Annotated in this window: 54 protein-coding genes; 41 read left to right on the top strand and 13 right to left on the bottom strand. The window is 67.9% G+C overall.

Translation table 11 applies throughout. From position 1 onward, the window contains the following. Positions 1 to 103: 103 nt before the first annotated feature. From tauA to QZM15_RS31115, 3 genes are read left to right on the top strand one after another with little or no spacing between them, the layout of a single operon-like run. Complete coding sequence (gene tauA / locus QZM15_RS31125) at positions 104 to 1,120, top strand: taurine ABC transporter substrate-binding protein (RefSeq protein WP_059576016.1); 1,017 nt, start codon at positions 104 to 106, stop codon at positions 1,118 to 1,120. Positions 1,121 to 1,160: 40 nt separating this feature from the next. Beyond that, the gene (locus tag QZM15_RS31120) at positions 1,161 to 1,958 is read left to right on the top strand and encodes a taurine ABC transporter ATP-binding protein (RefSeq protein ID WP_059576019.1); all 798 of its coding nucleotides are present in this window, start codon (positions 1,161 to 1,163) and stop codon (positions 1,956 to 1,958) included. Beyond that, a complete protein-coding gene (locus tag QZM15_RS31115; protein ID WP_059576022.1) occupies positions 1,958 to 2,926 on the top strand; it encodes an ABC transporter permease subunit in 969 nt (322 codons plus the stop codon). The genes QZM15_RS31120 and QZM15_RS31115 overlap by 1 nt, the downstream gene beginning before the upstream one ends. 49 nt (positions 2,927 to 2,975) lie before the next feature. Here QZM15_RS31115 and ggt read toward each other — a convergent pair whose 3' ends face one another. Together ggt and QZM15_RS31105 are read right to left on the bottom strand one after the other, a co-directional pair. Further along, on the bottom strand, positions 2,976 to 4,853 hold the full coding sequence (gene ggt, locus QZM15_RS31110) for a gamma-glutamyltransferase (protein ID WP_124862614.1): 1,878 nt from the start codon (positions 4,851 to 4,853) through the stop codon (positions 2,976 to 2,978). Positions 4,854 to 4,948: 95 nt separating this feature from the next. Then, the gene (locus QZM15_RS31105; RefSeq protein ID WP_060312454.1) at positions 4,949 to 5,911 is read right to left on the bottom strand and encodes a LysR family transcriptional regulator; all 963 of its coding nucleotides are present in this window, start codon (positions 5,909 to 5,911) and stop codon (positions 4,949 to 4,951) included. Positions 5,912 to 6,173: 262 nt separating this feature from the next. Between QZM15_RS31105 and QZM15_RS31100 the strand changes: the two genes are divergently transcribed. From QZM15_RS31100 to QZM15_RS31060, 9 genes are all read left to right on the top strand, one after another. Continuing rightward, positions 6,174 to 8,309 carry a 3-hydroxyacyl-CoA dehydrogenase NAD-binding domain-containing protein gene (locus QZM15_RS31100; protein ID WP_302107864.1) on the top strand — a complete coding sequence of 712 codons (2,136 nt, stop codon included), beginning with the start codon at positions 6,174 to 6,176 and terminating at the stop codon, positions 8,307 to 8,309. Positions 8,310 to 8,338: 29 nt separating this feature from the next. After that, the gene (locus QZM15_RS31095) at positions 8,339 to 9,535 is read left to right on the top strand and encodes an acyl-CoA dehydrogenase family protein (RefSeq protein WP_302107863.1); all 1,197 of its coding nucleotides are present in this window, start codon (positions 8,339 to 8,341) and stop codon (positions 9,533 to 9,535) included. Positions 9,536 to 9,549: 14 nt separating this feature from the next. Then, positions 9,550 to 10,695: an acyl-CoA dehydrogenase family protein gene (locus QZM15_RS31090; protein ID WP_302107862.1), complete on the top strand. Its 1,146-nt coding sequence runs from the start codon at positions 9,550 to 9,552 to the stop codon at positions 10,693 to 10,695. A gap of 29 nt (positions 10,696 to 10,724) precedes the next feature. After that, positions 10,725 to 11,930, top strand: coding sequence for a CaiB/BaiF CoA-transferase family protein (locus QZM15_RS31085; protein ID WP_302107861.1), 1,206 nt, complete (start codon positions 10,725 to 10,727; stop codon positions 11,928 to 11,930). A gap of 241 nt (positions 11,931 to 12,171) precedes the next feature. Beyond that, the gene (locus tag QZM15_RS31080) at positions 12,172 to 12,477 is read left to right on the top strand and encodes a DUF485 domain-containing protein (RefSeq protein ID WP_059576041.1); all 306 of its coding nucleotides are present in this window, start codon (positions 12,172 to 12,174) and stop codon (positions 12,475 to 12,477) included. An 11-nt stretch (positions 12,478 to 12,488) separates the two neighbouring features. Then, positions 12,489 to 14,174, top strand: a complete 1,686-nt coding sequence (locus QZM15_RS31075; protein WP_302107860.1) for a cation acetate symporter — start codon at positions 12,489 to 12,491, stop codon at positions 14,172 to 14,174. Positions 14,175 to 14,546: 372 nt separating this feature from the next. After that, positions 14,547 to 15,839, top strand: coding sequence for a dicarboxylate/amino acid:cation symporter (locus tag QZM15_RS31070; protein WP_059576044.1), 1,293 nt, complete (start codon positions 14,547 to 14,549; stop codon positions 15,837 to 15,839). Between the two features lie 4 nt (positions 15,840 to 15,843). Continuing rightward, a complete protein-coding gene (locus tag QZM15_RS31065) occupies positions 15,844 to 17,853 on the top strand; it encodes an ATP-binding protein (RefSeq protein WP_302107859.1) in 2,010 nt (669 codons plus the stop codon). 97 nt (positions 17,854 to 17,950) lie between these two features. Next, a complete protein-coding gene (locus QZM15_RS31060) occupies positions 17,951 to 19,303 on the top strand; it encodes a sigma-54 dependent transcriptional regulator (RefSeq protein ID WP_059576050.1) in 1,353 nt (450 codons plus the stop codon). Positions 19,304 to 19,389: 86 nt separating this feature from the next. Here the strand turns inward: QZM15_RS31060 and QZM15_RS31055 are convergent, their stop codons facing one another. Next, positions 19,390 to 19,926 carry a peroxiredoxin gene (locus QZM15_RS31055; RefSeq protein ID WP_059576053.1) on the bottom strand — a complete coding sequence of 179 codons (537 nt, stop codon included), beginning with the start codon at positions 19,924 to 19,926 and terminating at the stop codon, positions 19,390 to 19,392. 172 nt (positions 19,927 to 20,098) lie between these two features. On the opposite strand from QZM15_RS31055, the gene QZM15_RS31050 reads away from it, so the two are divergent. Beyond that, positions 20,099 to 20,674: a hypothetical protein gene (locus QZM15_RS31050; RefSeq protein ID WP_059576056.1), complete on the top strand. Its 576-nt coding sequence runs from the start codon at positions 20,099 to 20,101 to the stop codon at positions 20,672 to 20,674. 334 nt (positions 20,675 to 21,008) lie between these two features. On the opposite strand, the gene QZM15_RS31045 is transcribed toward QZM15_RS31050, so the two are convergent. Then, positions 21,009 to 22,613, bottom strand: coding sequence for a YifB family Mg chelatase-like AAA ATPase (locus QZM15_RS31045; protein ID WP_302107858.1), 1,605 nt, complete (start codon positions 22,611 to 22,613; stop codon positions 21,009 to 21,011). A 290-nt stretch (positions 22,614 to 22,903) separates the two neighbouring features. After that, the gene (locus QZM15_RS31040; protein WP_006489451.1) at positions 22,904 to 23,155 is read right to left on the bottom strand and encodes an accessory factor UbiK family protein; all 252 of its coding nucleotides are present in this window, start codon (positions 23,153 to 23,155) and stop codon (positions 22,904 to 22,906) included. 356 nt (positions 23,156 to 23,511) lie between these two features. On the opposite strand from QZM15_RS31040, the gene QZM15_RS31035 reads away from it, so the two are divergent. From QZM15_RS31035 to ptsP, 7 genes are all read left to right on the top strand, one after another. Continuing rightward, entirely contained in the window at positions 23,512 to 23,850 is a 339-nt protein-coding gene (locus tag QZM15_RS31035; protein ID WP_006398175.1) for a P-II family nitrogen regulator, read from the top strand. A 37-nt stretch (positions 23,851 to 23,887) separates the two neighbouring features. After that, positions 23,888 to 25,396 carry an ammonium transporter gene (locus tag QZM15_RS31030; RefSeq protein WP_302107857.1) on the top strand — a complete coding sequence of 503 codons (1,509 nt, stop codon included), beginning with the start codon at positions 23,888 to 23,890 and terminating at the stop codon, positions 25,394 to 25,396. A gap of 244 nt (positions 25,397 to 25,640) precedes the next feature. Next, a complete protein-coding gene (gene gshA / locus QZM15_RS31025; RefSeq protein ID WP_059576095.1) occupies positions 25,641 to 26,930 on the top strand; it encodes a glutamate--cysteine ligase in 1,290 nt (429 codons plus the stop codon). Between the two features lie 27 nt (positions 26,931 to 26,957). Further along, on the top strand, positions 26,958 to 27,914 hold the full coding sequence (gshB, locus tag QZM15_RS31020; protein ID WP_059642711.1) for a glutathione synthase: 957 nt from the start codon (positions 26,958 to 26,960) through the stop codon (positions 27,912 to 27,914). Positions 27,915 to 28,145: 231 nt separating this feature from the next. Then, positions 28,146 to 28,622, top strand: coding sequence for a PTS sugar transporter subunit IIA (locus QZM15_RS31015; protein WP_059576100.1), 477 nt, complete (start codon positions 28,146 to 28,148; stop codon positions 28,620 to 28,622). Positions 28,623 to 28,694: 72 nt separating this feature from the next. Beyond that, positions 28,695 to 28,964 (top strand): HPr family phosphocarrier protein, encoded by a 270-nt coding sequence (locus QZM15_RS31010; RefSeq protein ID WP_006477716.1) that lies wholly within the window; start codon positions 28,695 to 28,697, stop codon positions 28,962 to 28,964. 201 nt (positions 28,965 to 29,165) lie between these two features. Next, complete coding sequence (gene ptsP / locus QZM15_RS31005; RefSeq protein ID WP_060312566.1) at positions 29,166 to 30,938, top strand: phosphoenolpyruvate--protein phosphotransferase; 1,773 nt, start codon at positions 29,166 to 29,168, stop codon at positions 30,936 to 30,938. Positions 30,939 to 31,031: 93 nt separating this feature from the next. Here ptsP and QZM15_RS31000 read toward each other — a convergent pair whose 3' ends face one another. The 3 genes from QZM15_RS31000 to gpmA form a co-directional block, all read right to left on the bottom strand. Further along, positions 31,032 to 31,784 (bottom strand): molybdopterin-synthase adenylyltransferase MoeB, encoded by a 753-nt coding sequence (locus tag QZM15_RS31000; RefSeq protein WP_060312475.1) that lies wholly within the window; start codon positions 31,782 to 31,784, stop codon positions 31,032 to 31,034. A 104-nt stretch (positions 31,785 to 31,888) separates the two neighbouring features. Next, complete coding sequence (locus QZM15_RS30995; RefSeq protein WP_060966615.1) at positions 31,889 to 33,442, bottom strand: S41 family peptidase; 1,554 nt, start codon at positions 33,440 to 33,442, stop codon at positions 31,889 to 31,891. A 267-nt stretch (positions 33,443 to 33,709) separates the two neighbouring features. Next, positions 33,710 to 34,456, bottom strand: a complete 747-nt coding sequence (gene gpmA / locus QZM15_RS30990; RefSeq protein WP_060966616.1) for a 2,3-diphosphoglycerate-dependent phosphoglycerate mutase — start codon at positions 34,454 to 34,456, stop codon at positions 33,710 to 33,712. 135 nt (positions 34,457 to 34,591) lie between these two features. Between gpmA and QZM15_RS30985 the strand changes: the two genes are divergently transcribed. From QZM15_RS30985 to QZM15_RS30965, 5 genes are all read left to right on the top strand, one after another. After that, complete coding sequence (locus QZM15_RS30985) at positions 34,592 to 35,014, top strand: rhodanese-like domain-containing protein (protein WP_040142128.1); 423 nt, start codon at positions 34,592 to 34,594, stop codon at positions 35,012 to 35,014. After that, the gene (gene grxC, locus QZM15_RS30980; protein ID WP_006477722.1) at positions 35,011 to 35,271 is read left to right on the top strand and encodes a glutaredoxin 3; all 261 of its coding nucleotides are present in this window, start codon (positions 35,011 to 35,013) and stop codon (positions 35,269 to 35,271) included. The genes QZM15_RS30985 and grxC overlap by 4 nt, the downstream gene beginning before the upstream one ends. Positions 35,272 to 35,378: 107 nt before the next feature. Then, positions 35,379 to 35,870, top strand: coding sequence for a protein-export chaperone SecB (secB, locus tag QZM15_RS30975; protein ID WP_059576108.1), 492 nt, complete (start codon positions 35,379 to 35,381; stop codon positions 35,868 to 35,870). A 26-nt stretch (positions 35,871 to 35,896) separates the two neighbouring features. Next, entirely contained in the window at positions 35,897 to 36,895 is a 999-nt protein-coding gene (locus QZM15_RS30970; RefSeq protein ID WP_059576111.1) for an NAD(P)H-dependent glycerol-3-phosphate dehydrogenase, read from the top strand. 107 nt (positions 36,896 to 37,002) lie between these two features. Further along, complete coding sequence (locus QZM15_RS30965) at positions 37,003 to 37,527, top strand: O-acetyl-ADP-ribose deacetylase (protein WP_302107856.1); 525 nt, start codon at positions 37,003 to 37,005, stop codon at positions 37,525 to 37,527. A gap of 33 nt (positions 37,528 to 37,560) precedes the next feature. Here QZM15_RS30965 and trmL read toward each other — a convergent pair whose 3' ends face one another. Continuing rightward, entirely contained in the window at positions 37,561 to 38,031 is a 471-nt protein-coding gene (trmL, locus tag QZM15_RS30960; protein ID WP_302107855.1) for a tRNA (uridine(34)/cytosine(34)/5-carboxymethylaminomethyluridine(34)-2'-O)-methyltransferase TrmL, read from the bottom strand. Between the two features lie 95 nt (positions 38,032 to 38,126). Beyond that, positions 38,127 to 38,918, bottom strand: a complete 792-nt coding sequence (locus tag QZM15_RS30955) for a ComF family protein (RefSeq protein ID WP_226224907.1) — start codon at positions 38,916 to 38,918, stop codon at positions 38,127 to 38,129. An 81-nt stretch (positions 38,919 to 38,999) separates the two neighbouring features. Here QZM15_RS30955 and QZM15_RS30950 point away from each other — a divergent pair, with 81 nt between their 5' ends. From QZM15_RS30950 to QZM15_RS30915, 8 genes are all read left to right on the top strand, one after another. Next, positions 39,000 to 39,965 carry a methyltransferase domain-containing protein gene (locus tag QZM15_RS30950; protein ID WP_302107854.1) on the top strand — a complete coding sequence of 322 codons (966 nt, stop codon included), beginning with the start codon at positions 39,000 to 39,002 and terminating at the stop codon, positions 39,963 to 39,965. A 195-nt stretch (positions 39,966 to 40,160) separates the two neighbouring features. After that, positions 40,161 to 40,685 carry a DUF2244 domain-containing protein gene (locus tag QZM15_RS30945; protein ID WP_059576125.1) on the top strand — a complete coding sequence of 175 codons (525 nt, stop codon included), beginning with the start codon at positions 40,161 to 40,163 and terminating at the stop codon, positions 40,683 to 40,685. 56 nt (positions 40,686 to 40,741) lie between these two features. Then, positions 40,742 to 42,334, top strand: a complete 1,593-nt coding sequence (gene coxB / locus QZM15_RS30940; protein ID WP_059576128.1) for a cytochrome c oxidase subunit II — start codon at positions 40,742 to 40,744, stop codon at positions 42,332 to 42,334. A 43-nt stretch (positions 42,335 to 42,377) separates the two neighbouring features. Further along, on the top strand, positions 42,378 to 43,985 hold the full coding sequence (gene ctaD / locus QZM15_RS30935; protein ID WP_006477731.1) for a cytochrome c oxidase subunit I: 1,608 nt from the start codon (positions 42,378 to 42,380) through the stop codon (positions 43,983 to 43,985). An 80-nt stretch (positions 43,986 to 44,065) separates the two neighbouring features. Further along, positions 44,066 to 44,206, top strand: coding sequence for a cytochrome oxidase small assembly protein (locus QZM15_RS30930; protein WP_006486385.1), 141 nt, complete (start codon positions 44,066 to 44,068; stop codon positions 44,204 to 44,206). Positions 44,207 to 44,241: 35 nt separating this feature from the next. Further along, positions 44,242 to 44,853, top strand: a complete 612-nt coding sequence (locus QZM15_RS30925) for a cytochrome c oxidase assembly protein (RefSeq protein WP_089465173.1) — start codon at positions 44,242 to 44,244, stop codon at positions 44,851 to 44,853. Positions 44,854 to 44,866: 13 nt separating this feature from the next. Beyond that, entirely contained in the window at positions 44,867 to 45,067 is a 201-nt protein-coding gene (locus QZM15_RS30920) for a DUF2970 domain-containing protein (RefSeq protein WP_059642688.1), read from the top strand. Between the two features lie 152 nt (positions 45,068 to 45,219). Further along, on the top strand, positions 45,220 to 46,077 hold the full coding sequence (locus QZM15_RS30915; protein ID WP_006486364.1) for a cytochrome c oxidase subunit 3: 858 nt from the start codon (positions 45,220 to 45,222) through the stop codon (positions 46,075 to 46,077). A gap of 184 nt (positions 46,078 to 46,261) precedes the next feature. Here QZM15_RS30915 and QZM15_RS30910 read toward each other — a convergent pair whose 3' ends face one another. Further along, a complete protein-coding gene (locus QZM15_RS30910; protein WP_006477735.1) occupies positions 46,262 to 46,471 on the bottom strand; it encodes a twin transmembrane helix small protein in 210 nt (69 codons plus the stop codon). Between the two features lie 84 nt (positions 46,472 to 46,555). On the opposite strand from QZM15_RS30910, the gene QZM15_RS30905 reads away from it, so the two are divergent. From QZM15_RS30905 to QZM15_RS30885, 5 genes are read left to right on the top strand one after another with little or no spacing between them, the layout of a single operon-like run. After that, the gene (locus tag QZM15_RS30905) at positions 46,556 to 47,266 is read left to right on the top strand and encodes an SURF1 family protein (protein ID WP_059642790.1); all 711 of its coding nucleotides are present in this window, start codon (positions 46,556 to 46,558) and stop codon (positions 47,264 to 47,266) included. Positions 47,267 to 47,326: 60 nt separating this feature from the next. Further along, positions 47,327 to 47,953 carry a hypothetical protein gene (locus QZM15_RS30900; RefSeq protein ID WP_059576133.1) on the top strand — a complete coding sequence of 209 codons (627 nt, stop codon included), beginning with the start codon at positions 47,327 to 47,329 and terminating at the stop codon, positions 47,951 to 47,953. 25 nt (positions 47,954 to 47,978) lie between these two features. Next, positions 47,979 to 49,091 carry a heme A synthase gene (locus tag QZM15_RS30895; protein WP_059576136.1) on the top strand — a complete coding sequence of 371 codons (1,113 nt, stop codon included), beginning with the start codon at positions 47,979 to 47,981 and terminating at the stop codon, positions 49,089 to 49,091. Between the two features lie 8 nt (positions 49,092 to 49,099). Beyond that, positions 49,100 to 50,002 carry a heme o synthase gene (cyoE, locus tag QZM15_RS30890; protein WP_059576139.1) on the top strand — a complete coding sequence of 301 codons (903 nt, stop codon included), beginning with the start codon at positions 49,100 to 49,102 and terminating at the stop codon, positions 50,000 to 50,002. 18 nt (positions 50,003 to 50,020) lie between these two features. Next, the gene (locus tag QZM15_RS30885; protein WP_059576142.1) at positions 50,021 to 50,638 is read left to right on the top strand and encodes an SCO family protein; all 618 of its coding nucleotides are present in this window, start codon (positions 50,021 to 50,023) and stop codon (positions 50,636 to 50,638) included. A 139-nt stretch (positions 50,639 to 50,777) separates the two neighbouring features. On the opposite strand, the gene QZM15_RS30880 is transcribed toward QZM15_RS30885, so the two are convergent. Beyond that, a complete protein-coding gene (locus tag QZM15_RS30880) occupies positions 50,778 to 51,068 on the bottom strand; it encodes a YciI family protein (RefSeq protein ID WP_006477740.1) in 291 nt (96 codons plus the stop codon). A 254-nt stretch (positions 51,069 to 51,322) separates the two neighbouring features. Between QZM15_RS30880 and QZM15_RS30875 the strand changes: the two genes are divergently transcribed. From QZM15_RS30875 to QZM15_RS30865, 3 genes are all read left to right on the top strand, one after another. Then, the gene (locus QZM15_RS30875; RefSeq protein ID WP_302107853.1) at positions 51,323 to 52,963 is read left to right on the top strand and encodes a methyl-accepting chemotaxis protein; all 1,641 of its coding nucleotides are present in this window, start codon (positions 51,323 to 51,325) and stop codon (positions 52,961 to 52,963) included. 209 nt (positions 52,964 to 53,172) lie between these two features. Then, the gene (locus QZM15_RS30870; protein WP_059576148.1) at positions 53,173 to 53,988 is read left to right on the top strand and encodes a MetQ/NlpA family ABC transporter substrate-binding protein; all 816 of its coding nucleotides are present in this window, start codon (positions 53,173 to 53,175) and stop codon (positions 53,986 to 53,988) included. Positions 53,989 to 54,322: 334 nt separating this feature from the next. Further along, on the top strand, positions 54,323 to 54,655 hold the full coding sequence (locus tag QZM15_RS30865; RefSeq protein WP_302107852.1) for a DUF1493 family protein: 333 nt from the start codon (positions 54,323 to 54,325) through the stop codon (positions 54,653 to 54,655). A gap of 4 nt (positions 54,656 to 54,659) precedes the next feature. On the opposite strand, the gene QZM15_RS30860 is transcribed toward QZM15_RS30865, so the two are convergent. Next, on the bottom strand, positions 54,660 to 54,968 hold the full coding sequence (locus tag QZM15_RS30860) for a VF_A0006 family four-cysteine protein (RefSeq protein ID WP_226233111.1): 309 nt from the start codon (positions 54,966 to 54,968) through the stop codon (positions 54,660 to 54,662). Positions 54,969 to 55,291 lie beyond the last annotated feature (323 nt).

The following is a 55,291-nucleotide window of genomic DNA, read 5'->3' as shown; positions in this document are numbered from 1 at the left end:
AAACGGCATCGATAGCTTCGCAGGATAAGTTCGCTCCCGCCGCGCGCAAAGCCCGTAAAGTCGGCTCTCCCGCAGCAATGCCCGTATTCCGAAGGAGAGCCGCATGTCCCGTTTCAGCTTCATCCGCCGCGCCGTCGTTGCGCTGACCGCCTTTGCCGCGCTCGGCGCGGCGCACGCCGAATCGCGCGAGGTCGTGATCGCGTACCAGGACATGGTCGTGCCGTGGCGCTACGCGCAGGCGAGCGGTGAAGTCGAAAAGGCGACCGGCTACAAGGTCACGTTCCGCAAGCTCGACAGCGGCGCCGACGTGATCCGCGCGCTCGCGTCGGGCTCCGTGCAGCTCGGCGAAGCCGGGTCGAGCCCGATCGCGGCCGGCCTGTCGCAGGGGCTCGACATCTCGCTGTTCTGGGTGCTCGACAACATCAACGACGCCGAGGCGCTCGTCGCGCGCAACGGCTCGGGCGTCACGAGCATCGCGGCGTTGAAGGGCAAGAAGATCGGCGTGCCGTTCGTGTCGACGTCGCATTTCCATACGCTCGTCGCGCTGCAGGCCGCGGGCGTCAATCCGAACGACGTGAAGATCGTCAACCTGCGCCCGCCCGAAGTCGCGGCCGCATGGACGCGCGGCGACATCGACGCGACCTATATCTGGGATCCGGTGCTCGCGAAGGTCAAGCAGTCGGGCACCGTGCTGACGACGTCCGGCCAGGTGGCGAAAGAAAGTGGCAAGGCGACCTTCGACGGCTTCGTCGTGAGCCGCAAGTTCGCGCGCGAGAACCCCGAATTCGTCACGCGTTTCGTGAAGGTGCTCGCGGCGGCGGACGCCGACTACCGCGCGCATGCGGCGGCGTGGAAGGTCGGCTCGCCGCAGGTCGCGGCGGTCGCGAAGGTGTCCGGCGCGAACGCGCAGGACGTGCCGGCCAGCCTCGCGCTCTACGCGTTCCCGACGGCGGCCGAGCAGGCTTCGCCGACGTGGCTCGGCGGCGGCGCGCAATCGGGCGCCGCGAAGTCGCTCGCGGCCACGGCCACGTTCCTCAAATCGCAAGGCACGATCCAGACGGTGCTCGCCGACTATTCGGTCGGCGTCGATCCGCAGTTCGTGCAGAAGGCTGCGCGCTGAGCGCGGCCGTTCAGCCCACTCGTCGCGGAGCCCTTCGATCATGAGCACGCTGGAAGTCCGTCAGGTATCGGTCGCCTACCCGGGCGAGCGCGGCAGGCCGACGACGCAGGCGCTCGCGCGCGTCGACCTGCGCATCGATGCCGGTGAATTCGTCGTCGCGCTCGGTGCATCCGGGTGCGGGAAGACGACGCTGCTCAACTGCATGGCCGGCTTCGTCGCGCCGACGACGGGCGACGTGCGCGTCGACGGCGTGCCGGTCACGGGCCCCGGCGCCGATCGCGGCGTCGTGTTCCAGAAATACGCGCTGCTGCCGTGGCTCGACGTGCTCGACAACGTCGCGCTCGGGCTGCGCTTCGCGCGCGTGCCGAAGGCCGAGCGCGAAGCGCGGGCGCGCGAGATGCTCGCGCTCGTCGGCCTCGAGCGTCATGCGCATGCGCGCGTGTACGAGCTGTCGGGCGGGATGCAGCAGCGCGTCGGCATCGCGCGCGCGCTCGCGAGCGACCCGCGCGTGCTGCTGATGGACGAGCCGATGGGCGCGCTCGACGCGATGACGCGCGGCACGATGCAGGCGCTCGTGCTCGACGTGTGGGCGCGCACCGGCAAGACGGTGTTCTTCATCACGCACGACGTGGAGGAGGCGTTGTTTCTCGCGACGCGTCTCGTCGTGATGACGCCAGGCCCCGGCCGCATCGCAGAAACCTTCGCGCTGCCGTTCGCTCGGCGTTACGTCGAATCGCGCGATGCGCGCGCGGTGAAGTCGTCGCCGGAATTCATCGGCTGGCGCGAGCGGCTGATCGCGTATCTGCATCGCGACGACGCGGTCGCGGAGCCCGCGTGATGAGCGAGCTCGCGCGACACGGCGTGGCCGTCGGGCGCGGCCGGAACAGCACTTTGCACAGGCAGGACGACATGAGCACGCAGGATTCCTGGGCGGCCGATCGCGCGCCCGCCGATTTCGAAGAACGGGATGCGCGCGCGGCGCAGCGGCGCCACGCGGCGCATCCCGCACGCCCATCGCACCGCTACCGGTTGCCGGGGCAAGGGAAAACGGCCGCGCTCAGCACGGCGACGATCGCGGCGCTGGCCGTGCTGTGGTGGGTCGCGACGCATCTGCAGTGGCTGCCGCCGCTGTTCCTGCCCGCGCCCGAAGCGGTGTGGACCGCGTTCGTCGACGCGTGGCACGGCCGTATCCAGGGCGGCCTGCCGCTGTCCGACCATCTGTTGTGGAGTGCCGCGCGCGTGTTCGGCGCGTTCGTGCTCGCAACCGCGATCGGCGTGCCGGCCGGCATCCTGATGGGCGTGAGCCGCGTCGCGCGCGGCGTGCTCGATCCGCTGCTGGAGTTCTATCGGCCGCTGCCGCCGCTCGCCTATCTGCCGCTCGTCGTGATCTGGTTCGGCATCGACGAGACGGCGAAACTCGTCGTGATCTTCCTCGCGTGCTTCGCGCCGATCGCGATGGCCGCGCGCGCCGGCGTGCGCGCGGCGACGGTCGAGCAGATCAACGCCGCGTATTCGCTCGGCGGCAGCTTCGCGCAGATCGTGCGCCACGTGGTGCTGCCCGCCGCGCTGCCGGAGATCCTCACCGGGCTGCGGATCGCGATCGGGTTCGGCTGGACGACGCTCGTCGCGGCCGAGATGGTCGCCGCGACGGCCGGCCTCGGGCAGATGGTGCTCAACGCATCGAGCTTCCTGCGCACCGACATCGTCGTGATGGGCATCCTGATCATCGGCGCGATCGCGTGGCTGTTCGATCTCGCGATGCGCTGGGTCGAGCGGCGCGTGGTGCCGTGGAAGGGAAGGGGTTGACGTCATGCAGGCAGCGGCGGCGCACGCGCGTCGCCGCTGCCTGTCGCACTCAATCCCCCATCGCGACCCCTTCGCGCCGCGGATCGGCCCCGCCGAACCACACCGTCTGCCCCTGCACGTTCAGCCGCTGGATGCCCTGCAGCCCCGAGTTCATCTCGACGACCTGCACGTCGTGCCCGCGGCCCTTCAGCCCGTCGGCGAGCGCGTCCGACACGCGGCCGCGTTCGAGCTGCGTCGGCCCGTTCATCGACCCGAAGTTCGGCAGCGCGATCGCCTGCTGCATCGTCATGCCCCAGTCGAGCACGCCGACCAGCGTCTTCGCGACGTGATTGATGATCGCGGGGCCGCCGGCAGAGCCGACGATCATCGTCACCTGCTTCGTCTTCTTGTCGAACACGAGTTCCGGCGACATCGCCGAGCGCGGCCGCTTGCCGGGCTGCACGCGATTGGCGACCGGCCGGCCGTTCTCGCTCGACACGAACGAGAAATCGGTCAACTGGTTGTTCAGCATGAAGCCGCGCACCATCAGCCGCGAGCCGAACGCATCCTCGATGCTGGTCGTCATCGACAGCGCCTGCCCGTAGCGGTCGACGATCGCGATGTCGGACGTCGACGGCAATTCGGGGCTGCGGCCGTCGGCCAGCGCGAGCGTCGCGCCCTGCGGCGTGCCGGCCTGCGCGACGCCCATGCTGGTGTCGCCGATCAGCCGCGCACGCTGCGCGAGATAGGCCTTGTCGGTGAGGCTCGCCCAGTTGCCGCCCGGCAGCGGCACGAAATCGGGATCGGCGACGTAGCGCGCGCGGTCCGCATACGCGAGGCGCCCGGCCTCGCTGAACAGATGCGCGGCGAACGGCGTCGGCTCGTAGCCGACTTCGTTGCGCACCGGCTTCTGCGCGCCGATCTGCTGCCAGTCGGGCATCGCCTCGAGCATGCCGAGCATCTGCGCGATCGCGAGGCCGCCCGACGACGGCGGCGGCATTCCGCACACGACCGAGCGCCGGTAGTCGGCGCACAGCGGCGCACGCACCTTCGCCTGGTAGCGCGCGAGATCCTGCAGCGACAGCAGCCCGGGGTTGGTCGGGTGCTTGCGCACCTTCGCGACGATGTCGCGCGCGATCGCGCCGTTGTAGAACGCGTTCGCGCCGCGGTCGGCGACCTGGCGCAGCACGGTCGCGAGCGCCGGGTTCTTCAGCACCGTGCCGGCGGCCTTCGGCGTGCCGTCGGCGTTGTAGAAATAGGCGCGGGCGGCCGGATCGTTCTTCAGGTACCTGTCGTTCGCGATCAGCATCGCCAGGCGCGGGCTGATCGTGAAGCCGCGCTCGGCGAGCCGGATGGCCGGCTGGAACAGCCGCCGCCACGGCAGCTTGCCGTGCGCGCGGTGTGCGGCGTCGAGCATGCGCAGCACGCCGGGCGTGCCGACCGAGCGTCCGCCGACGACGCCTTCGTAGAAACTCATCGGCTGGCCGGTCGGCCCGTAGAAGAGGCGCTCGGTCGCGGCGGCCGGCGCGGTTTCGCGGCCGTCGTACGCCTGCGTCGCCTTGCCGTCGAAGTACAGCATGAACGCGCCGCCGCCGATGCCCGACGATTGCGGCTCGACGAGCGCGAGCACCATCTGCGTCGCGATCGCCGCGTCGATCGCGGTGCCGCCCGCCTTCAGCATGTCGTAGCCGGCCTGCGTCGCGAGCGGGTTCGCGGCCGCGATCATGAAGTGCTGCGAGGTCCAGCCCGGCTTGTCGGTCCAGCCAGACGACAGCTCGGGCGCGTGGAAGCCGGGCAGCGGCACGGCCGCGCCCGATGCGGCGGCGACGGGCACCACCGCGCTGGACGACGGCGCGGACGGGGACGTGCAGCCGGCGCCGAACGTGACGAGCGCGACGGCGGCAGCGAGCGTCCAGGGACGCGAATGCGGACGAATCCGGTCGAACATTGAACCCTCGGCGGCAGTGAATTCGAACGAGACGGCGGCGTCGATGTCGACGTTGCCGTCGGCACGGGCGCAGCGGCGCCGCCCGCCCCGGCGCGCTATTGTCGCCGCGCGCCCGGCGGCTTGTCATCCGACAGGAAACCCTGACGCATCCCGCCGGGCCCGCCCCGGCCGGTCTTTCCGGCCTGTTCGAGGATGAACTCTATGAACGTGGCGGTGGCGCGCGTGTGGTGGCGGTTCGGCATGTACAGCATGTACATGTGCGTGCCGAAGATACTGAGCCGGTATGCGTCGAGCGACGTGACGACGGTGCCGTGCCGCAGGTCGTCCTGCATCACGTAGTCGGGCACGATGCCGACGCCGATCCCCGCGAGGATCGCCTGGCGCAGGAACAGGAAGTTCTCCGAAATCAGCGTCGGTTCGAGCAGCACCTCGTGGCGCTCGTCGCCGAGATACGCGGCGATTCGCAACTGCCGGCCGAGCACCGTCGCGGTGACGACCGGCGCGGCGGCCAGCGCGCCGAGCGTCGCCGGCATCCCGTGCGCGGCCGCGAACGCGGGCGACGCGCACGCGACGTAGCGCACCGCGCCCATGTCGCGCGCGACGAGGTTCTGCGGCGGCTCCGACATCACGCGGATCGCGATGTCGACTTCGTCGCGCATCAGGTCTTCCACGCGATTCTCGAACACCACGTCGAGCACGATGCCCGGATGCAGCCGCTTGAACGCGAGCAGCCACTCGGACATCACCATCTGCCCATAGCCGCTCGGCACCGACAGCCGCACGCGGCCCTGCAGGTCCTGCCCGAGCGTCGTCACCGATTCCTGCGCGGCCAGCAATTCGTTGCGGATGCGCCGGCCATGCTCGTACAGCTTGAGCCCGATCTCGGTCGGCTCGATGCGCCGCGTCGTGCGCCGCACGAGCTGCTGGCCGATCGAGCGTTCGAGCTGGTTCAGCCGGTAGCTGACGTTCGCCCGGCTCATCTTGAGCCGCTGCGCGGCCTTGCTGAGATTGCCCGCGTCGAGGATCTCGACGAGCAGCGTCAGCGCGTTCAGGTCCATCCGGGGTCTCCTGATCCGTCCCGCTTAAAGGGCCGAAACAACGGGCCGAAACGGTTCGAAAGCATTCAATGTCAAGTCCGGCTTGACAGCTTGTAAAGGCGCGCGGGAATTGTCAATGAATCTCGATCAATCGAGAATCGAGTCATGCCCGGCAACCACGCCGGACCGTTTCCCGCCGCGCGGGACCCCGCTCGCGAACCGGCGTCGCCCGCCGAGCCGGCGGCCGGTCCCGCCCGCCCGGCGCACCGCACCTGGAGACACGATGAATTCACCCGCTTCCCCCGAAACATCCGCCACCGGCACCGTCACGCGCGAGCGGCGCGACAAGGTGCTCGTCGTCACGATCGATCACCCGCCCGTCAACGCGTTGTCCGCCGACGTGCGGCGCGGCCTCGCCGACGCGATCGACGCCGCGCAGGCCGACGACGCGATCCGCGCGGTGCTGATCGTCGGCGCCGGCCGCAACTTCATCGCGGGCGCCGACATCCGCGAATTCGGCAAGCCGCCCGTGCCGCCGTCGCTGCCCGACGTGTGCGAGCGGATCGAATCGGGCGCGAAGCCGGTCGTGGTCGCGCTGCACGGCGCGACGCTCGGCGGCGGCCTCGAAGTCGCGCTCGCCGCGCATTACCGGCTCGCGGTGCCCGGCGCGAAGCTCGGGCTGCCCGAAGTGACGCTCGGCCTGCTGCCCGGCGCGGGCGGCACGCAACGCGCGCCGCGCCTGATCGGCGCGAAGGCCGCGCTCGACCTGATGCTGACGGGCCGCCATGCGAGCGCGGAGGAAGCGCTCGCGCTCGGCCTCGTCGATCGCATCGCGCACAGCGACGACACGCTCGCCGAAGGGCTCGCCTATGCGCAGGAACTCGTGTCGCTCGGCGCGCCGGTGCGCCGCACGCGCGACGCGCAGGGCCTCGCCGACCGTGCGGCCGCGCAGGCCGCGATCGATGCGGCGCGCGCGGAATTGCCGAAGAAGTCGCGTGGCCTTTTCTCGCCGGCGAAGATCGTCGACGCGGTCGAGGCCGCGCTCACGCAGTCATTCGACGCGGGGATGAAGCTCGAACGCGGCCTGTTCCTGCAGTGCGTCGACAGCCCGCAGCGCGCGGGCCTCGTGCATGCGTTCTTCGCGGAACGCGAGGCGGCGAAGGCGCCCGAGGCGCGGCACGCGAGCGCACGGCCGGTCGAGCGGATCGGCGTGGTCGGCGGCGGCACGATGGGCGCGGGCATCGCGGTCGCGGCGCTCGACGCCGGGCTGCCGGTGACGATGATCGAGCGCGACGAAGCGTCGCTCGCGCGCGGCCGGGCGCACGTCGAGAAGGTGTACGACGGCCTCGTCGCGAAAGGGCGGATGACGCCGGCCGCGCACGCGGCGCGCCTCGCGCGCTTCAAGGGCAGCACGTCGTACGACGCGCTCGCGCAGGCCGACGTCGTGATCGAGGCCGTATTCGAGGACATGGCCGTGAAGCAGGCGGTGTTCGCCGAGCTCGCCCGCGTGTGCAAGCCGGGTGCGGTGCTCGCGACCAACACGTCGTATCTCGACATCGACGCGCTCGCCGCGAGCATCGACCGGCCGGCCGACGTGATCGGCCTGCATTTCTTCTCGCCGGCCAACGTGATGAAGCTGCTCGAGATCGTCGTGCCGGCGCGCGTCGCCGCGGACGTCGTCGCGACCGCGTTCGCGCTGGCCAGGCAGTTGAAGAAGACGCCGGTGCGCGCGGGCGTGTGCGACGGCTTCATCGGCAACCGGATCCTCGCCGTCTACCGGACGGCGGCCGACTATCTGATGGAAGACGGCGCGTCGCCGTACCAGATCGATCGCGCGGTGCGCGCGTTCGGTTTCCCGATGGGCCCGTTCCAGGTCGTCGACCTCGCGGGCGGCGACATCGGCTGGGCGACCCGCAAGCGCCGCGCGGCGACGCGCGATCCGAACGCGCGCTACGTGGAGATTTCCGACCGGCTGTGCGAGCGCGGCTGGTTCGGGCAGAAGACCGGCCGCGGCTACTACCTGTATCCGGACGGCGCACGTGTCGGCACGCCCGACCCGGAAGTCGAGGCGATCGTCGCGGAAGAACGCGCGAAGAAGGGCGTCACGCCGCGCACGTTCACCGATGAAGCAATCCTGCGCCGCTACCTCGCCGCGATGATCAACGAAGGTGCGAACGTCGTGCACGAGAAGATCGCGCTGCGCCCGCTCGACGTCGACGCGGTGTTCCTGTACGGCTACGGTTTTCCGCGTTACCGCGGCGGCCCGATGCACTACGCGGACACGGTCGGCCTCGCGAACGTGCTCGCCGATATCCGCGCGTTCGCGAAGGAAGATCCGCTGTTCTGGAAGCCGTCGCCGCTGCTCGTCGATCTCGTCGCGCGCGGCGCGGATTTCGCGAGCCTGAACCGCATCGACTGAACGCCCACCGCATCCGCAACGGACCTACGATGAACCTCGATTTCACTCCCGAAGAGGAAGCGTTCCGCACCGAAGTGCAGCGCTTCCTGCAAGCCGAACTTCCCGAGCGCATCGCGCGCAAGGTGAAGGGCGGCCTGCATCTCACGCGCGACGACATGCGCGAATGGCACGCGATCCTGCATGCCCGCGGCTGGCTCGCGAGCCACTGGCCGAGCGAATACGGCGGCCCCGGCTGGAGCGTCGCGCAGAAGTTCCTGTTCGACAACGAATGCGCGCTCGCCGGCGCGCCGCGCATCGTGCCGTTCGGCGTGAACATGCTCGGCCCCGTGCTGATCAAGTACGGCAGCGACGCGCAGAAGCGTCACTGGCTGCCGCGCATTCTCGACGGCACCGACTGGTGGTGCCAGGGCTACTCGGAGCCGGGCGCCGGGTCCGATCTCGCGTCGGTGAAGACCACCGCGGTACGCCACGGCGATCACTACGTCGTGAACGGCCAGAAGACATGGACCACGCTCGGCCACTACGCGAACATGATCTTCTGCCTCGTGCGCACCGCGACCGACGTGCGCAAGCAGGAAGGCATCAGCTTCCTGCTGATCGACATGAACACGCCGGGCGTCGAGGTCCGCCCGATCATCACGCTCGACGGCGAGCACGAGGTGAACGAGGTCTTCTTCACCGACGTGCGCGTGCCGGTGGAGAACCTGGTCGGCGAGGAGAATCGCGGCTGGACCTACGCGAAATATCTGCTCACGTACGAGCGCACCAACATCGCGGGGATCGGCTTCTCGACGGCCGCGCTCGACCGGCTGCGCGCGGTGGCCGCGAAGGTCATGAAGAACGGTCGGCCGCTCGCCGACGATCCGTTCTTCGCGGCGCGCGTCGCACGCGTCGAGATCGAGCTGGAAAACATGCGCACGACCAATCTGCGCGTGCTGGCCGCGGTCGCGGGCGGCGGCGTGCCGGGCGCGGAAAGCTCGATGCTGAAGATTCGCGGCACGCAGATCCGCCAGGAGATCACCGCGCTGATGCGGCGAGCGATGGGGCCGTACGCGCAGCCGTTCGTCGATGAAGCGCTCGATGCCGATTACGACGGCGAACCGGTCGGCCCGGAAGAAGCCGCGAGCGCCGCGCAGCAGTATTTCAACAACCGGAAGCTGTCGATCTTCGGCGGCTCGAACGAGATCCAGAAGAACATCATCGCGAAGATGATGCTCGGGCTGTGACGAGGGACGCGACGATGGATTTCCAGCACACAGAAGACCGCCGGATGCTGGCGGACACGTTGAACCGCTTCATCGCCGAACAGTACGCGTTCCCGGTGCGCGACCGCATCGCGCAGTCGGCTGAAGGCTTCGACCGCGCGATGTGGCGGCGCTTCGCCGAACTCGGTACGGTCGGCGCGCTGTTCGCCGAAGCCGACGGCGGCTTCGGCGGCGCGGGCTTCGACATCGCCGTGGTGTTCGAATGCCTCGGGCGCGGGCTCGTCGTCGAGCCGTTCCTCGGCGCGCTGCTCGCAGGCCGTGCGCTCGCGCTCGCCGGCGGCGATGCGCATCGCGAGCGGCTCGCCGCGCTGATCGACGGCAGCGCGAGCGCCGCGTTCGCGCACGACGAACCGGGCTCGCATTACGAGCTGACGACCGTGCGCACGCGCGCCGAACGTGCGGGCGACGGCTGGGTGCTGACGGGCGCGAAGGGCGTCGTCGACCAGGCCGCGCAGGCGGCGTTCTTCGTCGTCAGCGCGCGCGTGTCGGGGCGCGACGACGATGCGGCCGGCATCGGCCTGTTCGTCGTGCCGGCCGATGCGCCGGGCGTGTCGCTGCGCGATTACAAGAAGATCGACGGCGGCCGCGCGGCCGAAGTGCGCTTCGAGCGCGTCGCGCTGCCGGCCGACGCCGCGCTCGGCGCGCCGGATGCGCTCGACGGCGAAGCGGGCGCCGAGTTGCTCGAGCGCGTGCTCGGCTACGGGCTGCTCGCGCTGTCGGCGGAAGCGCTCGGCGCGATGGACGTCGCGAAGGCGCACACGCTCGACTACCTGCGCACGCGCAAGCAGTTCGGGATGCCGATCGGCAGCTTCCAGGCGCTGCAGCACCGGATGGCCGATCTGCTGCTCGAAGTCGAGCAGGCGCGCTCGGCCGTGATCAACGCGGCCGCGCAGCTCGATGCGCCGCGCGTGGTGCGCGAGCGCGCGCTCGCCGCGGCGAAATACAGCATCGGCCGGATCGGCACGCTCGTCGCGGAGGAAAGCATCCAGCTGCACGGCGGGATCGGGATGACGTGGGAGCTGCCGCTGTCGCATTACGCGAAGCGTCTCGTGATGATCGATCACCAGCTCGGCGACGAGGATCACCACCTCGCGCGCTACATCGCGCTGTCGAAACAATAAGCGGCGAAACGCGAATGGAGGAGACAAGGATGACGAACGACACGCGCGCGCTGCCGCTGGCCGGCGTGAAGGTGCTCGATTTCTCGCGCGTGCTCGCGGGCCCGTGGTGCGCGATGGTGCTCGCCGATTTCGGCGCGGAGGTGATCAAGGTCGAGCATCCGGCGCGCGGCGACGATACGCGCGACTGGGGGCTGCGGATCGGCGACACCGAAACCACCTATTTCAACAGCGTGAACCGCAGCAAGCGGTCGATCTGCGTCGACCTGCAGACGGAAGCCGGCCAGCGCATCGCGCGCGAGCTGGCCGCGCAGGCCGACGTGGTGATCCACAACTTCAAGTGCGGCGGCGCGGAGAAGCTCGGGCTCGGCTACGACGCGCTGGCCGAACTGAATCCGCGGCTCGTGCATTGCGCGATCTCCGGCTACGACCGCTCCGGCCCGGAGGCCGGGCGGCCCGGCTACGACCTCGTCGTGCAGGGCGAGGCCGGGCTGATGGCGCTGAACGGCGAGGCCGGCCAGCCGCCGCTGAAGTTCGGCGTCGCGGCGGTCGACCTGTTCACCGGCATGTATTCGGCGCAGGCGATCCTCGCCGCGTTGTACGAACGCCATGCGACCGGGCGCGGGCGGCGCATCGAGATGGCGCTGTTCGACTGCGGGCTGATGATCACCGCGTACTACGGGCTCGACGCGCTGCTGATGGGCGAGGACCCGCCGCGCTACGGCAACGCGCATCCGTCGATCGTGCCGTACGGCGTGTTCGACGCGGCCGACGGCCCGCTCGTGATCACGGTCGGCAACAACACGCAGTTCGCACGCTTTTGCGATGCGATCGAGCGGCCCGATCTCGCGGCGGACGAACGCTACAGGACCAACCTCGGCCGCTCGGAGAATCGCGCCGACCTGCTGCCCGAGATTCGTGGCGAACTCGCGCGCCGGTCGCGCGCGACGCTGCTGGCGGCGCTCGCCGAGGCGGGCATTCCGTGCGGCGAAGTGCTCGGATTGCACGAAGCGCTGACGTCCGAACGCGCGACCCGCGCCGGGCTCGTCACGCGGCAGCCGCATCCGGTCGCGGGCGGCGTCGACGTGCTCGCGCCGCCGTACCGCTTCGACGGCGCGCGGCTGCCGGTGCGCGGCGCGCCGCCGGTGCTCGGCGCGGATACGGAGGCGGTGCTCGGCGGCTGGCTCGGGATGTCGGCGGAGGACGTCGCGCGGCTGCGGGCGGATCGCGTCGTGTAACGCATTGATGTGCCGCCACGGCGCGGGCGGATGCCGATCACGCGCCGATCATCCACAAGACAGCTCTCGCGACGACGAGGCGACTTGCCCTGCGGGGACCTGAGTAGGCGCTGAAGCGCCAACTCAGTTCGACCGCGAAGCATGGGACTGGAGTAAGCGCTAAAGCGCCAACTCCGGTCGACCGCGAAGCATGGGACCGGAGTAAGCGCTAAAGCGCCAACTCCGGTCGACAGGAGACAACATGGAGCTTTCCGTCATCGAATCGGTCACGGCGCGCCGCGACTACCAGCAACTCGTGCGCGCACGGCGCCGCTTCAGCTTCACGCTCACCGCGCTGATGATCGCCACGTACTACGGCTTCATCCTGCTCGTCGCGCTCGCGCCGCACGTGCTCGCCGCGCCGCTGTACCGCGGCGCGACGACGACGGTCGGGATCGCCGCGGGCGTCGCGATCATCCTGATCGCGATCGGCCTGACCGCGTGCTACGTGCTGCGCGCGAACCGTGCGTTCGACCGCCGCGTCGACGCGATCCTGCAACGTCCGTGACGGAGGCCGACATGCGATTCATTTCGAGCGCGCCCGTCGCGCTGGCCGTTCTCGTTGCCTCCACCGCCCATGCGACCGGCGTCGCCGGCCCGATGCCCGACAAAGTCGAGCTGAACCCGGTCGCGATCGCGATGTTCTTCGCGTTCGTGTTCGCGACGCTCGCGCTCACGCGCTGGGCCGCGCGCCGCACGCGCTCGACGCGCGATTTCTACACCGCCGGCGGCGGCATCACCGGGCTGCAGAACGGGCTCGCGATCGCGGGCGACTACATGTCGGCCGCGTCGTTCCTCGGGCTGTCGGGGATGGTGTTCATGTTCGGCTTCGACGGGCTGATCTACTCGATCGGCTTCCTGGTCGGCTGGCCGTTCGTGATGTTCCTGATCGCCGAGCCGCTGCGCAACCTCGGCAAGTTCACGTTCGTCGACGTCGTCGCGTATCGCTTCGCGCAGCGGCCGATCCGGCTGCTGACGTCCGCGAACGCGCTGACGATCGTCGTGCTGTACCTCGTCGTGCAGATGGTCGGCGCGGGCAAGCTGATCCAGTTGCTGTTCGGGCTGTCGTACGGCACGGCCGAGCTGATCGTCGGCGTGCTGATGGTCGTCTACGTATTCTTCGGCGGAATGACCGCGACCACCTGGGTGCAGGTGATCAAGGCCGTGCTGCTGCTCGCCGGCGCGACGCTGCTCGCGTGGCTCGCGCTCGGCGAATTCGGCTTCAGCATCGACGCGATGTTCCGCCGCGCGGTGGCCGTGCATCCGGGCGCGCTGTCGATCATGGGGCCCGGCAAGCTGATCCGCGATCCGGCCAACGCGCTGTCGCTCGGCATCGCGCTGATGTTCGGCACGGCCGGCTTCCCGCACATCCTGATGCGCTTCTTCACGGTGCCGAACGCGAAGGAGGCGCGCAAGTCGGTGCTGTACGCGACCGGCTTCATCGGCTACTTCTACCTGCTCACCTTCGTGATCGGCTTCTCGGCGATCGTGCTGCTCGCGCAGCATCCGGAGTTCTTCAAGCTCGGCGCGAACGGCACGTTCAACCTGACGCACGACCTGCTCGGCGGCTCGAACATGGTCGCGGTGAAGCTCGCGCAGGCGGTGGGCGGCAACTGGTTCTACGGGTTCATCGCGGCTGTCACGTTCGCGACGATCCTCGCGGTGGTCGCCGGGCTGACGCTCGCCGGTGCGACCACGATCTCGCACGATCTCTATGCGCAGATGTGGGCGCGCGGCAAGCCCGACGAGCGGCTGGAGATGCGCATTTCGCGCGCGGCGACGATCGGGCTGTCGGCCGTCGCGATCGCGCTGTCGATCCTGTTCGAGCACGTGAACGTCGCGTTCATGGTCGGGCTCGTCGCGGCGGTGGCCGCGAGCGCCAATTTCCCGGTGCTCGCGATGTCGATCTTCTGGCGCGGGATGACGACGCGCGGCGCGGTGCTCGGCGGCGGCCTCGGCCTCGTGTCGGCGGTCGCGCTCACGGTGCTGTCGAAGTCGGTGTGGGTCGACGTGCTGCACCACGCGCATGCGGCGGTGTTCCTCGACAATCCGGCGCTCGTGTCGGTGCCGCTCGCGTTCGTCGGGATCGTCGTCGGCTCGCTCCTGGATCGCGGCGAGCGCGCGCGCCGCGAGCGCGACGCGTTCGCGCGGCAGGAGTTCTACGCGCAGACGGGCGTGCTCGCGAGCCGGGCCGTGCAGCACTGATTCGTCCGATGAAACGATGGATCCGTCCGGATCGCCGGACGGATATTTTCCGGAAATCCGGAATACCGGATTTCCTTGCCTGCCGCATTATGAGAAATACAATGAAAACAACGGCTTGAGGGGTTCCGGAAACCTGGCATCGACCTTGCGATATAAAACGCACGGCCATCCCCCGGCCGAACTACTACAGCAAGCAAGGAGACAACCGATGACCAATGCCTTCCTCCCCCTCCGGATGTCCTGAGGCATCGCTTGTTGCGGCACGGCAGCCGCGCGGGCGAATGCCTTCGGGGGGGATTGCCCCCCGTTCTCATTCATCCCTGCGCGCGTGACGCCGTTTCCACCGGCTCATCTACTTCAGCAGGAACCATCGTGAAGAAGAAACCCTTCTACAAAGTGCTCTATGTGCAGGTGATCTTCGCCATCATCGTCGGCGTGATCCTCGGCCACTACTACCCGTCGATCGCCACCGACATGAAACCGCTCGGCGACGGCTTCATCAAGCTGATCAAGATGGTGATCGGCCCGATCATCTTCTGTACGGTCGTCACCGGCATCGCCGGCATGGAGGACATGAAGAAGGTCGGCCGCGTCGGCGGCAAGGCGCTGCTGTACTTCGAGATCGTGTCGACCTTCGCGCTGCTGCTCGGCCTCGCGGCCACGCACCTGCTGCGCCCGGGCGTCGGCTTCAACATCGATCCGGCGACGCTCGACGGCAAGGCCGTCGCGTCGTACGCGGCGAAGGCGCACGGGCAGTCGACGGTCGACTTCCTGATGCACATCATCCCGAACACGATGGTCGATGCGTTCGCGCAGGGTGAAATCCTGCAGATCCTGCTGATCGCGCTGCTGTTCGGCAGCGTGCTCGCGCACCTCGGCGAGCGCGGCAAGGTCGTGACCGACTTCATCGACGGCCTGACGCGCGTGCTGTTCGGCATCGTGCACATCGTCACGAAGCTGGCGCCGATCGGCGCGTTCGGCGCGATGGCGTTCACGATCGGCAAGTACGGCGTCGGCTCGCTGGTGCCGCTGCTCAAGCTGATCGGCACGTTCTACCTGACGTCGCTCGTGTTCGTGCTCGTCGTGCTCGGCGCGATCGCGCGCTTCACCGGCTTCTCGATCATCCGCTTCGTGTCGTACATCAAGGAAGAGCTGCTGATCGTGCTCGGCACGAGCTCGTCGGAAGCCGCGCTGCCGCAGCTGATGGAAAAGCTCGAGAAGGCCGGCTGCTCGCGTTCGGTCGTCGGCCTCGTCGTGCCGACCGGCTATTCGTTCAACCTCGACGGCACCAACATCTACATGACGATGGCCGTGCTGTTCATCGCGCAGGCGACCAACATCGAGTTGACGTGGATGCAGCAGCTCACGCTGCTGGCCGTCGCGATGCTCACGTCGAAGGGCGCGAGCGGCGTGACCGGCGCGGGCTTCATCACGCTCGCCGCGACGCTGGCCGTCGTGCCGACGATCCCGCTGTCGGGCATGGTGCTGATCCTCGGCATCGACCGCTTCATGAGCGAATGCCGCGCGCTGACCAACATCGTCGGCAACGGCGTGGCGACGGTCGTCGTGTCGGCGTGGGAGAAGGAGCTCGACCGCAACAAGCTGCGCCAGGCGCTGAAGGGCGGCGGCGAAGTCGCGCCGACCGAGACGACGGCCGGCGTCTGACGGCATGAGCGAGCAGGCGGCGGTGTCGCCCGCGGGCGGCGCGCCGCGCGGCGGCCCGGGCATCGATGCGGAGCCCTATGACACAATAGGCGATCCGCATCGTCAGGAAGCCTCGACCGTGACGCGCCGCCTGCTCATCCTCGTCGTGCTCGCCGCCGCGCTCGCCGCGGCGTGCGCGCTGACGTGGACGATCACGTGGCAGCGCGGCGTCGCCGAGCTGCAGCGCAATGCCGCGGTGCGCGTCGATCGCACCACCAACGCGCTCAAGAGCACGCTCGACCGCTACGAATCGCTGCCTTATCTGCTCGGCAGCCATCCGTACGTGCAGGATCTGCTCGCCGAGCCGAAGCGCACCGACTACACCGCGCGCGTCAACCGCTATCTCGAAGACCTCAACGAGCACGCGCACGCGACCGTCACCTACGTGATCGGCGCGGACGGCCTGTGCGTCGCCGCCAGCAACTGGCGCGCGCCCGACAGCTTCGTCGGGATCGAATACCGTTTCCGCCCGTATTTCCTCGATGCGATGAACGGCCGGGTCGGCCGCTTCTTCGGGATCGGCACGATCTCGCGCGACCCCGGCTACTACATCTCGCAGCCGGTGTGGCGCGACGGCAGGATCGCGGGCGTCGTCGTCGTGAAGCTCAATCTCGAATGGTTCCAGGGCGCCGATGCGTCGGAGCCGCTCGTTGTCGCTGACGATCACGGCGTCGTGTTCCTGTCGTCCGTGCCCGCGTGGAAGTACCACACGCTGCGCCCGCTCACGGGGCCCGTCGCCGCGTCGATCTACGAAACGCGCCAGTACGCGCAGCAACCGGTCACGCCGCTGCCGCTGCGCGTCGAGCAGACGCTCGGCGCCGATGCGGAAATCGTGCGCCTCGGCGCCGGCCGGCGCGCGCCGCGCTTTCTCGCCAGCAAGCGCCGGATCGGCGAGCCCGACTGGCTGCTCGTCACGCTCGCGCCGATCGCGCCGATCGATGCCGACGCGCGCAACGCGACGATCGTCACCGGCTTCGGCTTCGTGTCGGTCGCGCTGCTCGCGTTCTACTGGCGGATGCGCCGTGCCCGCGTGCGCGAGATGATCCGTGGCCGCGCGCTGCTGCAGCAGGCGTACGCGGAGCTGAACCGGCGCGTCGAGGAGCGTACGGCCGATTTGTCTGAAGCGAACGAGCAGTTGCAGAAGGAAGTCGGCGACCGGATCCGCGCGGAGCAGGAACTGCGCGCCGCACACGACGAACTGATCCAGGCGAGCAAGCTCGCCGCGCTCGGCCAGATGGCGGCCGGCATCACGCATGAACTGAATCAGCCGCTCGCGGCGCTGCGCAGCTTCTCGGACAACACGCGCGTGCTGCTCGATCGCGGCGAGCAGGCCGCCGCGCGCGAGAATCTCGAGGCGATCGCCGCGCTCACCGAGCGGATGGGCAAGATCACGAACCAGTTGAAGCTGTTCGTCGGCCGTGCGAAGCCGCGCAACGAGCAGGCGCTCGTCGTGCGTGCGCTGCGCAGCGTGCTGTCGCTGCTCGACGAGCGCCTGCGCGGCGTCGCGCTCACGCTGACGCTGCAGGATGCCACCGTGTCGCCCGCGCGGGATGCGCCGCTCGATCTGGCGCGCGACTATCCCGAACTCGTCGCGCGCTGCGAGGATCTGCGCCTCGAACAGGTGCTGATCAATCTGCTCGGCAACGCGCTCGACGCGGTGGCCGGCGTCGCGGCGCCGGCCATCGAGGTGACGATCGCGGTGTCGGCCGCGACGCTCGCGGTCGAGGTGCGCGACAACGGCTCCGGCATCGCGCCCGATTTGCTGCCGCGCCTGTTCGAGCCGTTCTTCACGACCAAGGAAATGGGGCGCGGGCTCGGGCTCGGCCTCGCGATCTCGTCGTCGATCGCCAGCGACGCGGGCGGCGCGCTGACCGCCCGCAACGCCCCGTCGGGCGGCGCGCTGTTCGTCTTGACGCTGCGGCGCGCCCGCACGCATCATCCGGACTCCGTGTCCGAGCCGGCGGGCTCGCATTAGCCTGGACGGTCGGCAGGATGCAGGCCCGGTCGGCGACGACCGGCATCAACGAGAGCCGCGCGGGCGCCGCGCGGCCTGTCAGGAGCAAGTGACCAAGATGGCCAACCGGCTGCAAGTGATCTATATCGAAGACGATGCGCTCGTGCGCCGGGCGAGCGTGCAGAGCCTTCAACTGGCGGGCTTCGACGTCGCCGGCTTCGAGTCGGCCGAGGCGGCCGAGAAGGCGATCGTCGCGGATACCGCCGGCGCGATCGTGAGCGACATCCGGCTGCCGGGTGCCAGCGGGCTCGACGTGCTCGCGCAGTGCCGCGAGCGCGTGCCCGACGTGCCGGTGATCCTCGTCACCGGGCACGGCGACATCTCGATGGCCGTGCAGGCGATGCGCGACGGCGCGTACGACTTCATCGAGAAGCCGTTCGCGGCCGAGCGCCTGATCGAGACGGTGCGCCGCGCGCTCGAGCGCCGCGAGCTCGTGCTCGAGAACCACGCGCTGCGGCGCGAGCTGGCCGGGCAGAACGTCGTCGCGCCGCGCATCATCGGCCGCAGCCCGGCGATCGAGCAGGTGCGCAAGCTGATCGCGAACATCGCGCCGACCGACGCGTCGGTGCTGATCAACGGCGACACGGGCGCCGGCAAGGAACTGATCGCGCGCAGCCTGCACGAGCTGTCGCCGCGCCGCGACAAGCCGTTCATCGCGGTCAATTGCGGCGCGCTGCCCGAGCCGATGTTCGAGTCGGAGATGTTCGGCTACGAGCCCGGCGCGTTCACCGGCGCCGCGAAGCGGCGCGTCGGCAAGCTCGAATACGCGTCCGGCGGCACGCTGTTCCTCGACGAAATCGAAAGCATGCCGCTCGCGCTGCAGGTGAAGCTCTTGCGCGTGCTGCAGGACGGCGTGCTGGAGCGGCTCGGCTCGAACCAGCCGATCCGCGTGAACTGCCGCGTGGTCGCGGCCGCGAAGGGCGACATGAGCGAGCTCGTCGCGGCCGGCACGTTCCGGCGCGACCTGCTGTACCGGCTCAACGTCGTGACGATCGCGCTGCCGCCGCTCGCCGAGCGCCGCGAGGACATCGTGCCGCTGTTCGAGCACTTCATGCTCGATGCGGCCGTGCGCTACGGGCGGCCCGCGCCGGTGCTGACCGACCGGCAGCGCGCGAGCCTGATGCAGCGCGACTGGCCGGGCAACGTGCGCGAGCTGCGCAACGCGGCCGACCGGTTCGTGCTCGGCGTGGCCGACATGCCGCAGGAAACGGGCGCGGGCGACGCGGCCGACAACGACCAGACGCTGAAGGAGCGCATCGAGCAGTTCGAGCGCGCGGTGATCGCCGAGGCGCTGAACCAGACGGGCGGCGCGGTCGCGGCGACGGCCGACCGGCTGCATGTCGGCAAGGCGACGCTGTACGAGAAGATGAAGCGCTACGGGCTGTCGGCGAAAGGCGAAACCGAGCGCTGAAATGCAAACGGACCGCGGTGCGGTCCGTTTTGCGGAGCAGGGCGCGGTGTGCGGCCCTGCAAGTCCTGCCGTGCGGTGTGCGGCGCTCAGGCCGCGTTGCCGTCGAGCGCCTTCTTGAGCAGCGCGTCGAGTTCCGCGAATTGCGGCGCGCCGACGTAGCGCTTCAGGATCTTGCCGTCCTTGTCGACGACGAAGGTCGTCGGCGTGAGCTGCACGTTGCCGAACTGCTTCGCGACGCTGCCGTCGTCGAGCGCGACCTTGAACGGCAACTGGCGCGTCTGCGCGTAGTTCGCGACGTACATCGGCGGATCGTAGTTCATCGCGACCGCGACGAATTCCAGCCCCTGACCCTTGAAGCGATTGTAGGTATCGACCATCTGCGGCATTTCCTGCATGCAGGTCGCGCAGCTCGTCGCCCAGAAGTTCACGAGATAGACCTTGCCCTTCAGGTCGCCGGCGGTCGAGACCTTCTGGCCCGACAGCAGCGTGAAGGTCGCGTCCGGCACGCTGGACTTGCCGTTGAACGCGAAAAAGCCGGCGACGGCGATCGCCGCGACGACGGCGGCCGCGACGAGGTAGCGCACGGGGCCGGCACTGCGGCGGGTGGAAGGCGTGGTGTTCATCTGGTGCTCTCGGAGTCGATGACGCGGATCGATGCAAATGACGTCGACGAAAAGGACGTCGAAATTCGGCGCTCATTTTAGCGCGAATGCGGCGCGCGCACCGGCGGCGGCCCCGCGTCCCGGTTTTCGGGTTCGGCGGATAATGGCCGTTTTGCCTGCCGCAATCCACGCCATGCCGAAGGAAGTCATCGATTCGTTGCGCCCCCGTTTTCGTCCACTGCGACACTTCGCCGCGCTGGCCTGCCTGAGCGCCGCCCTGGCCGCGTGCTCGCCTTCGTACGACTGGCGCACGCTGCACAACGATGCGGGCTACACGATCGACCTGCCGGCGAAGCCGACCGTCGAGGAGCAGCCGGTGGTGCTCGGCGGCACGTCGATGCCGATGCGGATGCAGGCCGCGCACGTCGACGGCGCGGTATTCGCGGTCGGCACGTTGACGCTGCCCGACGATCGCGACGACACGCGCCGCGCGGCGCTCGAATTTCTGCGCGCCGGGCTGTCGCGCAACCTCGACGGCGCGCCGCGGACGGCGGCGGTGCCGGTGCCGCTCGCGGCCGGCGGCGCGGTGAACGGGGTCGAGCTACGCATCGCCGGCGCAGCCGCCGCCGGAGGCGATCGCGCCCGCAAGACGATCGTCGCGCGGCTCGCCGCGCGCGGCCGGCACGCGTACCAGGCCGTCGTGATCGCCGACGGGCCGCTCGCGCAGGAGCAGCTCGACCAGTTTTTCGGCTCGTTCAAACTCGATTGACGACGGCCGGCGAGGGCAGCTCAGACACGCTGCGACAACTGAAAGTTCATTCGCAGCTTTCGACGCTAATCGCCGGATTTTGCGAGGGTTTTTCGACTATCCACAGCGCATGTGGATAACTTTGTTGAAAAGTGGCGCGCATTTCTCGCAAAGCCGCGCCGGACGGCCTTCCGGCCCGTTTGGTCGCCCGCTCGCGGTTTGAGAAAAACCAATTAAAACAACGGGATACGAATTCCCTCCGGCAAAGGCCGCGGCGAGCCGCGATCCGGGGCCGGATTCGCGAAATTGTGCATAAGTCAAGTCTTGACAGCCTGATTTTGTCCTCCTCGCGCGCTCACAGCGCCGTCAACGCGCGCCGGTAGCGGATCGCCTCGGCGATCTGCGCGGCCGTCGGCAGCGGCTCGCCGGCCAGGTCGGCGATCGTCCGCGCGACTTTCAGCACGCGGAAATACGCGCGCGCCGACCAGCCGAAGCGCTCGCCGGCCTCGCGCAGCAACCGCTCGCCTTCGTCGGTCGGCCGGCACAGGTCGTCGGTTTCGCGGCCGCTCAGCATGTGATTCGTCTTGCCCTGCCGCTCGAGCTGCAGCGCACGCGCCTGCGCGACCCGGGCGGCCACCGCCGCGCTCGGCTCGCCGGGCGCCGTCGCGCGCGTCGCGAGCTCGGCCGGCGACAGCGCGGGCAGGTCGATCTGGATGTCGATGCGATCGAGCAGCGGCCCCGACAGCTTGCGCAGATAGCGGGCGGCGACGTCCGGCGAGCAGCGGCAGCGCCCGGACGGATCGCCGTGCCAGCCGCACGGGCACGGGTTCATCGCGGCGATCAACTGGCACGCGGCAGGGAAGTCGGCCTGCTGGGCCGCGCGCGAGATCGTGATGCGGCCGGCTTCCAGCGGCTCGCGCAGCATTTCCAGCACGTGCCGGTCGAATTCCGGCAGTTCGTCGAGAAACAGCACGCCGAGGTGCGCGAGCGTGATTTCGCCCGGCTGCGGCGGATTGCGGCCGCCCACCAGCGCGGCGGCGCTCGACGAGTGGTGCGGTGCGCGGAATGGCCGGCGGCGCCACTGCGCGGGCGAGAAGCCGAGCCGGCTCGCGGACAGCAGCGCGGCCGAGGTCAGCGCCTCGTCGTCGGTGAGCGGCGGCAGCAGCCCCGCGAGGCGCGCGGCCAGCATCGACTTGCCGGCCCCGGGCGGCCCGACCATCAGCATGTGATGGCCGCCCGCGGCCGCGACTTCGAGCGCGCGCCGGGCGCCCCGCTGCCCGACGACGTCCGCGAGGTCGGGGGCGGCCGGCGCCGGCAGGCCGTCGAGGCAGGGCGCCGCGACCGGCGCGAGCCGCCCGTCCGGCGCATCGGCGAGGTGCGCGCACAGTGCGGGCAGGTCGCGTGCACCGAATACGGTCACGCCCGGCACGAGCGCGGCCTCGGCGGCGCTGTCGAGCGGCAGATACAGCTCGGGCGGCCGCGATGTCGCGGTGCAATCGCGCGAGGCGGGGAAATCAAGGCTCGGGCCGCCGGCGCTGCCAGCGCCGGATTGCGCCGCGCGCCAGTCCCGCGCGGCGCCGCAGGCCATCGCGAACGCGCCGCGCATCGGCCGCAGCGCGCCGGTCAGCGACAGCTCGCCCGCGAACTCGCGGCCGGCCAGCGCGTCGGCCGGGATCTGGCCGTTCGCGGCAAGGATGCCGAGCGCGATCGGCAGGTCGAAACGGCCCGATTCCTTCGGCAGATCGGCCGGCGCGAGATTGACGGTGATGCGGCGCACCGGGAATTCGAATCCGCAGTTCTGCAGCGCGGCGCGCACGCGCTCGCGGCTTTCGCGGACTTCGAGATCGGGCAGCCCGACGATCGAGAACGACGGCAATCCGTTGGCGAGATGGACTTCGACGGTGACGTCCGGCGCGCGGCCGGAGGCGGGCGCGCGACTGCGCACCACGGCGAGCGACATGGCGAGGCTCCTGCATGACGGGCGGACGACGGCCGTTCGGGGCCGCACGCCGCGGAAATCGGAGAAATCGGTGCGCGCTTGCCGGCGTGGCGCGGGGAAAGAACGAGGTGTTGCGAACGACGAACTGCGAAGAGCGATGGACTGCGAAGAGCGGAGGATGCTGCGAAGAACGATGAACGGCGAAGAGCGGAGGTACGGCGAAGACCGACGGACGACGAAGCGGGGAGGAAGGTGGCGGGCGCAGGCCGCACGTGGCGGCCCGCGCCCGGACCTTGCGGCCGGGTGGGGCGTCAGGCCTGCGGGGCGGCGAGCTTCTGCTCGAGTTCCGCGACGCGCTTTTCGAGTTCCTCGAGGCGCACGCGGGTGCGGGCGAGCACCTGTGCCTGGGTGTCGAATTCCTCGCGCGTGACGAGATCGAGCTTCGAGAAGCCTTGCGACAGCATGGCCTTCACGTTGCGCTCGACGTCCTTGGCCGGCGAGTTTTTCAGCAAATCGCTGACGCGCGATTGCAGGTCGTTGAAAACGTCGCTGGGTTGCTTCATGGTGATTCCCCTTCCTTGCACAAAAAATGTGCATCTTCAGTTGCGTACGTGCCCATGATGCACGCATGACCGGAAATGGTGCGCGCGGGGCGCGAATTCCGGGCATGGCGCCCGCATGGGTGAATGGCCCGGCGTTCCGGGACGTGCGTGCACTCTAGCAACGATCCTTTCGCCGCGCCAGCAAAGCGGCCCATGTTGGCCATTCGGCCGGGCTTCCGCGCCTTACACCACGCGATGTGACCCCGTTCCGAAGCCGTTCGAGACGGTGTTCGGGCCGACATGGCATGCGAGTTGCTGAGAAGAGTCCGTTACAACATTCCAACCAATTCGACGGGACAACCCAGCGAGAGGACTTCATGAAACTCATTACCGCAATCATCAAGCCGTTCAAGCTCGATGAGACGCGCGAGGCGCTGTCGGCGCTTGGCGTCTCGGGCATCACGGTGACGGAGGTGAAAGGGTTCGGGCGCCAGAAGGGGCACACCGAGCTGTACCGCGGCGCCGAATACGTGGTCGATTTCCTGCCGAAGATGAAGATCGAGGCGGCCGTCTCCGACGATCTCGTCGACCAGGCGGTGGAAGCGATCGAGCGGGCGGCGCGCACGGGCAAGATCGGCGACGGCAAGATCTTCGTCACGCCGATCGAACAGGTGATCCGGATTCGCACCGGGGAGACGGGCGCCGACGCGCTGTAACAGAACAGACAAGACAAGCGACAAGAGGAAACCCAAGATGCGCAAACTTCTGATGTCCCTGCTGATGGCAGGCTCGCTGATCGCGGCCGGCGTCGGCTCCGCGCTCGCGGACGACGCGGCGTCCGCCGCGGCTGGTTCCGCGCCCGCCGCCACCGCTTCCGACGCATCGGCTGCCGCAGCTCCGGCTGCCCCGGCCGCTTCCGCACCGGCCGCCGACGCATCCGCCGCCGCACCGGCTTCGGGCGCGGCCGACGCTTCGGCTGCCGCCGCCGCGTCCGCGCCGGCCGCCCCGGCCGCACCGACGGCTCCGTTCTCGGTCGATTCGTCGAAGATCAGCGCGGGCGACACCGCGTGGATGCTGACGTCCACCGCGCTCGTGCTGTTCATGACGATCCCCGGCCTCGCGCTGTTCTACGCGGGCATGGTCCGCAAGAAGAACGTGCTCGCGACCGTGATGCAGAGCTTCGCGATCACCGCGCTGATCACGGTGCTGTGGACGGTGGTCGGCTACAGCCTCGCGTTCACGCCGGGCAACGGCTTCATCGGCGGCCTGTCGCGCGTGTTCCTGCACGGCATGGCCTACGTGAAGGGCGACAAGGCGACGACGCTGACGGTCAGCCACCTCGCGTCGACGATTCCGGAATCGGTCTACTTCGTCTACCAGATGACGTTCGCGATCATCACGCCGGCGCTGATCTGCGGCGCGTTCGCCGACCGGATGAAGTTCTCGGCGATGCTCGTGTTCATGACGCTCTGGTCGCTGATCGTCTATGTGCCGATCGCGCACATGGTGTGGGAGCCGACCGGCTGGCTGTCGGCCGACGGCGTGCTCGACTTCGCGGGCGGCACGGTGGTGCACATCAACGCCGGTATCGCGGGCCTCGTGTCGTGCCTGGTGCTCGGCAAGCGCGTCGGCTACGGTCGTGAATCGATGGCGCCGCACAACCTGGTGCTGACGATGATCGGCGGCTCGATGCTGTGGGTCGGCTGGTTCGGCTTCAACGCGGGTTCGGCGGTCGCGGCCGACGGCCGTGCCGGCTTCGCGATGCTGACCACGCAAGTCGCGACCGCCTGCGCGGCGCTCGGCTGGATGTTCGCCGAGTGGATCGCGAAGGGCAAGCCGTCGGTGCTCGGCATCGTGTCGGGCGCGGTCGCGGGTCTCGTGGCGATCACGCCGGCAGCCGGCTTCGTCGGCGTGGCGGGCGCGCTCGTGATCGGCATCGCGGCGGGCGTGATCTGCTTCTGGTCGGCCACCTGGCTCAAGTCGAAGCTCGGCTACGACGATTCGCTCGATGCGTTCGGCGTGCACGGCATCGGCGGGATTCTCGGTGCGCTGCTGACCGGGGTATTCGCGGTCAAGGACATCGGCGGTTTCGACGGCAGCCTGCTGCTGCAGGCGAAGGGCGTGCTGATCACGCTGGTCTACAGCGGCGTGCTGAGCTTCGTGCTGCTGAAGCTGATCGACCTGACGATCGGCCTGCGCGTGACCGAAGAGGAAGAGCGCGAAGGTCTCGACGTGATCCTGCACGGCGAGCACGTGGAATAAGTCACACGAATCAACGGCGGGCCGCCGCGACGACGGCGCCCGCTCCGAATGAGCGCAGCGACTTCGGCCCGCCTCACCGGCGGGCTTTTTTTCTCCTGTCACGCGCTGCCGTAGCGGATAACCCTTCACTCTATCGGGTCAATAGCCGAAAACTGCCTCCATAATCCTTGTGAAGCCGGGAACAATCCCCAAATGGGCAAGGCAATTGCTCTACAATCTTCATTCTCCCGCTCGCGAGTGATTCATGGTTCCCCACCTCGTTACCGCGTTGAACGGTCCGCTGCTCGAACTCGAGCAGAAGATCCTCGACGCGACGCCTGCGATCGAACGCTGGTTCAGGCTCGAATGGCAGGAACACACCCCGCCGTTCTATTGTTCGGTGGACCTGCGCAATGCCGGCTTCAAGCTGGCGCCCGTCGATGCGAACCTGTTTCCCGGCGCATTCAACAATCTGCCGTCCGAAGTGCTGCCGCTCGCCGTGCAGGCCGCGATGGCCGCGATCGAGAAGATCTGCCCGGACGCGAAGAATCTGCTCGTGATTCCCGAGTTGCCGACCCGCAACGCGTTCTATCTGGAAAACGTCGCGCGTCTCGCGACGATCATGCGCCAGGCCGGCCTGAACGTGCGCTTCGGCTCGCTCGACCCCGGCATCACCGACATGACGCCGATCACGCTGGCCGACGGCCAGAAGATCGTGCTCGAACCGCTCGAGCGTTCGCAGCGCCGCCTCGGCCTGAAGAATTTCGATCCGTGCTCGATCCTGCTGAACAACGACCTGTCGGCCGGCATCCCGGCCGTGCTGGAAAACCTGCACGAGCAATACCTGCTGCCGCCGCTGCACGCGGGCTGGGCCGTGCGCCGCAAGTCGACGCACTTCGCGTGCTACGACGACGTCGCGAAGAAGTTCGCGAAGATGGTCGGCGTCGATCCGTGGATGGTGAATCCGTATTTCGCGCACGTGGAAGGCGTCGACTGGCAGGCGCATGAAGGCGAGCAGGCGCTCGCCGACGCGATCGACGGCGTGCTGAAGAAGATCGCGCGCAAGTATCGCGAATACGGGATCAGCGAGAAGCCGTACGTCGTCGTGAAGGCCGACGCGGGCACCGCGGGCCGTGGCGTGATGACCGTGCACGACGCGGCCGAGATCGGCCGCATGACGAAGGCCGAGCGCGCGCAGATGGCCGAATCGAAGGCCGGCCTCGCGGTGCGCGACGTGATCGTGCAGGAAGGCGTCTACACGTTCGAGCGCGTCGGCGACGAAGTGGCCGAGCCGGTCGTGTACATGATCGACCGCTACGTGGTCGGCGGCTTCTACCGCACGCACGGCGGCCGCGAGCGCGACCAGAACCTGAACGCGCCCGGCATGCACTACGTGCCGCTCGGCTTCGAGCACACCGCGCTGCCGGATGCAGGCGCCAAGCCGGGCGCCGCGCCGCCGAACCGTTTCTACATGTACGGCGTCGTCGCGCGGCTGTCGCTGATCGCGTCGTCGATCGAACTGGAAAAGACCGACCCCGAAGCCATCCAGGTGTAACGGACCTTCGCTACGTACAGGACCCGCATGGACATTCTTTTTATCGCCGACCCGCTCGAGCATTTCAAGATCTACAAGGATTCGACCTACGCGATGATGGCGGAGGCCGCCCGGCGCGGGCATGCGGTGTACGCGTGCGAGCCGCGCCACCTCGCGTGGACGGGCTCGGCGGTCGAGGCCGACGTGCGGCGCATCGCGTTCGTCGGCGAACTGGACGACCTGCATCGCGACACCTGGTTCGACGCGGGCCCGGTCGACGCGCGCCGTCTCGAATCGTTCGGCGCGGTGCTGATGCGCAAGGATCCGCCGTTCGACATGGAATACGTGACGTCGACGTGGCTGCTCGAGCTGGCCGAGCGCGCGGGGGCACGCGTGTTCAACAAGGCGCAGTCGATCCGCGATCACTCGGAGAAGCTCGCGATCGGCGAGTTTCCACAGTTCGTCGCGCCGACGCTCGTCACGCGCGACGCGAAACGGCTGCGCGCGTTCCACGCCGAGCACGGCGACGTGATCCTGAAGCCGCTCGACGGGATGGGCGGGATGGGCGTGTTCCGCGTGAAGCCGGACGGCATGAACCTCGGCTCGATCGTCGAGATGCTGAGCCACGACGGCACGCGCTCGGTGATGGCGCAGAAGTTCATTCCCGAGATCAAGGCCGGCGACAAGCGCATCCTGCTGATCGGCGGCGAGCCCGTGCCGTATTCGCTCGCGCGGATTCCGCAGGGCAGCGAGGTGCGCGGCAATCTCGCCGCGGGCGGCCTCGGCGTCGCGCAGCCGCTGACGGAGCGCGACCGCGAGATCGCCGCGACGCTCGGGCCCGTGCTCGCGTCGCGCGGGCTGCTGCTGGTCGGCCTCGACGCGATCGGCGACTGGCTGACCGAGGTGAACGTCACGAGCCCGACGTGCTTCCGCGAGATCATGGAGCAGACGGGCTTCGACGTCGCCGCGATGTTCATCGACGCGCTGGAGCGTGCGGCCGCGTAGGCCGCCGCCCGTGCAACCCCGGCGGCGGCCGCGCAGGTCCCCCGTCGCCGGAGCCGCTTGACCGGCCTGCTACAATGCCCGCTTGCCCGGTGCCGTGATCGGCGCACCGAAGGCCCGGCGGTCGGGCCGACACTGTTGCAAGGCTGAACATGAAACGTTCCCCACACTCGCTACGCTCATTGCCCCGCCGCGGGGTATCGGCCCGCCAGGGGCGGCCGGGAGCGATCTGACATGGCCGGGATCCTGATCATCGCGCACGCCCCGCTCGCCACCGCGCTGCGCGACTGCATCGCGCACATCTACGGCGGCGTGCCCGCCCGCATCGGCTGCATCGACGTGATGGCCGACAGCGATCCGGCCCAGGTGATGGCGTTTGCGCACGCGGAACTCGCGCGGCTGCGCGAAGACAACGGCGTCGTCGTGCTGACCGACATGTACGGCGCGACGCCCGCGAACATCGCGGGCCAGCTCGCGAAGCTCGACAACGTGCGCGTGCTGGCCGGCGTGAACCTGCCGATGCTCGTGCGGGCCGTCTGCTACCGCACCGTGCCGCTCGACAAGCTGGTCGACAAGGCGCTGTCCGGCGGCGCGAAGGGCGTGCACGAGGTGTCGTCCGGCACGCCGCCGCCGCCGACGGAAACCGGCTGCGGCCAGTGCGCGCCGATTCCGCCCGAACCGCAGCCGCGTACCCCGAGCGAATCGCACTGAGCATCCGTTTTCCGTTTTAGACGACCCGCCGGCGCGCGCCGCCGGCGGTCCCGACCGACCCGACCGAGAATCATGCTTCAACAAGAAACCACCATCGTCAATAAATTGGGGCTCCATGCGCGCGCATCGGCCAAGCTCACGCAACTGGCCGGCAACTTCCAGTCGGAAGTCTGGATGACACGCAACGGGCGCAAGATCAACGCGAAGAGCATCATGGGCGTGATGATGCTGGCGGCCGGTATCGGCAGCACCGTGACGATCGAGACCGAAGGGCCCGACGAGCGGGAAGCGATGGACGCGCTGCTGAAGCTGATCGCCGACAAGTTCGGCGAAGGTCAGTGATCGCCGCGCGCGATCGTTGCCGTTTCGACTGAGAATGCCGCGGGTTTCGCGGCATTTTTTTCGTCGGAAGCATTGATGCGAAATGCGCAATGCTGCGGTGCATGCAGTCAGCAGGGAGTCGCGGAATTTATAATCGCTAACCGGGGTCATAAGCGCATCGCAGCAGTGTGCCGCGGCTTTACTTGTACAGAGGAGGTGCGCGTGTCCTTCACGCTGCATGGCATTCCCGTCTCACGAGGTATCGCGATCGGGCGAGCGTATCTGATCGCGCCGGCGGCGCTCGACGTCGCCCATTACCTGATCGAGGCCAACCAGATCGACGCCGAAGTCGAGCGATTCCGCACGGCGCTCGACGTCGTGCGCCGCGAGCTCGAAGCGCTGCGCGCCGACCTGACCGACGACACCCCGAGCGAAGTCGGCGCTTTCATCGACGTTCACACGATGATCCTGAGCGACGAGATGCTCGTGCAGGAAACCATCGACCTGATCCGCACGCGCCGCTACAACGTCGAATGGGCGCTGACCGAGCAGCTCGAGCTGCTCACGCGCCATTTCGACGACATCGAGGACGAATACCTGCGCGAGCGCAAGGCCGACATCGAGCAGGTGGTCGAGCGCGTGCTGAAGGCGCTCGCCGGTGCGCCGTCGGCGTCGCAGGCGCTCGACGGCGCGGCCAGGAACGGCACGAACGAGATGATCGTGGTCGCGCACGACATCGCGCCGGCCGACATGATGCAGTTCAAGACGCAGTCGTTCCAGGCGTTCGTCACCGATCTCGGCGGGCGCACGTCGCACACCGCGATCGTCGCGCGCAGCCTCGGCATTCCGGCCGCGGTCGGCGTCCAGCATGCGAGTGCGCTGATCCGCCAGGACGACCTGATCATCGTCGACGGCGACGCGGGCATCGTGATCGTCGATCCGGCGCCGATCGTCCTCGAGGAATATTCGTACCGCCAGTCCGAGAAGCTGCTGGAGCAACGCAAGCTGCAGCGCCTGAAGTTCTCGCCGACGCAAACGTTGTGCGGCACGAAGATCGACCTGTACGCGAACATCGAGCTGCCCGACGACGCGAAGGCGGCCGTCGAGGCCGGCGCGGTCGGCGTCGGCCTGTTCCGCTCCGAGTTCCTGTTCATGCATCAGAAGGAGATGCCGGAAGAGGAGGAGCAGTTCGCCGCGTACAAGCGGGCCGTCGAGTGGATGAAGGGCATGCCGGTGACGATCCGCACGATCGACGTCGGCGCCGATAAACCGCTCGAGGCGCTCGACGAAGGCTACGAAACGGCGCCGAACCCGGCGCTCGGGCTGCGCGCGATCCGCTGGAGCCTGTCCGAGCCGCAGATGTTCCTCACGCAGTTGCGCGCGATCCTGCGCGCGTCCGCGTTCGGCCAGGTGAAGATCCTGATCCCGATGCTCGCGCACGCGCAGGAAATCGACCAGACGCTCGACCTGATCCGCGAGGCGAAGCGCCAGCTCGACGACGCGGGGCTCGCGTACGATCCGAACGTGCGCATCGGCGCGATGATCGAGATCCCGGCCGCGGCGATCGCGCTGCCGCTGTTCCTGAAGCGCTTCGATTTCCTGTCGATCGGCACGAACGACCTGATCCAGTACACGCTCGCGATCGATCGCGCCGACAACGCGGTCGCGCACCTGTACGATCCGCTGCATCCGGCGGTGCTGCACCTGATCGCTTACACGTTGCGCGAGGCCAAGCGCGCGGGCGTGTCGGTGTCGGTGTGCGGGGAGATGGCGGGCGATCCGGCGCTCACGCGCCTGTTGCTCGGGATGGGGCTCACCGAGTTCTCGATGCATCCGAGCCAGTTGCTCGTCGTGAAGCAGGAGATCCTGCGCGCGCACCTGAAGGCGCTCGAAAAGCCGACGGCCGACGTGCTGGCCGCGTTCGAGCCGGAAGAAGTGCAGGCGGCGCTGCAGCGGCTGTCGGTCGCCGAGCCGCGCGCGGACGCGGCCGCCTAGGCGAGCCTGGCGCTTGGGCGTTCAGCCGCCGCTGGCCGCGAACTGTAGCGAAGTGCCACGCATACGCGGTCCGGCGCGTGCGTGATGCGCGCGTCAGTGCCGCCCGCCGCACACGGGGCAATCGGCCTGGCGCGCGATTTTCATCGTCGTCCATTCCATCCGCAGCGAATCGAGCATCATCAGCCGCCCGTTGAGCGTCTTGCCGATGCCGCCGATCACGCGCAGCGCCTCGGCCGCCTGCATCGCGCCGATGATCCCGACGGTCGGCGCGAACACGCCCATCGTCGAGCACGCGACTTCCTCGAACGGCTGGTCTTCCGGGAACACGCACGCATAGCAGGGCGCGGCCGCGTCGCGGAAGTCGAACGTGCTGATCTGGCCGTCGAAGCGCAGCGCGGCGCCCGACACGAGCGGCACGCCGTGCGCGACGCACGCACGGTTGATCGCGTGCCGCGTCGCGAAGTTGTCGGTGCAGTCGAGCACGACGCTCGCGTGCGGCACGTGCGCGTCGAGCCATGCATCGTCGACGCGCGCCGCGACCGCGTTCACCTTCACCTCGGGATTCAGTTGCGCCAGCGCGTCGCGCCCCGACTCGACCTTGCTGCGCCCGACCGATGCCGTCACGTGCAGGATCTGCCGCTGCAGGTTCGTGAGGTCGACCGTGTCGGCGTCGACGAGCGTGAGCGTGCCGACCCCCGACGCCGCGAGGTACATCGCGGCGGGCGAGCCGAGGCCGCCCGCGCCGACGACGATCGCATGCGCGTCGAGAAAGCGCTGCTGCGCCTCGATGCCGATTTCGTCGACGAGGATGTGGCGGGAGTAGCGAAGGAGTTGATCGTCGTTCATGGGCAGTCGTGGGCGAGGCGGGCGGACGTTCGTTATTTTAGGCGCGCATGAAAAACGGGCCATCGCGGTCTTCCCGCGATGGCCCGTCGGATGCCGGCCGGCGCTTACTTCGGCGCGGAGGCGGGCTTCGGTGCGGAAGCCGGCTTCGCGGCGCTCGCGCCCGATGCCTTCGCGCTCGCGGCAGCCTTCGCGGCCGGGCTCTTCGTCGTGCTCTCGGCGAGCAGCGACTTCGATTCCTGGACCGGCTTGCCTTCGAGCTTGTTGAGCGCCTGCTGCATCATGAAGTCGTCGGCGCTGCCGAACTCGATCGGCTTGCGATCGCGATCCTTCTGGCGTTGTTCCGGCGTCTTCTTGTCGTTCTGCTCTTCGAGCACGCGCAGCTGATCCATCCGGCGCTGCTCGCGCTCTTCCTGTTCCTTCTTCTCGTTCGGATCCTGCGTGTTCGCGAGGTGGTTCGTGTAGTCGACCTCGCGCGTCACGAGCACGTCGTCGGGATCGCCGTCCGCGTACTGATCGACCGGCACGTCCGGCGTGATGCCCTTGTTCTGGATCGAACGGCCGCTCGGCGTGTAGTAGTACGCGGTGGTCAGGCGCAGCGCGGTGTCGGCCGTCATCGGGCGCACCGTCTGCACCGAACCCTTGCCGAACGTCGTCTTGCCCATGATCTGCGCCCGCTTCGAATCCTGCAGCGCACCGGCGACGATTTCCGACGCGGACGCCGAATATGCGTTCGTCAGCACGATCATCGGCACGGTCTTGAAGACGGGCGGCAGGTTCTTCAGCGGATCGCCGTCGAAGGACGGAAGGCGATAGTTGTCGTACGTGTCGCGGTAGACCTGCTTCGAATCGGGGATCTGGCCGTTGGTCGACACGACGACCGAGTCGGGCGGCAGGAACGCGCCGGCCACGCCGACCGCGCTCTGCAGCAGCCCGCCGCCGTTGTTGCGCAGGTCGAGGATCAGGCCCTTCAGGTTCGGCTGCTGGCGCGCGATGTCCTGCAGCTTCTGCGCGAGATCGGGCGTCGTGCGCTCCTGGAAGCTCGTGATGCGGATATACGCGTAGCCCGGATCGAGCATCTTCATCTTCACGCTCTGGACCTTGATGATCGCGCGCGTGACCGTGACCGGGAACGTGCGGTCGTCGCTCTTGCGGAAGATCGTCAGCGTGACCTTGGTGCCCGGCTCGCCGCGCATCTGCTTGACGGCCTTGTCGAGCGTCATGCCGCGCACCGGCTTGTCGTTGATGCGCGTGATCAGGTCGCCCGGACGGATGCCGGCGCGGAACGCGGGGGTGTCCTCGATCGGCGAGATCACCTTGACGAGGCCGTCTTCCTGCGAGATCTCGATGCCGAGACCCGCGAAACGGCCCTTCGTCTGCTCCTGCAGCTCGTCATAGTCGGTCTTGTCGAGGAACGACGAGTGCGGATCGAGGCTCGACACCATGCCCTTGATCGCGGCCGTCAGCAGCTTCTTGTCGTCGACCGGCTCGACGTACTCGCGCTTGATCTGCCCGAATACTTCCGCGAACAGGCGGAGCTGGTCGAGGGGAAGCGGCGCCGTGGCGGTCTGCTCGGCCGATGCGGAAACCTGCAGCGTGGCGAATACGCCCGTGGCGAGGCCCGCGGCAATCAGGCCGATGTTCTTCAAATTCATTCGCATAGAGAGTCGGGTGCGGTCGGGAAGCGCGTGGCGGTAGCGGGGATGTAGCGGACAAGTATAACTGTTCGTCCGATAACTCAGTGGAACGGCGCGAAAAGCGCCGCAACGGCCGCTGAGGGCCCGGCAGGGCGCCGCCGGGCGCGCAGCGGAGTTCGAAAGCGGATTCGACCGCGGCAGGGCCGCGAAGGTTCGCGCGGCGTGCGGGCCGCGGCCCGAACCGCGGACGGACGGCCGCGCCGGGACGCGGGCCGCCCGCCGCGACGGGCGTCAGCCCGCCTTGCCCTGCTTCGCGACGGCGGCCTGCGCCTGCGCGATCGCTTCCTGGTCGCCGAGGTAATAGTGCGTGATCGGCTTCAGGTTCTCGTCGAGTTCATACACGAGCGGCACGCCGTTCGGGATGTTCAGGCCGACGATGTCGCTGTCCGAGATGCCGTCGAGGTACTTGATCAGCGCGCGCAGCGAGTTGCCGTGCGCGGCGATCAGCACCTGCTTGCCGGCGCGCACCGCGGGCGCGATCGACTCGTTCCACAGCGGCAGCACGCGCGCGACCGTGTCCTTCAGGCATTCGGTGAGCGGCAGTTGCTCGCGCGGCACCTTCGCATAGCGCGGGTCGCCGAACGGCGCGCGTTCGTCGGTCGGCTCGAGCGCGGGTGGCGGCGTGTCGTAGCTGCGGCGCCACACGAGCACCTGCTCGTCGCCGAACTTCGCGGCCGTTTCCGCCTTGTTCAGGCCCGACAGCGCGCCGTAGTGGCGCTCGTTCAGGCGCCACGAGTGGACGACCGGCAGGTACATCAGGTCCATCTTGTCCTGCACGTGCCACAGCGTGCGGATCGCGCGCTTGAGTACCGACGTGTACGCGATGTCGAACGTGTAGCCGGCCTCCTTGAGCAATTCGCCGGCCTGGTAGGCTTCGTTGCGACCCTGTTCGGTCAGGTCGACGTCGACCCAGCCGGTGAAGCGGTTTTCCTTGTTCCACGTCGATTCGCCGTGGCGGATGAGAACGAGTTTGTACATGGATCTTGCGGTCGGTAGTGAGAGGGAAGCGGGGCGCGTCGCGCGGCGCCCGGTTCGGGCCCGCCATCGCGCAAGACGGTTATTTTATAATGGCGGGATTGTCCTCATCCGATTTCTCTTTTCCGGCGACATTCCGTGACGTTCTTTACCAATTACACGAACCTGGCCCTTATCGCGATCCTGCTGGTTTCCGGCGGCCTGCTTGCATGGCCGGCGCTGCGCCGCGGCCGCGGCGGCTTGTCGGCCGCGGAGGCGACGCAGCTCATCAATCGTCGCAACGCGGTCGTGATCGACCTGCGCGCGCCGTCCGATTTCGCCGCCGGCCATCTGCCGTCGGCGCGTCAGGTCGCCGCGGGCGAGATCGGCGCGAAAATTGCGCAGGTCGCGAAGAACAAGAGCACCCCGGTGCTGCTCGTCTGCCAGAACGGCCAGCAGTCGCAGAAGGCGGCGCGCGAGGTCGAGGCGGCGGGCTACGCCGAGGTGCACGTGCTCGAAGGCGGCGTGGCCGCCTGGCAGCAGGCCGGGATGCCGGTCGTCAAACAAGGAGTGGCGAAGTGAACAAGGTTTTGATGTACAGCACGCAGGTGTGTCCGTATTGCATGCAGGCCGAGCGCCTGCTGAAGCTGCGCGGCGTCGAGCAGATCGAAAAGGTGCTGATCGATCGCGATCCGGCCCGCCGCGAGGAAATGATGACGCGCACGGGGCGCCGCACGGTCCCGCAGATCTATATCGGCGACACGCACGTTGGCGGTTACGACGATCTGTCGAAGCTCGACCGCGAAGGCGGCCTCGTGCCGCTTCTGCAAGCGGCCTGATTAGGGCAGAATGGCCGCCGGCCGCGCCGCGGCTTGGGCGCGCACGATACATCCGTGGCGGCCGGCGAACAGCCGGGCCGCCCCGTCACCACTTTTAGGGAAACACCATGTCCGACGTCGAAAACCAACCGTTCTTCAACATCCAGCGCGTCTACCTGAAGGATATGTCGCTCGAGCAGCCGAATTCGCCGGCGATCTTCCTCGAGCAGGACATGCCGTCGGTTGAAGTCGAAGTCGACGTCAAGGCCGACCGCCTCGCGGAAAGCGTGTTCGAAGTCATCGTGTCGGGTACCGTCACCGCGAAGGTGAAGGACAAGGTCGCGTTCCTGATCGAAGCGAAGCAGGCCGGCATTTTCGACATCCGCAACATTCCGGACGAACAGCTCGACCCGCTCGTCGGCATCGCGTGCCCGACGATCCTGTTCCCGTACCTGCGCTCGAACATCGCCGACGCGATCACGCGTGCCGGCTTCCCGCCGATCCACCTGGCCGAAATCAACTTCCAGGCGCTGTACGAGCAGCGTCTCGCGCAGCTTCAGCAGCAGGCCGGCGCCGCGGCAGGCGCGAACGGTGCGCCGAACGGCACGACGCTGAACTGACGTTTCACTCCGGACCGGTGCTGGGTATGAAAGTAGCCGTTCTCGGCGCCGGTGCCTGGGGCACCGCGCTCGCGGGCCATCTGGCCGCGCGGCACGATACGCTTCTGTGGGCGCGCGACGCCGCGCTCATCGCCGGGCTGCAGGCCCGGCACGAAAATTCCCGCTATCTGGACGGCATCGCGCTGCCTGATGCGCTGCGCTACGACGCCGATCTCGGCGCCGCGCTCGCGCATGGCGCCGCTCACGACGCGCTGTGCGTGATCGCCGCGCCGGTGGCCGGGCTGCGCACGCTGTGTCGCGCGATGCGCGATGCAGGCTGCGTGCCCGCGCACATCGTCTGGGTCTGCAAGGGCTTCGAGGCCGACACGCATCTGCTGCCGCATCAGGTGATCGCGGCCGAGCTGCCCGAACAGCGGAGCAACGGCGTGCTGTCGGGCCCGAGTTTCGCGCGCGAGGTCGGCCAGTCGCTGCCCGTCGCATTGACGGTCGCGAGCGCGTCGGCCGAATGCCGCGAGCGCACGCTCGCCGCGTTCCATCACGGCGCGATGCGGATCTACACGGGCGACGACGTGGTCGGCGTCGAGGTCGGCGGCGCGGTGAAGAACGTGCTGGCGATCGCGACCGGCATTTCCGACGGCCTCGGCCTCGGGCTGAACGCACGCGCCGCGCTGATCACGCGCGGCCTGGCCGAAATGTCGCGGCTCGGCGTGGCGCTCGGCGGCCGCGCGGAAACCTTCACGGGGCTCACGGGCCTCGGCGACCTGATCCTGACCGCGACGGGCGACCTGTCGCGCAACCGCACGGTCGGCCTGCAACTGGCGGCCGGCCGCACGCTGAACGACATCCTCGGCGCGCTCGGCCACGTGGCCGAAGGCGTGCGCTGCGCGCAGGCCGTGCTGGCGCTCGCGCGCGCGCAGTCGATCGAAATGCCGATCACGGAAGCCGTATGCGGCGTGCTGTTCGACGGCATCGCGCCGCGGGACGCCGTGAGCGGCCTGCTGCGCCGCGACGCGCGCGCCGAATAGGCGCGGTCGGCGTCGCGCGCGACCGGATCGCCCGGCACGGTTGCGCCGGGCGCGCGGCGCCAAAGCGGACTACGCTTGAACGGTCTCCCGCGTTCCGCGAGGTTGTCATGCTGCAGATCCATTCCACCACGCTCGATGCACAGCGCGTCGACATCACGACGCTCGACGTCGATGCGATCGTCAACGCCGCGAACGGCTCGCTGCTCGGCGGGGGCGGCGTCGACGGCGCGATCCACCGCGCGGCCGGCCCCGGCCTGCTCGCCGAGTGCCGCACGCTCGGCGGCTGCGACACCGGCGACGCGAAGCTCACGCGCGGCCACCGGTTGCCGGCGCGCTACGTGATCCACGCGGTCGGGCCGGTCTGGCACGGCGGCGCGCGCGGCGAGGCCGAGCTGCTCGCGTCGTGCTACCGGCGCGCGATCGAGCTGGCCGAAGAAGTGGCCGCGACGTCGATCGCGTTTCCCGCGATCAGTTGCGGCGTCTACCGCTATCCGGCCGAAGCCGCCGTCGACATCGCGGTCGGCACCGTCGCCGAGATGCTCGCGCAGGCGCCGAATCTCGCACGCGTGGTGTTCGCGTGCTTTTCCCCCGACATCTACGACCTGTACCGCGCGCGGCTCGCGCGAACCTGACGCGCTCCGCGCCGCGGATTGCGCCAGCGAGCGTTACGCGCCGCCTTCGAAGCCGGCCTGGCGCCACGCCTCGAACACGACCACCGCGACCGTGTTCGACAGGTTCAGGCTGCGGTTGTCCGGCCGCATTGGCAGGCGCACGCGCCGTTCGTTCGGGAAGCGGTCGAGCAGCTCGGCGGGCAGGCCGCGCGTTTCCGAGCCGAACACGAACCAGTCGCCGGGCAGGAACGCATGATCGTGGAAGCGGCCCGAGCCGCGCGTCGTGAACGCGAACATCCGCGCGGGATCGGGCGCTTCGGCGGCGACGAACGCGTCCCAGTCGCGGTGCACGCGCATTTGCGCATACTCGTGATAGTCGAGGCCGGCGCGGCGCATCCGCGCGTCGTCGAGCGGGAAGCCGAGCGGCTCGATCAGGTGCAGGTGCGCGCCGGTGTTCGCGCACAGGCGGATCACGTTGCCGGTGTTCGGCGGAATTTCGGGAGCGACGAGGACGACGTTGAACATGTTTCGGTTTGGCTGGGGCGGCCGGAGCGGCGCAACGCGCGTGCCTCCGGCCGGTTCGTGACGGCCGCGCGCGGGCGGCCGGCCTTTCCATCTAATTAATCCTTGGCGGTGCGCAGCGCAACCAGATTCGTCACGCGCACGGCGCCCGCCGCCTTCAGCGCCTGCGCGGCCGCCGCGAGCGTCGCGCCGGACGTCATCACGTCGTCGACGAGCGCGACGTGGCGGCCGGCGACGCCGCCTGCCACCGCGAACGCCGCCATCACGTTGTCGTGCCGTGCGCGCCGATCGAGCCGCGACTGCGGCGCGGTGTCGGCGACGCGCGCGAGCAGGGCCGCGTCCGCTGGCACGCCGAGCCGGCGCGCGAGCGGACGCGCGATCGCCCACGCCTGGTTGTAGCCGCGCGCGACGAGCCGCCGGTGCGACAGCGGCACCGGCGCGACGAGGTCGAAGCCGCTCGCGCCGCGCGTATCGTCGACCAGCCGTGCGAGGCGGGCCGCGAATTCGCCGCCGAGCGCGAGCCGCGCGTGAAACTTCAGGCCGCGCGCGAGCCCGTCGAGCGGCGCGCGGTAATCGGCGAGGGCGAGCGTCGCGTCGAACGGCGGCGGCGCGGTGCGGCACGCTTCGCACCGGTACGCGGCCGCGCGGCCGGTGCGTCCGCCAGCGGGCGATCGTGCCTGCCCGACGCCGAGCGGCAGCGCGCACACGTCGCAGCGCAGCCGCGCTTCGTTCCAGTACGCGGCATCGCAGGCGCCGCAAATCACGGTGTGTGACAAATTGCCGCACAACGCGCAGCGATTCGGCAACGTGACCGCGGCAACGCGCACGACCAGCGTTCGAACCTGCGACAAAACGACGCGCATCGTGCGCCCGGCGGAACCGCGGACCATCGCAACACTCCTGGCATGCCGCCTCAATGAAGCTTGCGAGGCGAGCGAGTATACTTCGGGCTCTTCGCCAGTGTGCCCGACATGTCCCCAGCTTCGACTTCAACCGGCCGTCCGGCCAATGACGCCAGGCGCCTGCGGCGGATCTTCGACCGCCGTGCCGCCACGTTCGATGCGGTTGCGTTCCTGCCGCGCGAGATCGCGCAGCGGATGAACGAGCGCCTCGAATACATCAAGGTGAGCCCCGCGGCCGTGCTCGATGCGGGCTGCGGCCCGGGCGACGACCTGCCGGCGCTGCGCGCGCGCTTTCCGGAGGCGCCGGTGTTCGGCGTGGACCTGTCCGGCGCGATGCTCGCGCGGGCCGGTCAGCGCGAGGTCGAGCAGACCACCTGGCGCCGCTGGCTGCCGGCCTCGCTTGGCCGGGCGCTGGGCCAGCGCGGCCCGCGCGTCGCGCAGGCCGATTTCGCGGCGCTGCCGTTTCCCGGCGGCGCATTCGACCTGATCTGGTCGAATCTCGCGCTCCACTGGCATTCGCGTCCCGATACTGTCTTCCCCGAATGGCAGCGCGTGCTGCGCGTGAACGGGCTGCTGATGTTCAGCACGCTCGGCCCGGACACGCTGCGCGAGCTGCGCGCGGCCTGCGCGGACGCCGAAGCCGCGCTCGGCATCGCGCCCCCCGCCGCGCGCGTGATCGATTTCGTCGACATGCACGACCTCGGCGACATGCTCGTCGAGAGCGGCTTCGAGATTCCCGTGATGGACCAGGAAGTGCTGACCGTCACGTACAAATCCGCCGATTCCCTGCTGGCCGACGTGCGCCGCTGGGGCGCCTATCCGTTCGCGCGCACGGCGCCGCGGCACGCGGCGCGGCGCTTTCGCGCGGCGCTCGGCGACGCGCTGGACGCGCGCCGGCGCGACGACGGCACGATCCCGCTGACGTTCGAGGTGATCTACGGCCACGCGTGGAAGGCCGTGCCGCGCACGACCGCCGAAGGGCACGGGATCGTGCGCATCGAGGACATCGGCAAGGGGCGCCCGAAGAATCGGTAAAGCGGTAAAGAGGGGTTTTGTTATGTCCGAAATTAGCGGTGCAAAGCGGGGTCGAATTGGCGGCTAAAACGGCCGGAAAGCTTGTCGCGCTTGGCTTGGCGGGCGATAGGCGCTTGCTTGTGGATGCCATTGAACCCGCCTATAATGCGTCAGCTTGTCGTCCCGGGGTCCCCGCAATACGGGCCGGCGAGTCCGATGCAGGCATGCATCGCATGCCATTCGCGTGAGGCGGCGATGGAAGCAGCGAACGTTTTGGCGGAGACGGCGGACAGCGAACCGGTCCTCGAAGACTGGCTCATGAAACGCAACTGTTCGGTGTCGCCGCGCCAGTTCGTGCTGTTTTACGCGTCGCTCGCGGGCTTCTCGCTGGCGATCGCGGCGTTGCTGATGTGGAGAGGGGCCTGGCTCGTCATGCCCTTCACCGGAATCGAGTTGCTGGCGGTGGGTGTCGCATTCGCGATCTATGCTCGCCATGCGGTCGACTACGAGCGCATCAGGCTGTTTCCGCACCGGCTCGTGATCGAGCGGATGGATGCGGAGCGGCTCACGCAGATCGAATTCAACCCGCGCTGGGTGCGGGTCGAGCCGGGTGCGACGCCACGCGATCCGATTCGGCTGGTGTCGCGCGGGCAGACCGTCGTGATCGGGCAGCATCTCGCGCAGTACAAGCGTGCGCAGTTCGCCGACGAGCTGCGTGCGTCGCTCAGGCGCTGCGGCTGACGAGGCGCGGTCAATGGCCGGAACAGGCCGGCGGCTTGCGACGGGGGAGGGTTTGAATGGAAATTTTGGGTAAGGATGCTATGAAAACAATCAAGCGAGCCCTCGCGGGCGTGCTGGCATGCAGCGGATTGCTCTTTGCCGGTGCGGCCCTGGCGGTCGGTGATAGCCCGGGCGGCCCCCGTGTCAACGAGATCAACTTTCAGCCGCCTGTCACGAAGATCGCCGAGGAGCTCTACGATCTCCACACGATGATGCTGATCCTGTGTACGGTGATCTTCGTCGGCGTGTTCGGCGTGATGTTCTATTCGATCTTCGCGCACCGCAAATCCAAGGGCCACAAGGCCGCCAATTTCCATGAAAGCACGACCGTCGAGATCATCTGGACGATCGTGCCGTTCGTCATCGTCGTGCTGATGGCGCTGCCGGCGACGAAGGCCGTCGTCGCGATGAAGGACACGACGAACGCCGATCTCACGATCAAGGTCACCGGCTACCAGTGGAAGTGGGGCTACGACTACGTGAAGGGCCCGGGCGAGGGCATCGGCTTCCTGTCGACGCTGACCACCCCGCGCGACGAAGTGATGGGCAAGAAGCCGATCACCGACACCTATCTGCAGGAAGTCGACAACCCGCTCGTCGTGCCGGTCAACAAGAAGATCCGCATCATCACGACCGCGAACGACGTCGTCCACTCGTGGTACGTGCCCGCGTTCGGCGTGAAGCAGGATGCGATCCCCGGCTTCGTGCGCGACACGTGGTTCAAGGCCGACAAGGTCGGCACGTTCCGCGGCTTCTGTACCGAGCTGTGCGGCAAGGAACACGCGTACATGCCGGTCGTGGTCGAAGTCCTGTCGGACGACGATTACGCGAAGTGGGTCACCGCGCAGAAGGCCAAGCTGGCGAGCGCCGCGGTCGATCCGAACAAGGTCTACACGATGGCCGAACTCGTCGCGCACGGCGAGGAAGTCTACAAGGCGAACTGCGCGGCCTGCCACCAGGTGAACGGCAAGGGCCTCGGCGCATTCCCGGCGATGGACGGCAGCCCGATCGTGAACGGCCCGATCGCCGCGCACGTCGAGCGCGTGCTGCACGGCAAGGGCGCGATGCCGTCGTGGGCGTCGCTGTCGGATCTCGACATCGCTTCGGTCGTCACGTACGAACGCAACTCGTGGGGCAACCACAAGAACGACCTGCTGCAGCCGAAGCAAGTGGCCGACGCACGCAACGGCAAGCTGCCGGAAGACACGGCGGGCGCGGCAGCGGCACCGGCTGAAGCGGCTTCCGCGCCGGCGCAAGCCGCGTCGGGCGCCGAGCAGCCGGCGGCAGCGGCATCGGCCGCGCTGTCGACGATCTACTTCGAGACGGGCAAGAGCGTGCTGCCGGCCGACGCGAAAGCGGCGATCGCCGCCGCGGCCGACTATGCGAAGGCGCATCCGGACGCGAAGCTCGCGCTGTCGGGCTTCACCGACAAGACGGGCTCGGCCGACGCGAACGCCGAACTGGCGAAGCATCGTGCACAAGCCGTGCGCGATGCGCTGAAGGCAGCAGGCGTGGCGGAAGACCACATCATTCTCAAAAAGCCGGAAACGATCACGGGCGGGGCTGACGCGAAGGAAGCCCGGCGTGTCGAGATCGGCCCGGCGGCTTGACGTGTCGCTGAGTTAGTCGACGTATTCGCATTAGGAGATTCTCATGTCTAGCATCGGGCACGACGTAGCCGCGGACCACGCGCACGACGACCACGCGCACGAAGCCCCGCACGGCTGGCGTCGCTGGCTGTTCGCCACCAACCACAAGGACATCGGTACGCTGTACCTGCTGTTCTCGTTCATCATGTTCCTGTCGGGCGGCGTGATGGCGCTCGGCATCCGTGCCGAGCTGTTCGAGCCGGGCCTGCAGATCATGCGTCCGGAGTTCTTCAACGAACTCACGACGATGCACGGCCTGATCATGGTGTTCGGCGCGATCATGCCGGCGTTCGTCGGCTTCGCGAACTGGATGATTCCGCTGCAGATCGGCGCATCCGACATGGCGTTCGCGCGGATGAACAACTTCAGCTTCTGGCTGCTGCCGGTCGCGGCGGTGCTGCTGGTCGGCTCGTTCTTCGCGCCGGGCGGCGCGACGGCCGCCGGCTGGACGCTGTACGCGCCGCTGTCGACGCAGATGGGCCCGGGCATGGACTTCGCGATCTTCGCGGTCCACATCATGGGCGCGTCGTCGATCATGGGCGGGATCAACATCGTCGTGACGATCCTGAACATGCGCGCACCGGGCATGACGCTGATGAAGATGCCGATGTTCGCGTGGACGTGGCTGATCACCGCGTACCTGCTGATCGCCGTGATGCCGGTTCTCGCAGGCGCGATCACGATGGTGCTGTTCGACCGTCACTTCGGCACGTCGTTCTTCAACGCGGCAGGCGGCGGCGACCCGGTGATGTACCAGCACATCTTCTGGTTCTTCGGCCACCCCGAGGTGTACATCATGATTCTGCCGGCGTTCGGGATCGTGTCGCAGGTGATCCCGGCGTTCGCACGCAAGACGCTGTTCGGCTATAGCTCGATGGTGTACGCGACGGCGTCGATCGCGATCCTGTCGTTCATGGTCTGGGCGCACCACATGTTCGCCACGGGCATGCCGGTCACCGGCCAGCTGTTCTTCATGTACGCGACGATGCTGATCGCGGTGCCGACGGGCGTGAAGGTGTTCAACTGGCTCGCGACGATGTGGCGCGGCTCGATGACGTTCGAAACCCCGATGCTGTTCGCGATCGGCTTCCTGTTCGTGTTCACGTTCGGCGGCCTGACGGGCCTGATGCTCGCGATGGCGCCGCTCGACATCCAGTATCACGGCACCTACTTCGTGGTCGCGCACTTCCACTACGTGCTGGTGGCCGGCTCGCTGTTCGCGCTGTTCTCGGGCTGGTACTACTGGGCGCCGAAGTGGACGGGCTGGATGTACAACGAGACGCGCGGCAAGATCCACTTCTGGGCGTCGATGATCTTCTTCAACCTGACGTTCTTCCCGATGCACTTCGTCGGTCTCGCGGGCATGCCGCGCCGCTATGCGGACTACCCGGCGCAGTTCACGGACTTCAACCAGGTGGCGACGATCGGCGCATTCGGCTTCGGCCTCGCGCAGGTGTACTTCCTGTTCGCGGTCGCGCTGCCGGCCTACCGTGGCGGCGGCGAGCTGGAAAAGGCGTCGGACAAGCCGTGGGACGGCGCGACGGGCCTCGAGTGGACGGTGCCGAGCCCGGCTCCGTTCCACACGTTCGAGCAACCGCCGCACGTCGAATAAGTTTTACCGAGCGCTCCGCCGCTGCCTGCCGCGCAGGCAGGCGCGGCGGGCGCGAAACTGAGGTTTCAGCGAAGTTTCAGATGACCCGGAATCCACAAGAAAGACGAACGCCCGAGCAGATCCGCGCGGGCAACAAGCGGCTCGGCCTCACCCTGCTCGTCATCGCCGCCGTTTTTTTCGTGGGTGTCGTGATCAAGCAGTGGTGGCTGTCCACCCACTGATGCAGCAACTGACGCAGTAGCGAGGAAGTCGTCGTATGTCGAAGCCGGAAGAGGGCGCCGTGGATCGCGCGTTCAATCGTTCGATGCTGGTGAAGCTCTTCGTCGTGGCCGGGCTGATGTTCGGTTTCGGCTTCGCGCTGATCCCGATGTATCGGGCGATCTGCCAGATCACCGGCATCAACAACCTGGTGCAGCGCGATGTCAGCGAGCGCGAGGTGAAGAACTCGCAGGTCGACTACAGCCGCACGGTGTCGGTCGAGTTCGATGCGAACGCACGCGGGCCGCTCGGGTTCAAGCCGGAGCACAACAGCCTCGACGTGCACCCGGGCGAACTGACGACGATCGTGTACGACGTGACGAACGGGCAGGGCCGGCCGGTCGTCGCGCAGGCGATTCCGAGCTACGCGCCGAAGCAGGCGACGGAGTTCTTCAAGAAGATCGAGTGCTTTTGCTTCACGCAGCAGACGCTGACCGCGAACGAGTCGCGCAAGATGCCGGTGGTGTTCGTGATCGACCCGAAATTGCCGAAGGACGTGAAGACGATCACGCTGTCGTACACGTTCTTCGAGCTGAATACCCCGGCCACGCCGGCCCCGGCGCAGCGCAGTACGGCGGCGGCGCAGGGTACGGCGAAGCCGGACGCATGACGGAGACGGGGCGATGACGGAAACCAAGCGGAGCGGAACGTTCGGTCAGGCGCTGAAAGCGGTGCTGTGGTCGTTCTTCGGGGTGCGCAAGCGGCGCGACCTGGAGGCCGACGCGACGCAGCTCAATCCGCTGCACGTGCTGATCGTCGCGTTGATCGCGGCCGGCGTGTTCATCGGCGTGCTGATCCTGATCGTGCGTGCGGTGGTGGGTTGAGGGCGCGCGGCTAGCGGCCCGGGGCCAGACAGAATGCAGTGCGCGGCGCCACGGCGCGGCGTGCAGGAACGAGCGGTGGCGGTCTCGCCGCGCAAGAAATAAAGCCGGAGCGGTTTCCGGTACACAAATTGGACTGAAGTGGAGAATCAAGCATGAGCGGTCAAAACCAGACCCCGTACTATTTCGTGCCGCATCCGTCGCAGCATCCGATCAGCGCGGCCATCGGCCTGCTGGTCATGCTCGGCTCGGTAGCGCTGTGGATCAACGGTCACGACTGGGCGCCGTTCACGGCGCTGCTCGGCCTGCTGTGGTTGCTCTTCACGCTGTATCACTGGTTCGGCGACGCGATCGCCGAATCGGAAGGCGGTCATTACGGCAAGAACGTCGACAAGTCGTACCGCTGGAGCATGAGCTGGTTCATCTTCTCGGAAGTCATGTTCTTCGGCGCGTTCTTCGGCGCGCTGTTCTATGCGCGTGAAATCGCGCTGCACCAGCTCGGCAGCCTCGACTACAAGCTGATCTGGCCGGATTTCTCCGCCGTGTGGCCGAACGAAGGCCCCGCCGCGCTCGCCGGTCACTTCAAGACGATGGGCCCGTGGCCGGTCCCGACGCTGAACACCGCGTTCCTGCTGTCGTCGGGCGTGACGCTGACGATCTCGCACCACGCGCTGCGCGACGATCATCGCAAGAAGGCGATCGCATGGCTGGCCGCGACGCTCGTGTTCGGGATCTGCTTCCTGTTCCTGCAGGGCTTCGAGTACTACCACGCGTACAACGAACTGAACCTGACGCTGAACTCGGGCGTGTACGGTTCGACGTTCTTCCTGCTGACCGGCTTCCACGGCTTCCACGTGTTCCTCGGCGGCACGATGCTCGCGGTGGTGCTGGTGCGGATGATCCGCGGCCACTTCAAGCCCGATCATCACTTCGCATTCGAAGGCGCCGCGTGGTACTGGCACTTCGTCGACGTCGTCTGGCTCGGCCTGTACGTCGTCGTCTACTGGCTGTAAATGGAAAAACGGCCCGCGCAGCGATGCGCGGGCCGTTTTCATTGGTGTCGTGGGCGCGGCGGCGAAGCCGCGAGCGACACGGCCCCGGCGCCGCCGCGACTCAGTCAGGCGGCGCTTTTGCTTGGTGGCGCGGCCGTGCGGCTAAATGTCACAGCGGTCACGGCGTGCCACAGCGGCAACGGCATCAACGCCCGATCGGCAGGCCGGTCGAATGGATCCAGCCCATCCAGTTCGCGAACAGGATGAGCAGGAACAGCGACACCGACAGCCCGACGCGGGTGGCGAGCGACCAGACCATGCGTTTCGTGTGGCCGCGGTCGTGCATCATGAAGTAGAGCGCCGAGCCCATGCTGGCAATGATGAGGACGAAGGCGATGGGAACGAGGATGTGCATGACACGAACCGGACGACGGCAATTCGAAAGGAAGAGGATAATTATCGCACTTCGTTTTCGCGGATGTGCCGGGCGGGCCGCACGATGAAGATTCGCTGGCTGCCCGCGCTGCTGATCCTCGTCGTCGTCGCCGTCACGATCCGTCTCGGTTTCTGGCAGCGCGACCGCGCGCACCAGAAGGAAGCGCTGCAGGCGAGCATCGCGCGCTATGAGCAGGCGGCGCCCGTCGACATCGGCGCGCAGCCGGTTCCGCTCGCGTCGATCGAGTTTCATCGCGTGCGGGCAAAGGGCCGTTTCATGCCGGAGCAGGCGGTGTTCCTCGACAATCGGCCGTATAACGACCAGCCGGGCTTTTACGTCGTGATGCCGCTTAAACTCACGGGCGGCGGCGTCGTGCTCGTGAATCGCGGCTGGCTGCCGCGCAACATCGCCGATCGCACGGCGATCGAGCCGTTCGCGACGCCGGCGGGCGACGTCGAGATCGTCGGCATCGCGCGCGCCGACGCGTCGCGCGCGTTCGAGCTCGGCGAAGGCGGGTCGGCCGCGCACCAGAAGATCCGGCAGAACCTCGACGTCGCCGCGTATGCGAAGGAAACCGGGCTGCCGCTGCAGCCGTTCGTGATCCAGCAGACGAGCGACGACGGCGACAAGCTCGTGCGCGACTGGCCGGCGGCGACGACCGGCGTCGAGCGCAATTACGGTTACATGTTTCAGTGGTGGGCGATGGCGGCCGCCGCGCTCGGCTTCGGCCTGTACGCCGCGCGGCGTGCGGCGAAGAAGTCGGCCGGCGCGTGAGCGTCGTGCCAGGACGCGGCGCCGGCGCCGCGGGTTCGTTTCGAGAGGTCTGATTTGTCCATGCAATCTTCCCGTCAGGGTCCGGCCGCCGCGCCGATGTCGCAGGCGGCCCGCAAGCGCGGCCGCTGGATGCTCGTGCTGCTGGGGCTCGTGTGCGCCGCGCCGATGATCGCGTCGTACTTCACCTATTACGTGATCAAGCCGAAGGGCGGATCGACAAACTACGGCACGCTGATCGAGCCGCAGCGCCCGATCCCGGCCGATCTGCAGGTGACCGACGAAACCGGCAAGACGGTGCCGCTGTCGTCGCTGCGCGGCGTCTGGCTGTTCGTGATGACCGACCGCAGCGCATGCGACGACGCGTGCGCGAAGAAGCTCTATTTCATGCGGCAGATCCGCGTCACGCAGGCGGGCGAGCGGCACCGGATCACGATGGTGTGGCTGCGCAGCGATGCGGGCGCGGTGCCGCAGAAGGTGCTGGACGCGTATCCGGACACGCGCCGGCTCGTCGCCGATCCGGCCGCGGTGGCTGCGTGGCTGCCCGCCGACGCCGGCACGAAGGACAGCGACCACCTCTATCTGGTCGACCCGAACGGCAACCTGATGATGCGTTTCCCGAAAGACCCGAATCCCAGCAAGATCAAGTCGGACGTGACGAAGCTGCTGAAGTGGTCGAGCATCGGTTAAGGCGAGAGAACGAGGCACCATTCCGATGTCGTATCTACTGCAACTCGGCCTGATCGGCCTGTGCATCGCGCTGCTGCCGCTGTCGTACGTGTGGGTGAAGGCCGACGACGACAAGTTCCGCAAGCTCGTGTGGATCACCACGTTCCTGACCCTCGACCTCGTGATGTTCGGCGGCTTCACGCGGCTGACCGATTCGGGCCTCGGCTGCCCCGACTGGCCCGGCTGCTACGGCACGTCGTCGCCGTTCATCGCGCACGCGGCGATCACGGCCGCGCATCAGGCGATGCCGACGGGGCCCGTCAGCATGACGAAGGCGTGGATCGAGATGATCCACCGCTATTTCGCGATGGCGATCGGCGTGCTGATCATCGCGCAGGTGGTGATTGCGTGGGCCGCGCGGCTGCGCCGCCGCCCGCTGCACGTGTCGCCGTGGTGGCCGACGAGCCTGCTGCTGCTGATTCTCGTGCAGGGCGCGTTCGGCGCATGGACGGTCACGATGAAGCTGCAGCCGGTGATCGTCACGATCCACCTGCTGCTCGGCCTCACGCTGCTCGGCACGCTCGGCTGGCTCGCGGCGCGGCAGACGCCGCTGCCGTCGCATGACCCCGAGGCCGGGCGTTACCGCGCGGCCGCGCTGGCGGCGCTCGTGCTGCTCGTCGTGCAGATCGCGCTCGGCGGCTGGGTGAGCACCAACTACGCGGTGCTCGCGTGCACCGACTTCCCGACCTGCAACGGCCAGTGGATTCCGCCGATGGACTTCCAGCACGGCTTCCACCTGTGGCGCGCGCTCGGGATGACGAAGGACGGCGACGCGATCACGCAGGACGCGCTGGTGGCGATCCACTGGACGCACCGCACGTTCGCGTTCGTCGTGGTCGCGTACCTGGTTGCGTTCGCGCTGAAAATGCGCCGCTTCGAGTCGCTGCGGCGGCCCGCGAACGGCGTGCTGCTGGTCGTCCTGCTGCAGTTCGTGACGGGGCTGACCAACATCGTGCTGCAGTGGCCGCTGCCCGTCGCCGTCGCGCACAACGGCGGGGCCGCGATCCTGCTGCTGCTCGTCGTCATGTTAAACTTTCGCATCCTTTCAAGCCGCCCCGGCCGTGTCGCGCAGCCTGCGCGCGACGCCGCCCCGGCGTGACCGCCCCCATGCAAAGCACCCTCTCCCAATCGCCCGGTAGCCGCTTTTCCCAGTACATGGCGCTGACGAAGCCGCGCGTCACGCAGCTCGCGGTGTTCTGCGCGGTGATCGGCATGTTCCTCGCGACGCCGGGCATGGTGCCGTGGCATGTGCTGATCGGCGGCACGGTCGGCATCTGGCTGCTGGCCGGCGCCGCGTTCGCGATCAACTGCCTCGTCGAACAGAAGATCGACGCGATGATGCGCCGCACCGCGTGGCGTCCGTCCGCGCGCGGCGAGATCACGACGCCGCAGATCCTGCTGTTCTCGGCCGTGCTCGGCAGCGTCGGCGCCTGGACGCTCTATACGTTCACGAATCCGCTGACGATGTGGCTGACGATCGCGACGTTCGTCGGCTACGCGGTGGTCTACACGCTGCTGCTCAAGCCGATGACGCCGCAGAACATCGTGATCGGCGGCGCGTCGGGTGCGATGCCGCCGGCGCTCGGCTGGGCCGCCGTCACCGGCGCGGTGCCGGGCGACGCGTGGATCCTCGTGCTGATCATCTTCGTATGGACGCCGCCGCATTTCTGGGTGCTGGCGCTCTATCGCCGCAAGGATTACGAGAACGCCGGGCTGCCGATGCTGCCCGTCACGCACGGCGAGCAGTTCACGCGGCTGCACATCCTGCTGTACACGGTGATCCTGTTCGCGGTCACGATGATGCCGTTCATTTCCGGCATGAGCGGCGCCGTCTACCTGACGAGCGCGGTGCTGCTCGGCGCGGTGTTCCTCGCGTATGCGTGGAAGATCCATCGCGACTATTCGGACGAACTCGCCCGCAAGGCCTTCCGCTACTCGATCGTCTATCTGTCGCTGCTGTTCGTCGCGCTGCTCGTCGATCACTATGCACGCCCGCTGCTCGGCGTGTAACCGCACGGTTTGAACGCAATGCTCCCATCACGGTTCGGGCGCCGCGCGCGCCAAGGCTGGATGCTCGCGTGCGCATTCGCGGCAGCGCTGCTGCTTGCCGGATGCGACAACGCGCCGAAATTCCAGAATCTCGACATCACCGGCAACACGCAGTTCGGCAGCGACTTTTCGCTGCCCGATACGACCGGCAAGGTCCGCACGCTCGCCGATTTCAAGGGCAAGGCCGTCGTGATGTTCTTCGGCTATACGCACTGCCCGGACGTGTGCCCGACCACGATGGCCGAGCTCTCCGAAGCGCTGAAGCAGCTCGGGCCCGATGCCGCGAAGCGCGTGCAGGTGCTGTTCGTCACCGTCGATCCGGAGCGCGACACGCCGGCGCTGCTCGGCCAGTACGTGCCCGCGTTCGATCCGTCGTTCATCGGCCTGCGGCCGGCCGACGAAGCGGCGCTGAAGAAGGTCACGAAGGATTTCCGCGTGTATTACGCGAAGGTGCCCGGCAAGACGCCCGGCAGCTACACGATGGATCACACGGCCGCGAGCTACGTGTTCGACCGCGACGGCAAGCTGCGCCTGTTCGTGCGCGACGGCCAGGGCCCGGCCCCGTGGGTCCACGACCTGAAGCTGCTGGTCGACTGACCGGCAGCAGCCGGGCGCCCGGCCCGGCGTTGTACGTGACGGCCGTTTCGCGCCGTCACGTTTCCCTCTCTCATTGTGTGCGCATGCGCTGCCCGCCGGGCGGCGCGTCGGCATGCGCGTGCGTCGCGCCGCAGCCGCGTTACGGCAGCGCCGGCACGTTGAAGCCGGAGGCGGCGCGCGTGATCCGGAATTCCGTCACGCGATAGGTGGCGAGCCCCTCGGTGACGAACGGGTCGGTCTCGAGGATCGCGTCGAGTTCGTCGCGATCGATGCGGGCCGCGAGGATCACGCCGCCTTCGCGCGGCACTTTCGGCCCCGCCGCGATGAAAATGCCCTTGTCGAATTGCGGCTGCAGATACGCGCGGTGGCGTTCGAGCGCGTCGTCGATGCGCTCGAGCGACGCGGTGTAGTGGATGTCGATGACGTACATGGATGGCCCTGGAATGATGCCGGCGCGCCGCGCACCGGCCAGCCGGTCTTTTTAGCACAGCGGATGCGGGCTGTCGCGCCGGCGAGCCGCGTGGCGGGTGGCGGGTGGCGGGTGGCGCCGCCTGTCGATCGCCGGTTCGCCGCGGCCGCGCGTATTCAAGATGTAAGCCTCGTTGCCGTAAATGAAAGAGCAACCGTTTGCGCGCGGCAGGCCGTTCGCGCGCCGGAGGCATCGACATCGACAGAGGCACGCAGATGAGCAGAATGAGTTTGAACCGCAAGCTGTGGCTCGCGCTTGCGCTGGTATGGATCGGTCTTCTGGGCGTCGGCGCATGGAGCGCCTACGAGACGCGCGCGACGATGCTCGCCGAACGCAAGGCGGGCATCGCGAATCTCGTCGATTCGGCGGCGGGCATCGTGAAGGCCTATCACGCGCTCGCGCAGAGCGGCACGCTGCCCGAGGCCGACGCGAAGCGCGACGCGCTCGCGAGCCTCGCCGCGATGCGCTACGGCGATTCGGGCTACGTGTTCGTGATGGATTCGAAGCCGGTCGTGCTGATGCATCCGACGCTGCCGAAGCTCGTCAACACGCAGGTCGGCGACTATCTCGATCCGGACGGCAAGCCGCTGTTCGTGACGATCCTGAACGCGGCGAAGGCGACCGGCAGCGGGTTCGCCGAATATCGCGGGCGGCTGCCGCACAGCGAGACGGCCGTGCCGAAGATCAGCTACGTCACGCGGTTCGCGCCGTGGGACTGGAACATCTCGAGCGGCGTGTTCCTGAAGGACATCGACACCGTCTACTACCGCACGCTGCTCGGCCACCTGGCCGTGGTGTTCGTGATCGGCCTCGTGATCAGCGCGGCGATGCTGGTGATTATCCGCAACGTGCGCGGCAGTCTCGGCGGCGAGCCGGACGAAGCGGCCGCGCTCGCGGCGCGCATCGCGCGGGGCGACCTCACGCAGCCGGTGCCGGTGCGCGCGGGCGACCGCACGAGCATGATGGCCGCGATGCACGACATGCAGGCGCGGCTGCAGGCGACGATCGGCGGGATTCGCCAGTCGGCCGAATCGATCGCGTCGGCGAGCCGCCAGATCTCGGCCGGCAACGACGACCTGTCGCAGCGCACCGAGGAGCAGGCCGCGTCGCTCGAGGAAACGGCCGCGAGCATGGAGCAACTGACCGCGACGGTGAAGCAGAACGCCGACAACGCGCGACAGGCGAGCGGGCTCGCGAACAACGCGTCGGACATCGCGCGCACGGGCAGCGACGTCGTGAACCGCGTGATCGGCACGATGGGCGAGATCGACGACAGCTCGCGCAAGATCGCCGACATCATCGGCGTGATCGAGGGCATCGCGTTCCAGACCAACATCCTCGCGCTCAACGCGGCGGTCGAGGCCGCGCGCGCGGGCGAGCAGGGCCGCGGCTTCGCGGTGGTCGCGGGCGAGGTGCGCTCGCTCGCGCAACGCAGCGCGACGGCCGCGAAGGAGATTCGCGCGCTGATCGTCGATTCGGTCGAGCGCGTGCGCAACGGCTCGGCGCTGGTCGGCCAGGCCGGCACGACGATGGGCGAGATCCTGCAGGCGGTCGCGCGCGTGACCGACATCATGGGCGAGATCGCGGCCGCGTCCGAGGAGCAGGCGAGCGGCATCACGCAGGTCGGCCGCGCGGTCACGCAGATGGACCAGGTGACGCAGCAGAACGCGGCGCTGGTCGAGGAAGCCGCGGCGGCGGCCGCGTCGCTGCAGGAACAGGGCGCGCGGCTGCGCGACGCGGTCGGCGCGTTCCGGGTCGGCAATACCGGCGGCCCGTCGTCGCAGGGAGCCCGTGGCACGGCGGCCGAACCGGCATTCGGTAGCGCGAAGGCGGCCGACGGGCTGGCGGCGGCGTGACGCATGCCGCGTGAGGGGGATGCGTCGCGGCAGGAACGCAACTAACGGCCGAGTCGTGCAGCGATCGCCGGCACTGCTCTGGTGCATACCCATATGAGCGGGATGTATTTCACTTCCCGCCGATCCTGTGACACCATTTGCCCCTTCGTGCGAGTCCGGGCATACCCGTATCGCGCCCCATTTCAGTCAAGCAAGAAAGCGAGAAACAGATGAAGCGTCGCAGTCTCCTGAAGGTATTTTCCGTGCTGGCCACCGGCGCCGCGCTGACGCTGTCGGCAGGCGCGCACGCCGAAGACAAGGTGATCAAGGTCGGCACGGTCGCCGGCCCGGATGCGCAAGTGTGGCAAGTCGTGCAGAAGGTCGCGAAGGAGAAGGAAGGCCTGAACGTGAAGGTCATCGAGTTCAACGACTACGTGCAGCCGAACGCGGCGCTCGATTCGGGCGACCTGGACGCGAACAGCTTCCAGCATCAGCCTTACCTCGACAGCCAGGTGAAGCAGCGCGGCTACAAGCTCGTCAGCGCGGGCCTGACCTACATCTCGCCGATCGGCGTGTATTCGAAGAAGTTCAAGTCGCTGAAGGATCTGCCGCAGGGCGCGAAGCTCGCGGTGCCGAACGATCCGTCGAACGAGAACCGCGCGCTGCTGCTGCTGCAGACGCAAGGCGTGATCAAGCTGAAGGCGGGCGCCGGCACGGGCGGCAACAACGCGACGGTGCTCGACATCGCCGAGAACCCGAAGAAGCTGAAGATCTCGGAACTCGATGCCGCGCAACTGCCGCGCGTGCTGTCGGACGTCGACGCGGCCGTGATCAACACGAACTACGCACTGGCCGCGAACCTGCAGCCGACCAAGGACGCGATCGCGCTCGAAGCGCTGACGAGCCCGTACGCGAACCTGATCGCCGTGCGCGCGAAGGACAAGGATCAGCCGTGGGTGAAGAAGCTGGTGAAGGCGTACCAGTCGCCGGAAGTGAAGGAGTTCATCAAGAAGCAGTTCAAGGGCTCGATGGTCGCGTCGTTCTGAACGCGATCGGTTGATCGAATGAAGGCCTGCACGTGTGCGGGCCTTTTTTTCGTCGGCGGTGAACCGTGTTTTGTTGCCGTCGCGTAGGCGTTGCTCAAATCCGCTTTCACGCGTTTGATTTGCACGGGCGAGGCAGGAAAAACGATCTCGAAATTGCACTCGCGTGTCGCCGATAATGAGGTTTTCTAACGGTCTGCCACATTCGCATCTATCTTCGGCGCCGTCGTTTGAAGCTAAAACCAGTATGTCGCTTCCGGTACCTGCATCCCGCCGCCATTGTCGCCGGCAAGACGGTGGCCCACTACAATAGAGTGGCAAGGGAGGGAGATAGGCTATGGTAGATCTTGAGAAAAGGGTGATTGAGTTTGTAAGGAAGAAATCTGGATTGCCTATTTCATTCGTGGTTGATGAGATAACGGAAGGTACCGATTTGGATCTGGACTTGAGCTTTGATGATTGTGAGATCGAGGATCTGATGCGGGAGTATTCGGTGAAATTTAATGTTGATTTAAGTGGATTCGATATAAAAAAATATTACCCGGAAGACGATTCCTCATTTTTAGACTTGATCAATCCATTCAAGAAAAAAGTGATCCATCGTGTTCCGGATCTGAATGTTCGAATGCTGATCGCATCGGCAAAAGCGGGACGCTGGCTCTACGACTGACCGCTCACATCTCCCCGCGCCGCGAGCAGATCGACATGATCTGCTGGATCGCGTAGTTGTCGCGCACACCCGGCAGCGACTGCACGACGCATTCGTGAAAGCGCCGTTCGCGCGGCAGCAGCATCGCGTTGTTGCGGTACAGCGCGTCGCACGAGCGCTGGATCAACTGCGCGGCGGCGCCGTTGCGGCTCTCACGTAGCGCATTGAGCATGCAGTCGTCGTATTGCGCGTTGCCGTCGGTCAGCGCGAACGTTGCTCCTGGCAGTACCAGCGCAATGGTCGCGCATGCGATTGCACGAATCGTTCGTTTCAAGTCTCCTCCGATGGCATGGACCGGGTCGGCGGACAGCATAACGTAAAGCTGTCAACGCGGCTGGCGCGTTGCGCCCGAACCGGCGCGGCGTGGCGGGCCATGACGGGCGCGCCGGCTTTTCCTCGGTTTCTTCCGACGAAAACCGGTTTCGTACCAGTACTGTGCGACGCGGACGCATTGCCATATACTGTATATCCATACAGGTGCGACCTGAAAGTCGCTATCACAACTGTCTTGCCAATAGCAACCGGACAAGACCTGCTGTTCTGCCAGCAGTAGCCCACTCGGTCGTGCGTCGCTGGTAACGGCGGGGTGCGGAGCAT

The organism is Burkholderia sp. AU44665, assembly GCF_030504405.1.
GTDB lineage: Bacteria > Pseudomonadota > Gammaproteobacteria > Burkholderiales > Burkholderiaceae > Burkholderia > Burkholderia semiarida.
This window is presented reverse-complemented; position numbering and strand designations above follow the sequence as displayed.

Bases quoted from the DNA above. Each gene is read 5' to 3' on its own strand.
- tauA (WP_059576016.1), top strand. From the start codon at position 104: ATGTCCCGTTTCAGCTTCATCCGCCGCGCCGTCGTTGCGCTGACCGCC.
- ctaD (WP_006477731.1), top strand. From the start codon at position 42,378: ATGTCTAGCATCGGGCACGACGTAGCCGCGGACCACGCGCACGACGAC.
- QZM15_RS30905 (WP_059642790.1), top strand. From the start codon at position 46,556: ATGAAGATTCGCTGGCTGCCCGCGCTGCTGATCCTCGTCGTCGTCGCC.
- QZM15_RS31065 (WP_302107859.1), top strand. From the start codon at position 15,844: ATGAGCGAGCAGGCGGCGGTGTCGCCCGCGGGCGGCGCGCCGCGCGGC.
- QZM15_RS31055 (WP_059576053.1), bottom strand. From the start codon at position 19,926: ATGAACACCACGCCTTCCACCCGCCGCAGTGCCGGCCCCGTGCGCTAC.
- QZM15_RS31115 (WP_059576022.1), top strand. From the start codon at position 1,958: ATGAGCGAGCTCGCGCGACACGGCGTGGCCGTCGGGCGCGGCCGGAAC.
- QZM15_RS30920 (WP_059642688.1), top strand. From the start codon at position 44,867: ATGACGGAAACCAAGCGGAGCGGAACGTTCGGTCAGGCGCTGAAAGCG.
- QZM15_RS31060 (WP_059576050.1), top strand. From the start codon at position 17,951: ATGGCCAACCGGCTGCAAGTGATCTATATCGAAGACGATGCGCTCGTG.
- QZM15_RS31050 (WP_059576056.1), top strand. From the start codon at position 20,099: ATGCCGAAGGAAGTCATCGATTCGTTGCGCCCCCGTTTTCGTCCACTG.
- ggt (WP_124862614.1), bottom strand. From the start codon at position 4,853: ATGTTCGACCGGATTCGTCCGCATTCGCGTCCCTGGACGCTCGCTGCC.
- QZM15_RS30895 (WP_059576136.1), top strand. From the start codon at position 47,979: ATGTCGTATCTACTGCAACTCGGCCTGATCGGCCTGTGCATCGCGCTG.
- trmL (WP_302107855.1), bottom strand. From the start codon at position 38,031: ATGTTCAACGTCGTCCTCGTCGCTCCCGAAATTCCGCCGAACACCGGC.
- QZM15_RS31075 (WP_302107860.1), top strand. From the start codon at position 12,489: ATGCGATTCATTTCGAGCGCGCCCGTCGCGCTGGCCGTTCTCGTTGCC.
- QZM15_RS31095 (WP_302107863.1), top strand. From the start codon at position 8,339: ATGAACCTCGATTTCACTCCCGAAGAGGAAGCGTTCCGCACCGAAGTG.
- QZM15_RS31000 (WP_060312475.1), bottom strand. From the start codon at position 31,784: ATGAACGACGATCAACTCCTTCGCTACTCCCGCCACATCCTCGTCGAC.
- QZM15_RS30865 (WP_302107852.1), top strand. From the start codon at position 54,323: ATGGTAGATCTTGAGAAAAGGGTGATTGAGTTTGTAAGGAAGAAATCT.
- QZM15_RS31105 (WP_060312454.1), bottom strand. From the start codon at position 5,911: ATGGACCTGAACGCGCTGACGCTGCTCGTCGAGATCCTCGACGCGGGC.
- QZM15_RS30965 (WP_302107856.1), top strand. From the start codon at position 37,003: ATGCTGCAGATCCATTCCACCACGCTCGATGCACAGCGCGTCGACATC.
- QZM15_RS31010 (WP_006477716.1), top strand. From the start codon at position 28,695: ATGCTTCAACAAGAAACCACCATCGTCAATAAATTGGGGCTCCATGCG.
- QZM15_RS30900 (WP_059576133.1), top strand. From the start codon at position 47,327: ATGCAATCTTCCCGTCAGGGTCCGGCCGCCGCGCCGATGTCGCAGGCG.
- QZM15_RS31015 (WP_059576100.1), top strand. From the start codon at position 28,146: ATGGCCGGGATCCTGATCATCGCGCACGCCCCGCTCGCCACCGCGCTG.
- QZM15_RS30970 (WP_059576111.1), top strand. From the start codon at position 35,897: ATGAAAGTAGCCGTTCTCGGCGCCGGTGCCTGGGGCACCGCGCTCGCG.
- QZM15_RS31085 (WP_302107861.1), top strand. From the start codon at position 10,725: ATGACGAACGACACGCGCGCGCTGCCGCTGGCCGGCGTGAAGGTGCTC.
- QZM15_RS31120 (WP_059576019.1), top strand. From the start codon at position 1,161: ATGAGCACGCTGGAAGTCCGTCAGGTATCGGTCGCCTACCCGGGCGAG.
- QZM15_RS30870 (WP_059576148.1), top strand. From the start codon at position 53,173: ATGAAGCGTCGCAGTCTCCTGAAGGTATTTTCCGTGCTGGCCACCGGC.
- QZM15_RS30995 (WP_060966615.1), bottom strand. From the start codon at position 33,442: ATGCGAATGAATTTGAAGAACATCGGCCTGATTGCCGCGGGCCTCGCC.
- secB (WP_059576108.1), top strand. From the start codon at position 35,379: ATGTCCGACGTCGAAAACCAACCGTTCTTCAACATCCAGCGCGTCTAC.
- QZM15_RS31090 (WP_302107862.1), top strand. From the start codon at position 9,550: ATGGATTTCCAGCACACAGAAGACCGCCGGATGCTGGCGGACACGTTG.
- QZM15_RS30945 (WP_059576125.1), top strand. From the start codon at position 40,161: ATGCAGGCATGCATCGCATGCCATTCGCGTGAGGCGGCGATGGAAGCA.
- QZM15_RS31100 (WP_302107864.1), top strand. From the start codon at position 6,174: ATGAATTCACCCGCTTCCCCCGAAACATCCGCCACCGGCACCGTCACG.
- coxB (WP_059576128.1), top strand. From the start codon at position 40,742: ATGGAAATTTTGGGTAAGGATGCTATGAAAACAATCAAGCGAGCCCTC.
- gshB (WP_059642711.1), top strand. From the start codon at position 26,958: ATGGACATTCTTTTTATCGCCGACCCGCTCGAGCATTTCAAGATCTAC.
- QZM15_RS30875 (WP_302107853.1), top strand. From the start codon at position 51,323: ATGAGCAGAATGAGTTTGAACCGCAAGCTGTGGCTCGCGCTTGCGCTG.
- QZM15_RS31035 (WP_006398175.1), top strand. From the start codon at position 23,512: ATGAAACTCATTACCGCAATCATCAAGCCGTTCAAGCTCGATGAGACG.
- QZM15_RS31045 (WP_302107858.1), bottom strand. From the start codon at position 22,613: ATGTCGCTCGCCGTGGTGCGCAGTCGCGCGCCCGCCTCCGGCCGCGCG.
- QZM15_RS31030 (WP_302107857.1), top strand. From the start codon at position 23,888: ATGCGCAAACTTCTGATGTCCCTGCTGATGGCAGGCTCGCTGATCGCG.
- QZM15_RS31040 (WP_006489451.1), bottom strand. From the start codon at position 23,155: ATGAAGCAACCCAGCGACGTTTTCAACGACCTGCAATCGCGCGTCAGC.
- QZM15_RS30950 (WP_302107854.1), top strand. From the start codon at position 39,000: ATGTCCCCAGCTTCGACTTCAACCGGCCGTCCGGCCAATGACGCCAGG.
- QZM15_RS30955 (WP_226224907.1), bottom strand. From the start codon at position 38,918: ATGGTCCGCGGTTCCGCCGGGCGCACGATGCGCGTCGTTTTGTCGCAG.
- QZM15_RS30930 (WP_006486385.1), top strand. From the start codon at position 44,066: ATGACCCGGAATCCACAAGAAAGACGAACGCCCGAGCAGATCCGCGCG.
- QZM15_RS30885 (WP_059576142.1), top strand. From the start codon at position 50,021: ATGCTCCCATCACGGTTCGGGCGCCGCGCGCGCCAAGGCTGGATGCTC.
- QZM15_RS30910 (WP_006477735.1), bottom strand. From the start codon at position 46,471: ATGCACATCCTCGTTCCCATCGCCTTCGTCCTCATCATTGCCAGCATG.
- QZM15_RS30915 (WP_006486364.1), top strand. From the start codon at position 45,220: ATGAGCGGTCAAAACCAGACCCCGTACTATTTCGTGCCGCATCCGTCG.
- cyoE (WP_059576139.1), top strand. From the start codon at position 49,100: ATGCAAAGCACCCTCTCCCAATCGCCCGGTAGCCGCTTTTCCCAGTAC.
- QZM15_RS30925 (WP_089465173.1), top strand. From the start codon at position 44,242: ATGTCGAAGCCGGAAGAGGGCGCCGTGGATCGCGCGTTCAATCGTTCG.
- QZM15_RS30880 (WP_006477740.1), bottom strand. From the start codon at position 51,068: ATGTACGTCATCGACATCCACTACACCGCGTCGCTCGAGCGCATCGAC.
- gpmA (WP_060966616.1), bottom strand. From the start codon at position 34,456: ATGTACAAACTCGTTCTCATCCGCCACGGCGAATCGACGTGGAACAAG.
- QZM15_RS31080 (WP_059576041.1), top strand. From the start codon at position 12,172: ATGGAGCTTTCCGTCATCGAATCGGTCACGGCGCGCCGCGACTACCAG.
- gshA (WP_059576095.1), top strand. From the start codon at position 25,641: ATGGTTCCCCACCTCGTTACCGCGTTGAACGGTCCGCTGCTCGAACTC.